Below are 57,671 nucleotides of genomic sequence, written 5' to 3' on the forward strand. Positions count from 1 at the left end.
GCACCTCGAAAGGTGCCGAGTCGGGTGGTGGGTGGGCATAGGCCGGGGGTCCAGGGGGCGGAGCCCCCTGACGGGGTCGAAGGGGCGGAGCCCCTGGGGATGGGACGGGTAGGGGCGGCGGGGGCGAAAACTCCTGCCAGCCACCTACCTCAGCTCAGCCACCGCCACCCGCCGGAACTCGATCGTCTCGTACGCCCCCGTCACCCCCGTCTCGTACAGCACCCCGACCGTCTCCTCATCCACCCGCACCAGATCCGAGTACGCGGCCCACCGCCCCGACAGCGTCAGCACCTTCTCGAAGGTCACCCCCGCGTCCCCGCTCCGCCAGATCGCCATCCCCCGCCGCGCGGTGGGGACAGAAGGACCGGAGAACAGCAACGGCCCGCCCCCACCCGGCAGTTGAAGGACACTGCCCTGCACCACCGGCACATCGTTCAACGTGGGCTGCACCGCATACGGCCGGTCCGCACTCGACGCCCCGTCACTGGAGTACGTGTCCAGCCGGTTCCCGACACTCGCGCCGTTCTGGTCCCGCGAGCTGAAGTACAGCCGCCCGTCCGCCAGTTGCGCCGCCGTCGACTCGTTCGCGTTGTCGACGCCGTCGTAGGAGCCGTCGACGAAGCCCAGCCGCCAGCTGTGCCCCCCGTCGTCGCTGTACAGCGCGTGCGCACCGTAGTACCGAGGCTCCTCCCCCGTATCCACCGCCCCCGCGCCCGCACCCGGCGCCACCGAGTGATTCGCCGCGACCACCAGCCGCCCCGCATACGGCCCCCGCGTCAGCGCCACCGCATGGCCGGGCCCGGTCGCGTACCACCGCCACCCCGCCGACTTCACCTCCCCCGTGATCTCGCGCGGCGCCGAGAAGTGACGCCCGTCGTCCCGGCTGCGCTGCACGAACGCCCGACGGCCCTGCTCCGGCGTCACCTCCCCCCGCATGATCTGCGCCTCGGTCACCGCACCGCTGTTGTAGGAGGTGACGAGGACGACGTCCCCGGTGCGCGGGTCGACCACCGGCGCCGGGTTGCCCCGCGTGTCCCCCTCCCCGGCGGTGACGACCGTGAGCGGACCCCAGGTGCAGCCGCCGTCGTCGGACCGGCGCAGCACGACGTCGATGTCCCCGGAGTCCCCCGCCCCGTCGTGTCTGCCCTCCGCGAAGGCGAGGACCGTGCCCCGGCGGGTGGTGACGGTGGCGGGGATGCGGTAGGTGTCGTAGCCGCCCTGCCCCGAGACGTACGGCACGGACGACCCGCACCGGGCGGCGGCCGAGGCGTGGCCGGCCGCCGTGAGCGGGGTGAGAAGCACTGCGGTGGCGAGGAGGGTACGGCTCAGAAAGGTCATCGCTCCCCTTACAGAGAACCATTGCACAGTGACTGACTGTCCGTCACATGCTCCCCGGCGTGACCATCTGCGACTCGTACGCCACGATGACCAACTGCGCCCGATCCCGCGCCCCCAGCTTCCCCATGATCCGGCTGACGTGCGTCTTCGCGGTCAGCGGACTCAGCCCCAACGCCTCGGCGATCTCGGTGTTGTTGAGGCCGCGCGCGACCAGCGTCAGCACCTCGCGCTCGCGCTCCGACAGGCACTCCGGCCCGCCCCCGGTGGCGGCCGGCGACGGACTGCGCAGGAACCGCTCGATCAGCCGAGCCGTCGGCCCCGGCGACAGCAGCGCCTCCCCGGCCGTCACCGTGCGGATCGCGTCGAGGAGTTCGGCCGGACGGGTGTCCTTCACCAGGAACCCGGAGGCCCCGGCGCGCAGCGCCTCGACGATGTTCTCGTCGGTGTCGTAGGTCGTCAGGACCAGCACCTTCACGCCCGCCAGGTCCTCGTCGGCGGCGATCAGACGCGTCGCCTCGATGCCGTCCAGGTCGGGCATGCGAATGTCCATCACCACCAGGTCGGCGCGTTTGCCGCGAGCCAGTTCCACCGCCTCCCGCCCGGTGGCCGCCTGCCCGACCACCTCCATGTCCCGCGCCGACTCGACGAGCATCGCGAACGCCTCCCGTACCAGGGTCTGGTCGTCGGCCAGCAGTACGCGGATGGTCATCCGGTTCCCCCTCCAGGCAGTACGGAAGTGAGCGGCAGTACGGCGGTCACCTCGAAGCCGCCCCCGGTCCGTGGTCCGGCGTCGAGTGTGCCACCGACGCTGCGGGCCCTCTCCCGCATGCCGACGAGCCCGAACCCGGGGGTGCCGCCGGGCGTGGGTCCGATTCCGTCGTCGGTGACCGAGAGGCGCAGGACGCCGTCCTCCTCGTCCAGGTCGACCGATACGGCCGGCTCGGGCCCCGCGTGCCGTACCGCGTTCGTCAGCGCCTCCTGCACGATGCGGTAGGCGGCGGCGCCCACGGCGGGCGGCGCCTGCCGCACCCGTATGTCCTGTTCGACGCGGGCGCCGGCGAGCCGCGCGGTCTCCACGAGGTCGGACACGCCGTCGAGGCCGGGCAGCGGGCCGCGCGGGTCCCCGTGCTCGGAGGCACGCAGCACCTCCAGCGTCGTACGGAGTTCACCGCGCGCGGTCCGGCAGGTCTCGGCGATGTCGTCGAGGGCCTTCGCGACCGTCTCGCGGTCCAGACGTTCGGGGTCGGCGGCCAGGACGTGCGCGGCCACGGAGGTCTGGACGCCGATGAGCGTGATGCTGTGGGCGAGCAGGTCGTGCAGGTCGCGGGCGATCCGCAACCGCTCCTCGGCGACCCTGCGCCGCGCCTCCTCCTCGCGGGTGCGTTCGGCGCGCTCGGCGCGTCCGACGATGGCGGCGACGTACTGGCGGTAGAAGCGGGCGCTCATGCCGCAGAAGAGGACGGCGATGACCCAGCCGAAGATCCGCAGGATCTCGCGCACGCCGTCGGGGTTGGTGACGGCGTTGAGGATCAGCGTCACGCCCAGGACGGTGCCGCCGGTGAGCAGCGTACGGCGCGCCGTGCCGGTCGCCGCGATCGTGTAGAGCACCGTCATGGTCGCGGGGATGGGCGCGGTGTGGTTGTTGTCGAGTGCGTGGTACGGGGCGACGCAGGCCAGCACCGCGAGCAGGACCAGCACCGGACGTCGGCGCCGCCACACGAGGGGCACGTGGGCGGCGAGCAGCAGGGTCCAGCCGAGCGCGTCGGGCCGGCGCCCGTGGTTGCCGAGCAGGACGATGGCCGTGGCGAGGGCGGCCATCGCCACGGCCAGCAGCGCGTCGTTGCGGATGCCGTGCGGGGCGGTGCGGGGGTCGCGGTTGATCGCCGCCATGATCCGCTCGCCGAGGCGGGGCGGGGCCGTCGGCGTGGTCGCCCGGACGGGTGTGGTGGTTGCCTGCACGCGCTCATCCTCCGTCACGGGGGCGCCCCTTCGGGAGGGAAAGGGACGCCCCTAGGGCCCTAGGTGTCACCGTCGTCTCACACGGGCTCCGGCTGTCGCTCCGCCCGCTCCGGCTCCGGTTCCGGCGCCCGCGACAGCCGGCCCGGCCACCACAGCTTCCGCCGCAGTGCGACGGCCGCGCTGGTGACGAGGTACGTGCGGACGAGGAACGTGTCGAGCAGCACGCCCACCGCGATGACGAAGCCGAGCTCGACGAGCTGCACCATCGGCATGTTGGTGAGCACCGCGAAGGTGGCCGCGAGGACGAGTCCGGCGGAGGCGATGACCCCGCCGGTCGTGCGCAGCGCGGTCAGCGCGGCCGGCACCGGTTCGGCGCCGGTGAGGGACTCCTCGCGCATCCGGTGCATCAGGAAGATGCCGTAGTCGACGCCCAACGCGACCAGGAAGACGAAGGACAGCAGTCCCAGCCCCGGATCCGTGCCCTCGAAGCCGAAGACCGGCCCGAAGACGAGTCCGCCGATGCCGAGGGCCGCGCCCCACACGGCGACCACGGCGGCCACGAGGAGCAGCGGGGCGACGAGGGACCGCAGCAGGCCCATCAGGATCAGCAGGACGGAGGCCAGGACCAGGGGTACGACGATCTTGCTGTCGCGTGCGCTGGTGTCCTTCAGGTCGATCTGTTCGGCGCTCGGCCCGCCGACGTAGGAGCCGTCGAGCTTGTCGCGCAGGGCCTCGATGGTGGCGGTCTCGCCCGTCGACTGGGGCGCGGAGGCGGCCAGGACGGAGATCTCCGTCCAGCCGTCACCCCTGCGGCCTCGCTCGGCGCTGTCGACGCCGCGGGTGTTCTGGATCTCGGCGAGGGTGGTGTCGGCGCGGTCGGTGGGCGTGATGACGGTGAGGGGCTGGGTGCCGCGCTCGGGGTAGGCCGCGGCGAGGGTCTCCATGGCGGTGACCGCGTCGGGCTTGCTGGTGAAGGTGTCCTCCTGCTTGATGCTGCCGGGCAGGTTCAGCGCGCCCAGGGCGAGCGCGCCGAGCAGCACGGCGCCGCCCGCGAGCACGGTGAGCGGCCGGCGTCCGGCGGAGCTGCCCATCGCGGCGAACAGCGACCGGCGGGCCTTGGGGGTGCTGCCGTAGCGCGGCACGAGCGGCCAGAAGACGCGGCGGCCGAGCAGGACGAGGATCGCGGGCAGCAGGGTCAGCATCGCGACGAGCGCGCACAGCACGCCCACCGTGCCGAGCGGGCCCATGCCGCGGCTGCTGTTGAGGTCGGCGGCGAGCAGGCAGAGCAGGCCCGCGGCGACGGTGCCGGAGGAGGCGAGCACGGCCGGCCCGCAGCCGCGCAGGGCGGCCACCATGGCGTCGTACGGCCGCTCGATGCGTCGTAGCTCCTCGCGGTAGCGGGATACGAGCAGCAGGGCGTAGTCGGTGCCCGCGCCGAACACGAGGATCGTCATGATGCCGGAGCTCTGGCCGGACACGGAGGTCCCGAACGTCTGGTTGAGGCCGTAGGCCACGCCCATCGACAAGTAGTCGGCGATGCCGGCGACGGCGAGCGGGACGAGCCAGAGGAACGGGCTGCGGTAGATGAGGATCAGCAGCAGCGCGACGACCGCGGCGGTGGTGTAGAGCAGCGGGCCGTCGAGGGAGTTGTAGACCTCGCTGGCGTCGGTGGCCAGTGCCCCCTCGCCGCCGACCTCGACGCTCAGCCCGTCGCCGCCCTTGGCGACGTCCCGTACGTCGTTGACGAGGGCGTCACGGGCCTCCTCGTCGGTGCCGGGTTCGGTGCTGGCGACCGGGTACATCAGGGTGGTGCCGTCCTGGGACGGAACGCCCTGCGGTTCTGCGGTCAGCCGGTGCGTGCCCGCGATCCGCTCGATCTGCTCCGCGGCGGTCGTCCTGTCGGCGGCGGTCAGTCCGCCGTCCCGGTGGTAGACGACGACCATCTCGGTGGTCTCGCCGCCGGGCAGCCGGTCCTGGATCTCGGCCACCTGGGTGGAGTCGGCGCTCGCCGGCAGGTAGTCGACGGCCCGGTCGCGCTGGACGTCCGAGAGCTTCGCCGCGAACGGCGAGGCAAGCGCGAGCACGGCGATCCACAGCCCGAGCACGAGCCAGGGCACGGCCCGCCGTCGCCGTGTGCTTGTCGTTGCGGCCCCCATCTGGCGGGCCTCCCTCCGGTCGGATGTCTGGGTCGGTCTCCAGACTTCCGGCGGGAAGGGGCCGATTCGTCGGGCGGGAGGGCGAGTTGCGGGTTACTGCCAGAGGTGACCGGACGGGGCCGCTACTCCCCGGGGAGTAATCCCGATCGGGGCCTACGACGGCGAACGCGGGCCGGTACTACGACCGCGAACTCGGGCCGGTGCTATGACAGCGGACGCGAGCCGGTACTACAACCGCGAACTCGGGCCGGTGCTACGACGGCGAACGCGAGCCGGCACTACAACCGCGAACGCGAGCCGGCACGACGACCGCGAACGCCGAGCCGGTGCTACGACGGCGAACGCGAGCCGGCACGACGACCGCGAACGCCGAGCCGGTACTACAACCGCGAACTCGGGCCGGTGCTACGACCGCGAACGCGAGCCGGTGCTACGACCGCGAACGCAAGCCGGGACTACGGCAGCGAACGCAAGCCGGGACTACGGCAGCGAACGCAAGCCGGGACTACGGCAGCGAACGCAAGCCGGGACTATGGCAGCGAACGCAAGCCGGGATTACGACCGCGAACGCAAGCCGGGATTACGACAGCGAACGCCGAGCCGGTGCTACGACGGCGTCCGCGCCGCCGCCAGCAGTCGGGTCACGTCGTCCGCGCAGATGGTCAGGGCGGCGCCCACGGTCGCGAGGACATCCCGCTCGGCGGGGGTGTACGGGCCGTCGGCGAGGGCGATGCGGGCGCCCTGGAGCAGGATCGATTCGCGGCCGGCGGGCGCGAGGTGCGGGGCCAGCGGGTCCAGCGCCTCGTGCAGCTCTATGGCCAGCCCGGCTCCGCAGGGGCGGTCGTAGACCCGGCCGGTGTCCGCGGCGAGGGCCTCGACCAGAGCGTCGAGCTGTTCCTCGGTGCAGTCGTCGAAGCCGGCGACGCGGACCGTGGCCGCGGCGGTCTCCAGGGACGTACGGGAGCAGGTGCCGCCCGCGGCGAGCACCGCGAGGGCGACCGTGTGGACGGCGTCGCGGAGCATCGCGGAGAAGCGGGTGGTGGTCGGGTGGTCGAGGACGTCGGTGCCGAAGTGGCGGCGGCAGGCGGCGCACTCCACGACGGGACCGGTCTCGCCGCGCGGGACGACGGGCACGCCGACAAGGGTGAAGCGGCGGCGGCCGGTCAGCCGCTGGTAGTTGCGGTCGCCCCCGCACCCGGGGCAGAAGAACTCGCCGTCGCCGACGGTCGTCCACGCGGTACGGGTGCCCAGGAGGCGCGCAGGCCTGACGGCACGGCCGTTTCGTCCCCGTCCTGGCAGCACGTCGCACCTCCGTAACCACGCGGCAACATCGCCGCGCTTGCGTGATGTTAGCCACATCTGCGAGGCGGCGTCATTACTCCTGACGAGACCTACCCGTGACCTGCACAGGGATTGGCCGGTATACGACGGGACCCCGCCCGCCACAAAAAGGGCGAACGGGGTCCTGAACCGCTGGTCGGGCTGGTCAGCGAGTCGCTCGGTTGACGGCCGAGACGACCGCCTTCAGCGAGGCACGTGTCGTGTTCGCATCGATGCCGATGCCCCACAGAACCTTGCCGTCGATCGCGCATTCGATGTACGAGGCGGCCTGCGCGGAGGCGCCCTCGCTCATCGTGTGCTCCTGGTAGTCCAGCAGGCGTACGTCGATGCCGATGGACTGCAGGGCGTCGAAGAAGGCCGAGATCGGACCGTTGCCGGTACCGGTCAGGACGGTGTCGACGCCGTCGACGGTGGCCTCGACGGTGAGCGTGTCGACGCCGTCGGTGTCGGTGGTCGACTGGTTGTTGCGTACCTGGATACGGCCCCACGGGTTGTCGGGGTTGGGCAGGTACTCGTCCTGGAAGGCCGCCCAGATGTCGTTGCCGGTGACCTCGCCGCCTTCGGCGTCCGTCTTGGCCTGGATGAGCTTGGAGAACTCGATCTGCATCCGGCGCGGCAGGTCCAGCTTGTGGTCGTTCTTCAGGACGTACGCGATCCCGCCCTTGCCGGACTGCGAGTTGACCCGGATGACCGCCTCGTAGGAGCGGCCGACGTCCTTGGGGTCGATCGGCAGGTACGGCACGGCCCACTCGACGTCGTCGACGGTGACGCCCTTGGCGGCCGCGTCGGCCTCCATCGCGTCGAAGCCCTTCTTGATGGCGTCCTGGTGGGAGCCGGAGAAGGACGTGTAGACCAGGTCGCCCACGTACGGGTGGCGCGGGTGGACCTCCATCTGGTTGCAGTACTCCCACGTACGACGGATCTCGTCGATGTCGGAGAAGTCGATCTGCGGGTCGACGCCCTGGGAGAACAGGTTCATGCCCAGGGTGACCAGGTCGACGTTGCCGGTGCGCTCGCCCTGCCCGAACAGACAGCCCTCGACACGGTCGGCGCCGGCCATCAGCGCCAGCTCGGCCGCCGCGACGGCCGTACCGCGGTCGTTGTGGGGGTGGATGGACAGGCAGACGTGCTCGCGGCGGGAGAGGTTGCGGCCCATCCACTCGAAGCGGTCCGCGTGCGTGGACGGCGTCGAACGCTCCACCGTGGCGGGCAGGTTGAGGATGATCTCGCGGTCCGGGCCGGGCTGCCAGACGTCCATGACCGCCTCGCAGACCTCCAGGGCGAAGTCCAGCTCGGTGTCGGTGAAGATCTCGGGGCTGTACTGGTAGCCGAACTCCGTCTCAGGGCCCAGCAGCTTCTCCGCGTACTCCATCACCAGCCGCGTGCCGTCCACGGCGATCTGCTTGATGTCGTCCTTGGAGCCGCGGAAGACCACGCGACGGAAGACGGGCGCGGTGGCGTTGTACAGGTGCACGGTGGCGCGCTTGGCGCCCTTCAGCGACTCGACGGTCCGCTCGATCAGGTCCTCGCGGGCCTGGGTCAGTACGGAGATGGTGACGTCGTCGGGGATGGCGCCCGGCTCCTCGATGATGGAGCGCACGAAGTCGAAGTCGGTCTGGCCGGAGGCGGGGAAGCCGACCTCGATCTCCTTGTAGCCCATCTTGACCAGCTGGTCGAACATCCGGCGCTTGCGCTCGGGCGACATGGGGTCGATCAGGGCCTGGTTGCCGTCACGCAGGTCGGTGGAGAGCCAGCGGGGGGCGGCGGTGATCCGCTTCTCCGGCCAGGTGCGGTCGGGGATGTCGACCTGCTCGTACTGGCCGTACTTGTGGATCGGCAGGGAAGTGGGCTGCTGGCGGTTCTGGCGCTTCGCCATATGGCTTCGGGCTCCTCAGGATGTCCGGAAGGACGGCCGACGACGCAACGCCAAGCTCCGCGGGGAGGGAGTCGGCCTCGACTACAGGCCCTCGCCGCGGCAGCTAAGGAGGAGCAGCCCGAAACGCATGATGTTCCGCATGCTAGCCGAGCCGCTTCCGGTTGCGCGGGTGCGTATCAGTATGCGGGACCGGAGAGTCAAACGGGACAAAAAGTGCCGCATACCACTTTCGCGCCTGTTTCCGGCCCTCTTGTCCGCACATTTCACCAATCATGGTTGCGGCTAGTGACAGCGGCATGACTCAGTGCAAGGGTGCCGGGCATGACGACCAACGGGGGCTTCGAGCCCGTCTTCTGCACCGTCGTACCACCGCATGTCCTCGACAAGCTGGCACGGAACGACGACCCCGCACTCTCCGGTCCCGCCCGGCGCACCCTGATGCGCGACAGCGAGCTCCGCGGCCGCCGCCGCGTGACCACCGAGTTCCGCCTGGCCGCTGCCCCGACGGCGAAGGCACCGTCGGACCAGCCGCTGCGCACCATCTACGACGCCGGACACAAGACCGACCTGCCCGGCACCAAGGTCCGCGGCGAGGGCACGCAGCCCGGCCAGGACGCCACGGTCAACCGCGCCTACTCCGGCCTCGGCGCCACCTTCGACCTCTTCCTCAAGGCTTACGGCCGCCACTCGATCGACGGCGACGGCCTGCCCCTGGACGCCACCGTCCACTACGACGAGAACTACAACAACGCCTTCTGGAACGGCGAACAGATGGTGTTCGGCGACGGCGACGGCGAGATCTTCCTCGACTTCACCATCCCGATCGACGTCATCGGCCACGAACTCGCCCACGGCGTCACCCAGTACACGGCCAACCTCACCTACTACGGCCAGCCGGGCGCCCTGAACGAGTCGATGTCCGACGTCTTCGGCGCGCTCATCAAGCAGTACACGCTGGGCCAGACCGCCGCCGAGGCCGACTGGCTGATCGGCGCGGGGCTTCTCGCCCCGAGCGTGACCGGCAAGGCCCTGCGCTCCATGAAGGAGCCGGGCAGCGCGTACGACGACGACGTCCTCGGCAAGGACCCGCAACCCGGGACCATGGACGACTACGTCCGCACCGGCCGCGACAACGGCGGCGTCCACATCAACTCCGGCATCCCCAACCACGCGTTCTACCTGACCGCGACCGCCCTCGGCGGCCACGCCTGGGAGAAGGCGGGCCAGATCTGGTACGACGTGCTGATCGGCGGCGAGCTGACGGAGCGGGCGTTCTTCACCGACTTCGCCAAGCTGACGGTGAAGGCCGCGCGGGAGCGGTACGGCGACGGGGGCGAGGAGCTCCAGGCCGTGGAGAAGGCGTGGGAGCAAGTCGGGGTGCGCATCCTCTGACTCCGTACTAGACAGGAACCCATGCGTATTCAGGTGAGGCGCACGGGCGGATTCGCGGGCATCGAGCGGCACGCCGAGGTGGACACCTCGGGGCGGCCCGATGCCCAGGAGTGGCACGCCCTGGCCGAGAGCGCGGTGGCGTCCGGCCGGGGCACGCCCCCCATCGGAGTGCCGGACGGCTTCAGCTACCAGATCACCGTGGACGGGAAGACGGTGTACGCGGCCGATCCTCGGCTCACGGACGAGCAGCGGAAGCTGATCTCGAGGGTCTTGAAGGAGGGCGCGTAAATCCCTGTTCACCCCTGCCGGTTGACTTCCGTTACCGCCGGTACGGATGATCCGGCGCATGGCGACGAACCCGATACCTGAGTTCCCGGCGTTCCCCGACTTCCCCGACATCCCCGACTTCCCCGACGGCTTCCTGTGGGGCGTCTCGACCTCGGCCCACCAGATCGAGGGCGCGGCGGACGAGCGCGAGCCGTCCGTCTGGGACGCCTTCACGGCCGAGCCGGGACGGGTGAAGGACGGCTCGACGGCGGCGGTGGCCTGCGACCACTACCACCGCTACCGCGAGGACGTGGCACTCCTGGCCGGCCTCGGCGTGGACGCGTACCGCTTCTCGATCTCCTGGCCGCGGGTGCGCTCCGAGGGCGGCCTGGACTTCTACGACCGGCTGGTGGACGAGCTGTGCGCGGCGGGGATACGGCCGGTGCCGACGCTGTTCCACTGGGACCTGCCGTTGGGGCTGGACTGGCTGGAGCGGGACACGGCGTCGCGTTTCGCGGAGCACGTGTCGGTCGTGGCGGACCGGCTGGGCGACCGCGTGCAGAAGTGGATCACCCTCAACGAGCCCGCCGAGCACACGCTGTTCGGCCATGCGCTGGGCGCGCACGCACCGGGCAAGCAGCTGATGTTCGACGCGCTCCCGGCCGCCCACCACCAACTCCTGGCGCACGGTCTGGCCGTACGGGCGCTGCGCGCGGCCGGCGCCACGGACATCGGGATCGCGAACTCGCACGGCCCGACATGGCCGGCGTCGCACGACCCCGCGGACGTGGAGGCGGCGGAGTTCTACGACGTCCTGCTGAACCGCCTGTTCGCGGACCCGGTCCTGCTGGGCGAATACCCGGCAGGCCTCGGCGAATTGATGCCGGGTGACGTCTCGGCGGACCTCAAGGTCATCGGCGAGCCGCTGGACTGGTACGGCATCAACTACTACGCGCCGACACGGGTGGGCGCCCCGCAGGGCGCGGACATCGAGTTCGGCGGTCTCACGATCCCCGCGGAACTCCCCTTCTCGGTGAGGGAGATCGAGGGCGTCCCGGTGACGGACTTCGGCTGGCCGGTGGTCCCCGAGGGCCTGACCGAGCTACTGACCACCTGCCACGCCCGCTACGGCGACCGACTCCCACCGATCGTCATCACCGAGAACGGCTGTTCGTACGAGGGCCGTGACGACCAGGCCCGCATCACCTACCTGGACGGCCACATCCGGGCGCTGCACCGGGCGGTGGAGGCGGGGGTGGACGTACGCGGCTACTTCGTGTGGTCGCTCCTCGACAACTTCGAGTGGGCGGAGGGGTACGCACGCCGGTTCGGGCTGGTGCACGTGGACTTCGGGACGCTGGAGAGGACGCCGAAGGCGTCGTACGAGTGGTACCGGAAGGTACTGCGGGCACAGCGCTGATGCCGCCCCCGGGGGCCTCCGCCCGGGTCTGGGGCGGTGCCCCAGGGGTCCGTCACAGGGCCCCGGCATCCCGCGCCGCCCACACCGTGGGATACAGCGGCCGATAGCCCAGCTCCCGCCTGATGCGATCCGTGGAGACGAGGCCGTGCCAGGGGTCGGGATCGGTACGGGTGTGGGCCTCCGCGGGCACATCGACGCCGAGGAGCTGATGGAGCTCCAGGGCCGCGACGGGGGCGTCGTCCGCGATGTTGTAGCCGCGGCCGTCCGCGCCCGGGGCATGGAGCAACCGCAGCAGCCCCTGCGCCGCGTCCGCCACATGGACAAGATGGAAGCGCTTGGTCGCGGCCCAGCCGCCGGTCCAGCGCAGGGACTGGGCGAGATGCGGGTCGCCCTCGCCGTAGACGAACGCCAGGCGGCCGACGCGGACGTCGAGCCCGTCGAGAGCCAGCAGGCCGCGTTCGGCCTCGGCCTTCGCCTGGGGGTACGCCGTCCACATCGGTCCGCCGGGAAGCGTGGGGTCGTCCTCGGTGAGCGGACGGCCCCGGTCGGCGCCGTAGACGAGGTTCGTACTGACCTGCACGAAGCGCCGCACGCCGGAGGCGACGGCCGCGCGGCCCAGTTCGAGGGCGGCGTCCCGGTTGACTGCCCAGGCCTCCTCGTCCGGTACGCCGCCCTTGAAAGCGGCGGCGATGTTGACCACCGCGTCCACTCCGCCGAGCGCCTTGGCGGCGGCCTCGGTGTCGCGGAGGTCGCCGACGGCGATCTGGGCGCCGCGGTCGGCGTGGGCGACGGCGCGGGCCTCGTCGCGGACGAGAACGCGCACCTGCTCGCCGGGGCGGGCCTGGGCGAGCAGCCGGGGGACGAAGCCGCGTCCCACCTGTCCGGTGGCGCCTGTGACCAGGGTCAGCATGATCTGCTCCTCTCGGTTGGTGTCACCACCCTCGCCCGGCGTCACGGTGGCCGGGAGAGACCTCCTGATCGGGGGACCGCCAGTCCCTGGATAAGCCGGCCGCACTACCGCAGGCTGAGGAGGTGAACCGAGCCGAACTCGCCGACTTCCTGCGCCGGGGCCGCGCCCGCCTGGACCCCTCGGACGTCGGCCTGACCCCCGGCGCCCGCCGCCGCACACCGGGCCTGCGCCGCGAGGAGGTGGCACAGCTCGCCGGAATGTCGGTGGACTACTACACCCGCCTGGAACAGTCCCGTGGCCCGCACCCGTCCCGCCAGATGCTGACCGCGCTGGCCAGGGCCCTCCGCCTGACGGACGACGAACGGGACCACCTCTTCCACCTGACCGGCGAGGAACCACCGCGCCGCGAGGCCACATCCGCGCACCTGGGCCCGGGCCTCCTCCTGGTCCTGGACCGCCTGCACGACACCCCGGCGCAGGTGCTGACCGACTGCGGTGACGTCCTCGCGCAGAACGCGATGGCGAGGGCGCTGGGCGGCGACGCCCTCGCCCGCCCGCCCCGCGAACGCAACCTCATCCGCCGCTTCTTCCTCGACCCGACGGCCCGCGACCTCTTTCCCCCGGAGGACCTCCCGGACCACGCCCGCGCCCACGTCTCGAACCTCCGCGCGGTGACAGCGGCCCGCCCCGACGACCCGGAACCGGCCGCGCTGGTCGCCGAACTACGCTCGTCCAGCGAGGAGTTCGCCCGCCTGTGGGACGAACACGAGGTGGCCCTGCGCCGCTCGTCGACCAAGCGCTTCCGCCACCCCCTGGTGGGCCTCCTGGAACTGGACTGCGAGATCCTCCTCAGCCACGAACACCACCACCTGCTGATCGTCCACACGGCCCGCCCGGGTTCGGAGTCCTACGAGCGGTTGCGGCTGCTGCGGGTGGTGGGCCTGCAGGACATGTCCCCCAGCGTGAGTGGGGCGGGCCAGGACTGAACGGCGGGGGCACCGACCGCCGTCCCGCCTCACCCTCTTGTCACCGTTTGCTCATGTGGCTCCCCTGGGCATCACCTGCCTGCTAGACAGTTCGCACGGTGAACCGGGGGGCGCGGTGCGGAACAACACGGTCGAGGACCTGGTGGTGGTCGTCCCGGGGATCATGGGCAGTCGCCTGGCGGTGGCGGGACGCGAGGTGTGGGGTCCCTCGCCCGGGGCGGTGTGGGAGGTCATCAGGACGTTCGCGGGCTCGGTGCGGGACCTCGGGCTGCCGAAGGACATCGGCGACGACCATCCCGGGGACGGCGTCGAGCCGGTCGGGCTGTTCGGCTCCCCGCACGCGTTACCCGGGGTGTGGCCGCTGATCGCCGGCTACGACGGCCTGCTCGAATGGCTGCGGGGCACGTTCACACTGCGGGACACGACGCCCGACGCGCCGGGGAACCTTGTTGAGTTCGCCTACGACTGGCGTCTGTCGTGCCGCCACAACGCCCGCCTCCTGCACCGCCGGATCGACGAGGCGCTGGGCCGGTGGCGGGCATCGGGCCCCGGGCGCGCGAACGCGCAGGTGCGGCTGATCTGCCATTCGATGGGCGGCCTGGTGGGCCGCTACTACGTCGAGTGCCTGGGCGGCGCGGAGGTCACCCGCACTCTGATCACCCTGGGCACGCCGCACCGGGGCTCGATCGGAGCACTGGACTCCCTGGTGAGCGGCCACCGTATCGGCGGGCGGGGACCGAGGGTGGGCATCCTGACGGACTTCGCCCACAGCCTCCCCTCCCTGCACCAGCTCATCCCCGACTACGCCTGCCTGGAGGGCCCCGCCGGGCTGGTGTACCCCCGTGAGGTCGCCGGTGGCCTGCCGGGAGTGAACCCGCACCTCCTACGGGACGCGGGCGACTTCCACACGGAGATCCGTACGGCCGCCGAGGCCCGGGTCGAGCAAGGCGGCAGCGACCAGCTGTGCCTGCCCGTGGTGGGGGTGCGGCAGCCGACTCCGACGACCGCGGCCCTGGACGGTGAGCGGCTGCGGCTGTGCGAAACCATCGAGGGCGTGGAGGAGGGCGGCGATGGGCGCGTACCGCGGTTCGCGGCCTACCCCGCCGAGGTCTCCCTGGAGAGTGCGGCCGTCGGGGAGTCCTACGCCACGCACGGTGCCCTCAAAGCTCACAAGGAGGTACGCAGGGACCTGCTCAAGTATCTGTCCCCCAAGCCACGGGTCTGGCGTGGAGCCGAGCCCGCCTACCCGATGAGCGTGCGCGTCCCGGATCAGGTGCCCGCCGGGGAGCCGCTGACGGTACAGGCGGGGGTCGCCACGGCACGCGAAGGAGCGGACGAACTGGCCGTCCAGGCGCTGCTGAAGGGCCCGAACCGCTTCAAGGGGCAGCGCACGCTGCGCAATCTCGGCGACGGCCGCTACGGAGGCCGGTTCACGGACCTCGCCCCGGGGCCGTACAGCGTCACGGTGCACGCGGTGGCGGACGACGCGGACAGCGGGGTGACGGCGCTGGTCCTGGCCGGCTCGGCGGCCTGCCTGACAGCGCATGCCACCGACCTCCTCACGCCGGACGCCGCCCTGGGAAACTCGCCGCGGAACCAGCCGCTGATCCGGACACACGTGAGGCCCGTGCCCTCCTGCTCGCCGCCGCCCAGCGCGTCCACGACCTCGAGGACAGCGCCTCCGAACACGACTACGAGCAACAGCGCATCGCCCTCTGGCTGGCCACGATCGGCCTCGGCTCGGTCCTGTTGATCGGGGCCGTGCTGGACCACCGGGAGACGATGCTCCTCGGTGCGCTGGGAGGCTTCCTGTCCCCGGCCATCGGAGTGATGCGCTCGCAGGGGCCGTCGTCCTGGGGCGTGCTCGTCCTCGCACCCGTCGGCGGCGCGCTCGCCGCGGTCGGCGGCCTCCTGCTGGTCCGCATGCTCGCCGACCCCGACCTGAACGTCCTCGGCCAGGTGTTCCTGGAGAACTCCTGGGGCGCACCCGAGCGCCCGATCGCCCTGGCCATCGCCCTGCTGTTCGGCTTCTCCGGCACGCTGTTCTCCCGGCTCGCCCTCACGGCCACCGGGCAGCTGACAGGGGCCGCCCCGCCGACCCGCCCCGTCTGACGCCCGGAGAGTCAGAACCCCAGCCGCCGCAGCTGCTTCGGATCCCGCTGCCAGTCCTTCGCCACCTTCACATGCAGGTCGAGGAACACCGGCGTCCCCAGCAGCGCCTCGATCTGCTTGCGCGACTTGATGCCGACGTCCTTCAGCCGCTTGCCCTTGGGACCGATGATGATCCCCTTCTGGCTGGGACGCTCGATGAAGAGGTTGGCGTGAATGTCCAGGAGCGGCTTGTCCGCCGGACGGTCCTCGCGGGGGAGCATCTCCTCCACCACGACCGCGATGGAGTGGGGAAGCTCGTCGCGTACGCCCTCCAGGGCCGCCTCGCGGATCAGCTCGGCGATCATGACCTGCTCGGGCTCGTCCGTCAGGTCGCCCTCGGGGTAGAGGGCCGGGCCCTCCGGGAGGAGCGGGACCAGCAGGTCCGCCAGCAGGCTCACCTGCGTGTCCCCGACCGCCGACACCGGGACGATCTCCGCCCACTCGAAGCCCAGCTCCTTGCCCAGCTGGTCGATCGCGATCAGCTGCTCGGCGAGGGTCTTGGAGTCCACCAGGTCCGTCTTCGTGACGATCGCGACCTTGGGAGTCTTCCGGATACCCGCCAGCTCCTTGGCGATGAAGCGGTCGCCGGGACCCAGCTTCTCGTTCGCCGGCAGGCAGAAGCCGATCACGTCGACCTCCGCCCAGGTGGTGCGGACCACGTCGTTCAGCCGCTCACCCAGCAGCGTGCGCGGCTTGTGCAGACCCGGGGTGTCCACCAGGATCAGCTGCGCGTCCGGCCGGTGCACGATCCCCCGTACCGTGTGCCGCGTCGTCTGCGGCTGATTCGCCGTGATCGCCACCTTCTGCCCGACGAGAGCGTTCGTGAGGGTGGACTTGCCCGCGTTGGGGCGGCCGACGAAACAGGCGAAGCCCGCCCGGTGGGCGGCCTCCGGCGATTCCGACGACTCGGATGACTGGCTGCGAACGCTCATGGCGCCCATTCTCCCTGATCCACAGAGCCCCGCCGTACAACAGACCGACCGTGCCTCTCGCCGCGCGGAGCAGGAGCACACCGGCCCGGGCCTTACGAAGCGCGCCGAGACCGCATACGATCACGGGCGTCCTGGGCCACGGCGCCCGGCCACCGCCTCCCCTGTCCCTCCCCCACCCCAGAAGGTCAAGACCAGGCATGAAGCTCATCACCGCGATCGTCAAGCCGTACCGCCTGGACGAGGTCAAGACCGCCCTTCAGGAACTCGGCGTGCACGGCCTGACCGTGACCGAGGCCAGTGGCTACGGCCGTCAGCGCGGCCACACCGAGGTGTACCGCGGCGCCGAGTACCAGGTCGACCTCGTCCCCAAGGTCCGTATCGAGGTCGTCGTCGAGGACGCCGACTCGGACGCCGTCATCGACGCGATCGTCAAGGCCGCGCAGACGGGGAAGATCGGGGACGGGAAGGTGTGGGTACTGCCGGTGGAGACGGTCGTACGGGTGCGGACGGGCGAGCGCGGCCCCGACGCGCTCTGACCAGCAGTACGACACCCACGAGCAGCACGGCGAACAGCACCGCCGCCACCAGCCAGGGCAGCGCGAAGAAGGACGCGCTCGCCGACTCGCGGGTGTCCGGCGCGCTCGCCGTCAGCGTCACGTCGCCCCAGTCGAGCTGGGGCGCGCCGCGCCAGGGCTCGGTGAGCCGTACGCGCTGACGGGGCAGCAGCTCGTCGGGGATCCTCGACAGGTCGCGGGCGAGCAGCGTACGGCCGAACAGGCCCCGCGCCCGCAGCTCCACCCTCGGGTTGAGCGTGACGTTGCCCGTGTTGCGGAGGGTGTAGGAGATCGTCGCCGTGCTGTCGCCGAGGCCGGGGACGAGCGGCTGGTGGTGGGTGATGCGGACGTCCTCGACGGCGATCGCTGGGAGCGTGGGCCCGCCGACCCGGAGGTAGATGCGGGCTCCGACGGCCCGCTGCACGCCGAGGGCGAGGGAGCCGTCGCCGCGGTCGACGCGCTCGTCCAGGGCGACCAACGCGCCCGGATGGTCGCCGGGTTCGGCCTCCTCGGGCACGCGGAGCGTGAAGGGCACGGTGACCTTGCCGTGCGCGGGGACGGTGACGTGAGCGCGTGCGGGCTTGGCCCAGGCGCCCACGCCCCGCTGCTTCTCCTCGACGGTCCGTACCGCGAAGCCCCCGTCCCGCGCGGTGTTGTAGGCGTCGGCGGCGTAGAGGCGGAAGGTGAGCGGCTCGGCGGTTTTGTTGGCGACGACGACCTTGTCCTTCAGGGTCGTACCCGGGTCGGCGGAGAGGTAGAAGTACGGGCGCGCGGCGATCTGCGAGGCGGCGGGGTGGACGGACCAGCTGCCGTTGTCGGCGGCGTGCGCGGGTGTGGCCGGCATGGCCGGAAACAGGCTCAGGAAGCTGAGGAAGCTCAGGAAGAGGACGTACGGCTTGCGCATGGGTGCGGACCCCCACGGACGAAGGCGATCGAGGTCATGGCCGATCGAAGTCGTGACCGATCGAAGTCGTGACCGATCGAAGTCGTGACCGATCGAAGTCGTGGCCGATCGAGGTGGACGGGCGGGTGCGGACCGTGGGAACGGGCGCCCGTGCGGTCGGGCTCAGGTGAGCGTGAGGGTGAGGACTCCGGCGTACGAGCCCGGAGGCGTGAACGCCGGTACGTTCAGGGACAGCCCGGCATCCACGGTGAACTCACCACCGGTGAGCGTGCCGTTGGGTGCGGACGCGAGGGTGGCTCCCGAACTGCCCACGGAGCCGGGCGAACCGGCCTGGCAGGTACTCGGGCTGCCCGCCTTGGTGGTGCAGGCCGGGCTCCAGCTCAGCCTGCCCGCATCGATCTTGGCACCGGGGCCGGTGAAGTCGGTGACCTTGCCGGTGAGGGACCAACCCGCCGGCCCGCCGCGGAAGTCCTCGACGGTCACCGTCCGCAGAGCGCCCTCGGAGGCCCCGCCCTTGCCGAAGCCGACCGCCGACAGCTGTACGGCGTCCCCGGCCTGGGACATGGACAGCGTGCCGGCCCTTACCGTGGTGGTGAGCTTCTGACTGCCGTCCGGGACGGGCGTGTCGTCGACGACGACGTAGGCGGCGGGCCCGGCACCCTTTTCGGCGCTCCAGGCGCTCCCCTCGAACGCCACGACCCCGGTGGTCGTCTTGTCGTTGACGACGAGGGATCCGCTGAAGGCCCCTTGCCCGTCGGCGGTCACGGTGGCGGTGTCCGCGGTCTGGCCGTCTCCCGACCGCCCGGCCAGGGTGACGGCGGCACCTGGCGAGAAGTCGCTGCCGGTGACGGTGACGCTGTCACCGGGTTTCCCGGATGCCGAACTCAGCGAGATGGCCCGGGTGTTGCCCGGATTCCCGTCGGTCGCGGTGACGGTCTCGGACACGGGGGCGGGTGGGTTGGTGACCGTGCAGGGGGTGTCCAGCTCCAGGATGTAGCTGGTGTGGATGTTGTAGTCGCCGGGCGAGAGTGTGACGGCGCCGGGCGCGGTGACGGTGAAGGTGCCGGTCATCGAGAACGACGGGAAGGTGCCCCGGCCCGGCACGGGGGCGTTCTTCTTCGGCCCGGCGACGGTGACGTCACCGGTCTGCGCCCCGCCCAGGGTGACCTTGCCGGTGGGCGTCATGATGTCGGCCGGCAGGGCGAGGTCGGTGGGGTTGCTGGCGGCGGGCTCGACCACCGTGTAGGTCACGGTGACGGTGTCGCCGACCTTGGGGCTGGCGTTGTCCACCGTGATGTTCGCGGTGGTGGTGCCGTCGATGGGCGGGATGCCCGCGATCGGCGGCGGGATGCAGTGCGTGGCGAACTCCACGTCGGCGGACTGGGCCGACGCGGCGCCGGCCGGGGCGGCCAGCGTGCCGCCCACGGTCACCACGAGTGCGGTCGCCGCGAGCAGCGACGCCCAGCGGCGTCTTCGGATGGTGGATCCCATGTGTGCCCCCTCCTGAGGGATGCGGGCGCAGCGGCTCTTCTGCGCCGACAGGGGGCATTGATGTGCGGATTGCGTGAGAAGTCAATGGAGACGCGGAGATGAACTGATGGGCCGTCAGCTTCCGTGCGTGGAAAGGAATCAACGGCCCATCAGCGCCCAGTTGCTCAGTTGCTCAGTTGCTCAGTTGCTCAGTTCAGTCTCAGTCGAACACGAACGGGCCCGGCGACTGCGGTGCGGCCGCCGTGCAGGTGATGGTGATGCCGAAGACGGTCATCCGCAGGGAGCCGCCGTACGCCTCCAGGCTGTCACCGGAGGCCACGGTGCCGTCGAGCGGGCCGACCGTGACGGGGTCGCCGGCGGCCATGGCCGGGTTCTTCGTGCCGGTGAAGGCGGTGGTGCCGCCGCCCGACTTCACCAGGGTGAGCGTGGAGGCGATCGAGTCCTGCCCCAGGGCGATCGGCGCGGTGATGGCCGAGGAGGTGAGGGTCATGGTGGCGGCGGTGCCGTCCTGCGTCGCCGTCAGCGTGGCCTCGCCGCCGCCGAAGGTGCCGCAGTCGGCGGTGATCGTCGCGGTGTCCGGGGTGACGGCCGCGGCGGTGGGGGCGAGGGCGAGTCCGGCGACCGCGAGGGCGCCGACGGCGAGTGCCGCACCCGTTGTCATTCGCTTGTGTCTCATGGGATCCGATTACCTTCCCGAGTGGGGATTGCCATGTGGGGATGGACGGGAGAGGCAAGCTCCGGCGGACGAGTGCCTCGCGGGCGCGGTGCGGAACGCCGCACGAGGCATGAATCTGACGGTCCGTCGGAACTTCCGATTCCATTGATGCGCGAGTGGTGGGGGACGGCAAGGTGATTTCCGGCCGCCACCCACCTCCGCCCGACACCTCAAGGCAAGATCACGAAGCCGCACCTCCGCCGACTCGGAGGGGCGGAGTTTCAAGATGGGTGGGACGACGGCACCCGAGGAAGGCCCCCGCCACTCCAGAGGGCACGAAGGGACGCTGGTGCCGAAAAGGCCTACGGCGTTGTCGGTACCCCGGCGTACCCTTGAAATCGCCAGGCGGCCCACGTGGCGCGCGAGTCGTTTCGAGGAGGACGAGCAAGGCCTACAGAGCCGGCCCATGACTCAGACACCCACAGCTCACACACCCGCACAGGGACAGGCGAGAGCACAGTTCACCGTCCCCGCCCAGCACCCCATGGTGACCGTGCTGGGGTCCGGCGACTCCCTGCTGCGCGTGATCGAGAAGGCCTTCCCGGCAGCCGACATCCACGTCCGGGGCAACGAGATCAGCGTGGTCGGCGACCCAGTGGATGTCGCCCTCATTTCGCGCATGTTCGAAGAGATGATGCTGGTGCTCCGCACCGGGCAGCCGATGACGGAGGACGCAGTGGAACGCTCGATCGCCATGCTGAAGGCGAGCGAGAACGGGGAGAGCGACGGCCAGGAGACCCCGGCCGAGGTGCTCACGCAGAACATCCTGTCCTCGCGCGGCCGCACGATCCGCCCCAAGACCCTCAACCAGAAGCGGTACGTCGACGCGATCGACAAGCACACGATTGTCTTCGGTATCGGCCCCGCCGGTACCGGCAAGACCTACCTCGCTATGGCCAAGGCGGTGCAGGCTCTGCAGTCCAAGCAGGTCAACCGCATCATCCTCACCCGGCCGGCGGTGGAGGCGGGGGAGCGGCTGGGCTTCCTGCCCGGAACGCTGTACGAGAAGATCGACCCGTATCTGCGGCCTCTTTACGACGCGCTGCACGACATGCTGGACCCGGACTCGATCCCGAGACTGATGGCGGCGGGGACGATCGAGGTCGCGCCGCTGGCGTATATGCGCGGGAGGGCGCAACCGATCTTCACAAATGTCCTCACTCCGGACGGCTGGCGCCCCATCGGCGACCTGCAGGTCGGTGATCTTGTCATTGGCTCAAACGGCGAGCCGACCCCGGTGCTCGGCGTCTACCCACAGGGCGAGAAGGACATCTACCGCGTCACCGCCCAGGACGGCGCCTGGACGCTTTGCTGCGGCGAACACTTGTGGACGGTCAGGACTCGCGCCGACGTGCGCCGTAACAAGCCGTGGCGGGTCCTGGAAACCCAGGAGATGATCGGCAACCTGCGTGCCGCACACGCTCGACGGTATGAACTGCCGATGCTCACGGCTCCGGTCTGCTACCCGAAGCGCGAGGTTCCTGTCGATCCGTACGCGCTGGGTCTGTTGCTGGGCGATGGATGCGTCTCCAAGGGCGGCGCGCCCTCGTTCGCTACAGCGGACCCGGAGCTGATCCCCGCCTTGGAGGCAGCGCTTCCGGGCATCAAAGCGCGGTCGCGAGGCGGCTACAACTACCTCGTCAACCGCCTCCCGATGCCGAGTGACGGCGAGGGTGGTGTCCTGACGCACCCGCTCAAGCAGGCGCTGCGCACCTTGGACCTGCTCGGCGGCAAGTCGTACTCGAAGTTCGTGCCCGATGACTACCTCTACAACTCGGCCGACGTCCGTCTTTCGGTACTCCAAGGATTGCTCGACACCGACGGTGATCCCGTCACGCAGAGGGACCGCACGTGCCGGGTCCAGTACACGACGACGTCGATCCTGCTCCGTGACGACGTGATCGCGCTCGTGCAGTCATTGGGCGGTGTCGCGTACAGCCGACGCAGGGCTGCCGAGGGCCGCACACCAGGCAGGATCAAGGGGAGGGATGTTCTCCATCACCGCGACGCCCACGTCATCGACATCCGCCTCCCCGAAGGCATAGAGCCCTTCCGCCTCCCCCGCAAGCGCGACAAGTACCACGCGGCCGGAGGCGACGGACGCCCGATGCGCTTCATCGACAGCATCGAGCCGGCAGGCAAGGAGGAAACCGTCTGCATCCAGGTGGCCGCCGAGGACTCGCTGTACGTCACCCAGGACTACCTGCTGACGCACAACACTCTCAATGACGCCTTCATCATCCTGGACGAGGCCCAGAACACCAGCCCCGAGCAGATGAAGATGTTCCTCACCCGCCTCGGCTTCGACTCGAAGATCGTGATCACGGGCGACGTGACGCAGGTAGACCTGCCGAACGGCACCAAGTCGGGTCTGCGCCAGGTCCAGGACATCCTGGAGGGCCTGGACGACGTCCACTTCTCCCGGCTGTCGTCCCACGATGTCGTACGGCACAAGCTGGTCGGCCGTATCGTCGACGCGTACGAGGAGTACGACAACAAGCACGGCACCCAGAACGGCACGCACAAGGGCCGGGGCAAGTCCGGGCACAAGGGGAAGTAGACCGAGCACCACCATGTCGATCGACGTCAACAACGAGTCCGGAACCGAGGTCGACGAGCAGGCGATCCTCGACATCGCCCGCTACGCGCTCGCGCGGATGCGCATCCACCCGCTCTCCGAGCTCTCGGTGATCGTCGTGGACGCTGACGCCATGGAGCAGCTGCACATCCAGTGGATGGACCTGCCCGGCCCGACCGATGTCATGTCCTTCCCCATGGACGAGCTGCGCCCGCCGTCCAAGGACGACGCCGAACCCCCGCAGGGGCTCCTCGGCGACATCGTGCTGTGCCCCGAGGTCGCCGCCAAGCAGGGGACGGAAGCGCCCACGCAGCATTCCATGGACGAGGAGCTCCAGCTCCTGACCGTCCATGGAGTGCTGCACCTGCTGGGTTACGACCACGAGGAGCCGGACGAGAAGGCCGAGATGTTCGGCCTCCAGGCGGCCATCGTGGACGGCTGGCGCGCGGAGAAGGGCCTGACCGGCCCGTCACCGGCCCCGACCGTGTCATGAGCCCCACCCTCGTCTCCGGCGCGATCGCCCTGGTCGTCGTCGCGTGGCTCGCCGCCTGCGCGGAGGCGGGCCTCGCGCGCGTCTCCAGCTTCCGCGCCGAGGAGGCCGTACGCACCGGCCGCCGGGGCAGCGCCAAGCTCGCCCAGGTCGCCGCCGACCCGACCCGCTACCTCAACGTGGCGCTGCTGGTCCGCGTGGCCTGCGAGATGGCGGCGGCCGCCCTCATCACCTACGCCTGTCTGCAGGAGTTCCCCGGCACCACCGAGGCCCTCCTGGTCGCGATCGGGGTCATGGTCCTGGTGTCGTACGTCGCGGTCGGTGTCTCCCCGCGCACCATCGGCCGCCAGCACCCGCTGAACACGGCGACGGCGGCCGCGTACATCCTGGTGCCGCTGGCCCGCGTCATGGGCCCGATCCCCTCCCTCCTGATCCTCATCGGCAACGCGCTGACCCCCGGCAAGGGCTTCCGCCGCGGCCCCTTCGCCTCCGAGGCGGAGCTGCGTGCGCTGGTCGACCTCGCCGAGGCCGAGTCCCTGATCGAGGACGAGGAGCGCCGCATGGTGCACTCGGTCTTCGAGCTGGGCGACACGCTCGTACGGGAGGTGATGGTCCCGAGGACCGACCTCGTCGTCATCGAGCGCTACAAGACCATCCGCCAGGCCCTCACCCTCGCCCTGCGCTCCGGCTTCTCCCGCATCCCGGTGACCGGAGAGAGCGAGGACGACGTCGTCGGGATCGTGTACCTGAAGGACTTGGTCCGCAAGACGCACATCAGCCGGGACGCGGAGTCCGAGCTGGTGTCGACGGCCATGCGCCCGGCGGCCTTCGTCCCCGACACCAAGAACGCCGGCGACCTGCTGCGCGAGATGCAGCAGGACCGCAACCACGTGGCCGTCGTCATCGACGAGTACGGCGGCACGGCCGGCATCGTCACCATCGAGGACATCCTCGAGGAGATCGTCGGCGAGATCACCGACGAGTACGACCGTGAGCTGCCGCCCGTGGAGGAACTCGGCGACGACCGCTACCGGGTCACCGCCCGCCTCGACATCACCGACCTCGGCGAGCTGTACGGCCTGGAGGAGTACGACGACGAGGACGTGGAGACGGTCGGCGGCCTGCTCGCCAAGGCCCTGGGCCGGGTCCCCATCGCCGGCGCCTCGTCGGCGGTCGGCCTGCCGGACGGCCGCGAGCTGCGCCTGACGGCGGAGGCCGCTGCGGGTCGCCGGAACAAGATCGTGACGGTGCTGGTGGAGCCGGTGGCCCTGGGGGATCCGCCGGAGGACGAGGACAAGGAGCCGGAGTGACCCCGCAGGAGCTGCGCGCGTTCTGCCTGTCCTTCAACGCGGCCGTGGAGGACTTCCCGTTCAATCCGGAGACCTCGGTCTTCAAGGTCCGGGGCAAGCTCTTCGCCCTCACGAACCTGGACGCCCGCCCGCTCACGATCAACCTCAAGTGCGACCCGGAGGACGCGATCCGCCTGCGCGGCGAGCACCCCGGCCTGATCATCCCCGGCTGGCACATGAACAAGCGCCACTGGAACACGGTGACGGCCGACGGCGACCTCCCGGACCGGCTGGTCCGGGAGCTCATCGAGGATTCGTACGACCTGGTGGTGGCGGGCCTGCCGAGGGCGGAGCGGCTCCGCCTCGACCGCCCGTGAACGACTCCGTGTAGGCAGCGAAGGCGTACGCCGCTTCGAGGCTTCCCGGGCGCGGCCCCGTCAGGGCCGGGTCTCGCGGCCGGTGCGTAGGCTCACGCCGACCAGTACCGCCGCCGCCAGGACGATCGCCGCGTCGAGGGCCAGCACCGTGTGGACGCCGGACATCAGGTCCGAGGACCTGGTGGCCCGCACGCCGAGGAGCGGGATGCCGATGGTGATCCCCACCTGCTGGGTCGAGGTGACCAGGCCGGTGGCCAGGTGGGGGTCGCGATCAGCGCGCCCATGCCGCTCGGCGTACCCCGACGACGAGGGGTACCAGGCGGTGCTGACGGACCTGAAGGCCGCCGGTACCAAGTTCTCCGAGCTTGTGGGAGCGGCGGACATCGAGGACGCCGGGCAGATCCGCAAGGAGCTCGACATCCGTTGGTCGGGCTGCTGCGCTGGACGAGGCGAACACGGCGGCGAAGCTGGAGTGGCTGTCGTCGGCGGAGGGGCGGCGCGGGGCGATGTACCCCGTGGCGGGGTGACGGGTACGGTTCTTCGTATGCTCAGGGCATGACCGACAGTGCGCTTGACCCTGAGGACCGCAAGATCGTCACCCTGGCCCGTTCTGCCCGGGCCCGCAATGGTGTGCCCGAGGGGGCTGCCGTGCGGGACGAGACGGGCCGTACGTATGTCGCCGGGACCGTTGCCCTCGAGTCGCTGCGGTTGAGCGCGCTGCGTACGGCGGTGGCGATGGCGGTTGCTTCGGGGGCGAAGTCGTTGGAGGCGGCGGCGGTGGTGACCGAGGCGGAGGGAGTCTCGGACGAGGACCGGGCCGCCGTACGGGATCTTGGTGGGCCGGGGACTCCGGTGCTGGTGGCCGGGCCGGACGGGGTTGTCCGTCTGACGGTCTCGGCGGGCTGAGGCCCTGGGGGCTCCGCCCCCAGGGCCTCGATCAGCCTTTTAGAGCCCTTCGTCCTCAGCCCCTGGACGGATTGGATGGCGCGGACCGTGGGCCGGCGTTGAGGGGGTGCCGCCCCGTGCCCTCACGCCGACCTCCGGAACCCGATCGTCGGCACCGCCCGCCTGAGCGGCCACGGCTGCGCCGTCTCCTCCTCCGGTACCAGCCCCGCCAGGAACGCGTACCGCCTCAGGGCCGCCGGATCCTGCCGGTCCAGCGACTGGACCTCGCGCCACCACGCCCCGATCTCGCACCAGCCCGGCGCCGACAGCGACCCCCCGAATTCCTGGACGGAGAGCGCGGCCGTCAGGCCCGCGAAGGCCAGGCGGTCTGCCAGCGGCCAGCCCGCCAGGGTGCCGGTGACGAAGCCCGCCACGAAGACGTCTCCCGCGCCGGTCGGGTCGAGGGCCTGGACGGCGATGGCCGGTACCGAGGCGGTCTCGCCGGTCCGCCGGTCCACCGCGTACGCGCCCTCCGCACCGAGGGTGACGACCGCGAGCGGTACGTGCTCGGTGAGCGCGTGTGCGGCCGCGCGGGGGCAGTCGGTTCCGGTGTACCGCATCGCCTCCTGCGCGTTCGGCAGGAAGGCCTCGCAGTGGGCGAGGTCGGCCAGACTCGCCAGGTCCCAGGCCCCGGTGTCGTCCCAGCCGACGTCGGCGAAGACACGGGCGCCCTTGCTCGCGGCCTGGGCGATCCAGGGGGCGCGTGTGCCGGGCGTGAGGGACGCGATGGCGGCACGCGCGCGTGGGGGGCAGTCCGGCGCGGGCTCCTCCGGGGGCGGTTCATGGCCGTGCGAGACCATCGTGCGCTCGCCCTCGTACGCCATGGAGACGGTGACCGGGGAGTGCCAGCCGGGGACCGTGCGGGACGGCGCGAGATCGATGCCCTCGCCGGTCTGCAGCGCGTCCCAGCAGTAGTCGCCGTAGTGGTCGTCGCCGAACGCGGCCGCCAGCGAGGTCCGCAGGCCGAGCCTCGCCAGCGCGGTCGCCATGTTGGCCACGCCGCCGGGGCTCGAGCCCATCCCGCGCGCCCAGGACTCGGTCCCGCGCACCGGGGCGGAGTCGAGCCCGGTGAAGATGATGTCGAGGAAGACGGTGCCCGTGAGATACACGTCCCAGGGCGGATCGTCCGGCGTGCGCAGGGCGGCCAGCGGGTCGACCTGGGGCCGGTTGCGGTGGTCCTCTCCGAGCGATGCGGTGGACGCGATCACGGTGCGCTCCCATGACGTGGTGCCGATCAGGCCAGTCTGCACCACACCACTGACAACAGTGCCGCGCTCATGCCCGAGCCGCACCTCGCATCAGCTCCCCGCAGGTCCCAGCGGGGATCCGGGCCGCGTGCGGCCCGGCGCTACCCCGCGGCTACCAGCGAGGGACCGACGGCGTGACCCACTCCGGGTCGGCGACCCGCATCGCCGCCGCGTCGTCGCGCTCGCGCAGCGAACCGTCGTCGTCGAGCCACCGCCGGTGCAGGAACTCCAGCTTGTCGCGGTCGAGTACGACGCCGAGGCCGGGCGCGTCGGAGACGGTGACCTTGCCGTCGTCGAAGGTCAGCCGCTCGATGAGGACGTCCTCCGGCTGCCAGGGGTAGTGGGAGTCGCAGGCGTGGTGGAGGTTCGGGACGGTGGACGCGACGTGCGTCATCGCGGCCAGACTGATCCCCAGGTGGGTGTTGGAGTGCATGGACACCCCGACGCCGAAGGTGCGGCAGATGGCGGCCAGTTGCTGCGTGTTGCGCAGCCCGCCCCAGTAGTGGTGGTCGGAGAGCACCACCTGGACGGCATCGCGCGTGAACGCCTCCTTGATCTCGGCGAAGGTCGTCACGCACATGTTGGTGGCGAGCGGCACGTCGGTGCCGGCGGCCACCTCGGCCATCGCGGGCGTGCCGAGCGCCGGGTCCTCCAGGTATTCGAGGACGTTCCCGAGCTCCTTGGCCACCTTCAGCGAAGTCTCCACACTCCAGGCCCCGTTGGGGTCCAGCCGCAGCGGGTGCCCGGGGAACGCCTCGGCCAGCGCCCGTACGGCCGCGATCTCCTCCTCCGGCGGGAAGACACCGCCCTTGAGCTTGAAGGAGGTGAAGCCGTACCGCTCCTTGAACTTCCGCGCCTGTTCGACGACCCCGGCCGGGTCGACGGCGGCACCCCAGTCGTCCTTCTCCGCCGCCACGCCCTGCGGGTGGTCGGCCCACTTGTAGAACAGGTACGCGCTGTACTCGACCGCGTCCCGCACCTTGCCGCCGAGCAGCGCGTGCACGGGCAGGCCGAGCGCCTTGCCGAGGGCGTCGAGGCAGGCGACCTCGAAGGCGGAGACGACGGACAGCCGCAGCTTGTCGGCGGTCTGGACGCCCCGCAGTCCGCCGACGTCGACCTGGCCGGAGACGCGGGAGTCGTCCACGGAGACCTCGTCGGCGATCACGAACAGGCCGTTCGGATCACTGACGTGACGTCCCTTGAGCTTCTCGGCGAACGGCCGGGCCAGCTCCAGGTACTTCGTGTCCCCGTACGTCTCCCCGACCCCCGTGATCCCGTCCGCGGTCACGACCTCCACGATCAGCCGGGGCGTGTACGGCTGGTGCACGCCCTGCGTGTTCAGCAGCGGCGGGTCGGCGACCAGGATCGGCGTCAGCCGTACGTCCGTAATGGCGAGGTTCACAGTGCGGCTCCTACGAGGTCGAGTCCGGTGGTCAGCAACAGCTTCAGGTCGGCCAGGTCGGCGGCCGACGGATCGGTGAGCGGGGCGCGCACGGGTCCCACCGGACGGCCGCGCAGCCGGGCCGCCGCCTTGACCAGCGACACGGCGTATCCGGGCACGCGGTCGCGGAGTTCGACGAGCGGTACGTAGAAGTCGCGCAGCAGCTTCTCGACCGTGCCGTCGTCGCCGTCGCGGAGTGCGGTGAAGAAGGCGGCCGCGATCTCGGGGGCGAAGGCGTGGACGGCGGAGGAGTAGGCGGGGACGCCGACGGTGGCGTAGGCACGGGCCTGGATCTCGGCGGTGGCGGCGCCGTTGAAGAACAGGAAGCCCTCGGGGGCGGCGAGTGTGAGTCGTTGCAGCCGATCCAGGTCGCTGTGGCCGTCCTTCAGGCCGATGACGGTCGGGATGGCGGCGACGCGCCTCAACGATGCGGCCGTGAAGGCGACTTGGCCGCGCTGGTAGGCGATGAGAGGCAGCCGGGTGCGAGCGGCGATCCGCTCCAGCTGGGCGACGAGCCCGTCCTGCGGGGCGGCGACCAGGTAGTGCGGCAGGACGAGCAGGGCGTCGGCGCCGGCCTCCTCGGCGATGCGCGCGAAGCGGACGGCCTGCGCCCAGCCGTACCCGGTCCCGGCGACGACGGGCAGGCGCCCGCCCGCCTCCTCGACGGCGATGGTCACGACCTGCCGGTACTCGTCCTCGTCCAGGGAGAAGAACTCGCCGGTGCCGCAGGCGGGGAAGACGGCGCCGGGGCCGGTGGCGATCCTGTCCGCCACGTGCGCGCGGAAGCCGTCCGGGTCGAGGGAGCCGTCGTCGTGGAAGCTGGTCAGCGGGAACGACAGCACACCGTTCGCCATCCCCTCCGCCAGCCGCCGCGCCACGGCGTCCGTATCGAGACTCACCTCTCACTCATCTCCCCATGTAGACATCATCCATGCATGAAGATGGAGATTAGATACGCGAACGAGACCCGTCAATGGCCCGCTCAGTGGGCGGGTGTCCCCGTTTACGATCGGCGCATGTCAGAGACAGGCGGCGTCCGCGAGGTGAAGTCCGCAGCACGCACGGTCGAGCTGCTGGAGCTGCTGGCCGCGCGCGGCGACCGTCCGGCGCGGTTGCAGGAGCTCGCGGACGAGCTGGGCGTGCCGCGCAGCTCGATGTACGCGCTGTTGCAGACACTGATCTCGCGGGGCTGGGTCCGCACGGACCTCACCGGCTCGCTGTACGGCATCGGCATCCACGCCCTGCTCACGGGCACGAGCTACCTCGACTCCGACCCGCGCGTGCGCGTCGTACGGCCGTATCTCGACGAGGCGTCCCAGGCGCTGGGCGAGACGATCCACATGGGGCGCCTCGATGGCCGGGACGTGGCGTATCTGGCGACGCGCGAGTCGCACGAGTACCTGCGGACGATCAGCCGGGTCGGGCGGCGGCTGCCGGCGCATGTGGGGGCGCTCGGCAAGGCGCTGCTGGCGGAGCGGGACGACGGCGAGCTGCCCGAGGGGCCGTACGAGGCGCTGACTCCCAACTCGCACACGAGCCGGGAGTCACTGGTGGCGGATCTGACGGAGGTGCGCGCGCGGGGTTACTCCGTCGACCGCGAGGAGGGCGTGCTCGGGATCGTCGGCTTCGGCTTCGCGTTGCGGTACGACACGCCTGCGCAGGACGCGATCAGTTGCTCGGTGCCGGTGGCTCGGCTGACGGCGGAGCATGAGGGGCGGATTGTCGCGGTGATGCGGGAGATCAGGGCGAAGATCGAGGCGACGGTGCCTTCGGGGGGTGGGGCGGTGCACTGGCGTTGACGCCGGTTTGCCGGGAGCCCGGCGTGAGGGCTGGGCGGGGGTGGGTCGCGCGGCCCGGCGCCGGCGGGGTGCCGCCCTTCTGCGGGTCGGGAGCCGCCCCAGCGGCACGACTGCCCGCGGCTGGAGCTACGGAGCTACCGGAACTCGTACGCCTCCACCTCGGCGAGGTACCTCCTTCGCCGCTCCTCGTCATGCTCCAGGAAGGACGCGACGAAGGAGTTGCGGGCCAGTTCGCGCAACCGCTCCTCGCTCAGCCCCAGCGCCTGCCGTACCGCATCGAAGTTGTCGCCCGCGTAGCCCCCGAAGTAGGCCGGGTCGTCGGAGTTGACCGTGCAGAGCAGCCCGGCGTCGAGCATGGCCGGCAGCGGGTGGTCGGCGAGGACGTCGACGGTGCGGAGCCGGACGTTCGACAGGGGGCACAGCGTCAGCGGGACCCGGTCCCGGACCAACCTGGCGACCAGCTCCGAGTCCTCCATGCACCGCAGCCCGTGGTCGATCCGCTCGACGCCGAGCACGTCCAGGGCCTCGGTGATGTACTCCGGCGGCCCCTCCTCACCGGCGTGCGCCACACGCCGCAGGCCCAGTGCGGCGGCGGCCTCGTACACCTCGCGGAACTTCACCGGTGGATGCCCGACCTCGGCCGAGTCGAGGCCGACACCGACGATCCGGTCGAGGTGGGGCCGGGCCGCGTCCAGGGTCTCCATGGCCGAGGCGGCGGACTCGTCACGCAGGAAGCACATGATCAGCTGGGTGGAGACGCCGTGCGCGGCCTCGCTGTTCCCCAGCGCCCGCCACAGCCCTTCCACGACCGTGCCCATGCCGACGCCCCGTGCGATGTGGGCCTGCGGGTCGAAGAAGATCTCCGCGTGCCGGACGCCCTGCGCGGCGGCGCGGGCGAGGTAGGCGTTCGCGAGGTCCTCGAAGTCCCGCTCGGTGCGCAGGACGGCCATGAGTTCGTAGTACAGGTTCAGGAAGGACTGGAGGTCCTCGAACCGGTACGCCTTGCGCAGCTCGTCGGTGTCGGCGTACGGCAGCTCGACGCCGTTGCGGGCGGCCAGTTCGAAGGCCAGCTCCGGCTCCAACGTGCCTTCGATATGGAGGTGCAATTCTGCTTTGGGGAGGGGCATCGAAGCATCGTACGGCCGTTTCACCGACGCTTCGGAACCGGCACCCTCAACAGATCGTGCGCGACGGTCAGCTCCCCCTCGAACCCGGCGGCCCGTGCCTGCCGCTCGAACTCGTCCGGCTCCGAGTAGCGCTGGCTGAAGTGGGTGAGCACGAGGTGCCGTACGCCGGCGTCCCGGGCGACGCGGGCCGCCTGAGCGGCCGTCAAGTGACCGTGCTCGATGGCCAGTTCGACGTCCTCGTCCAGGAACGTCGACTCGATGACGAGCATGTCGCAACCCTCGGCCAGCGCGTGCACGCCGTCGCACAGCCGGGTGTCCATGACGAACGCGAACCGCTGGCCGCGGCGCGTCTCGCTGACGTCGTGGAGAAAGACGCCGTCGAGTACGCCCTCCCGTTGGATCCGTCCGACGTCCGGGCCCTTGATGCCGTGCGCGGCGAGGCGGTCGGGCAGCATGCGGCGGCCGTCGGGCTCGATGAGGCGGTAGCCGTAGGACTCGACGGGGTGAGAGAGCTTGCGGGCCTCCAGGGTGTAGCCGCCGGTCTCGGCGATCACCCCGTCCGACGCCACCGGTGCCTCGACCATCTCGACCGTCTCGCGGTAGGCGGTGGCGTACCGCAGCCGGTTGAAGAAGCGCTGGCCGGACCTCGGATAGTGGGCGGTGACCTCGTGCGGGACCTTGTCGAGGTTGATGCGCTGGATGACGCCCGCGAGGCCCAGCGAGTGGTCGCCGTGGAAGTGCGTGACGCAGATCCGGTTCAGGTCGTGGGCGGCGACCCCGGCGCGCAGCATCTGGCGCTGCGTGCCCTCGCCGGGGTCGAACAGGATGCCCTCGCCGTCCCAGCGCAGCAGGTAGCCGTTGTGGTTGCGGTGCCGGGTCGGGACCTGGCTGGCGGTGCCGAGGACGACCAGTTCACGTACGGACACGACGAGTTACCCGGGGGGCCATTCCAGGCCACGGCCGCCGAGGACGTGCGCGTGGGCGTGCCAGATGGTCTGGCCGGCGCCGCTGCCGGTGTTGAAGATGGTGCGGTAGCTCTCCAGCTTCTCGTCGTCGGCGACGGCCTGGGTCTCTCGCAGGACGTCGGCGGCGAGCTCGGGGGCGCCGGTGGCGAGGGAGGCGGCGTTCTCGTAGTGCGCCTTGGGGATGACCAGGATGTGGGTGGGCGCCTGGGGGTTTATGTCCCGGAAGGCGACGGTCGTGTCCGACTCGCGGACGATCGTCGCCGGGACAGTGCCCGCGACGAGCTTGCAGAACAGGCAGTCGTCCTGTGGTTCCCCTGCCATGCGGTTCCCTCCAGGGGTTGAGCGGGATGATCGCGTGTGGGCATCGTATCGCCGCGGGGTGCGGGTGCTCCGTGGCTGGTCGCGCCCACGCGGCGGAGCCGCATGTCCGATACAGCCCCGCGCCCCTTAGGTGGGCAATCCGGGCGGTGTCTTCGCCGGACTGTCCTCCAACGCGGCCAACGCCAACCTCACAGCCTCGTCCAGCTGCGGATCCCGCCCCGCCCCATAGTCCTGAGGCCTCTGCACCACCTCGACATCCGGATCCACTCCGTGGTTCTCCACGCCCCACTCGTAACCCTCCAGCCAGAACGCGTACTTCGGCTGAGTGATCAGTGTCCCGTCGACCAGCCGGTACCGGCTGTCGATCCCGATCACCCCGCCCCACGTCCGCGTCCCCACCACCGGCCCGATCCCCAGCGCCTTGATCGCCGCGTTGACGATGTCCCCGTCGGAACCGGAGAACTCGTTGGCGACGGCGACGACGGGCCCGCGGGGAGCGTCCGCCGGATAGCTGTACGGCCGCATCCCGCGCGGCAGCGCCCAGCCGACGATCCGGCGGGCCAGCTTCTCGACGACCAGCTGGGAGGTGTGCCCGCCCCGGTTCTCGCGGACGTCCACGACCAGGCCCTCCCGGGCCACCTCTACGCGCAGGTCACGGTGGATCTGGGCCCAGCCGGGCGCCTGCATGTCCGGCACGTGCAGGTATCCCAGCCGTCCGCCGGACTTCTCGTGGACGTAGGCCCGCCGGTCCTCGACCCAGGCGTGGTACCGCAGCGGCTCCTCGTCGGCGGTCGGGACGACGACGGCGTGCCGTACCTCGCCCCCGCCGGCCGGCGAGATGGTCAGCTCGACCGGCTTGCCCGCCGTACCGACGAGGAGGGGGCCGGGGCCGGTCACCGGGTCGACCGGCACTCCGTTCACCGCCGCGATCGCGTCCCCGGCGCGCACCGCGACGCCGGGGGCGGCGAGCGGGGAGCGGGCGTCCGGGTCGGAGGTCTCGGTCGGCAGGATGCGGTCGATGCGCCACTGTGCCGATCCCTGCGGGCCGTCCTCGTGGCGGGAGATGTCCGCGCCGAGCAGTCCCTGCCGGGGTCCGCCGCCGTGTCCGCCGCGCGGGACGACGTAGGCGTGCGAGGTGCCGAGCTCACCCTGGACCTCCCAGAGGAGGTCGACGAGGTCGTCGTGGGTGGCGACGCGGTCCAGGACGGGGCGGTAGCGGTCGAGGACGCCGGTCCAGTCGACGCCGTTCATGTCCGGCCGCCAGAAGTGGTCCCGCATGACGCGGCCGGTCTCCTCGTACATCTGGCGCCACTCGGCCGCAGGGTCGACCGTCTGCCGGATCCGGCTGAGGTCGACGGTGATGTTCGTGTCGCTGTCGTCGTCGTTCGAGGCGCGCCGGTCGCTGGGCACGACCTTGAGCCGCCCGTCGGTCCACAGCAGGACCCGCTTGCCGTCGCCGCTGACCTGGAAGTGGTCGGCGTCGGCGGCGAGGTGCTCGATGCGCTGCTGGACGAGGTCGTAGCGCTCCAGCTCGGTCTGCGGGTCCGGGTCGTCCGGGGTGGCCCGGGAGGAGCCGAGGACACCGCGCACCGGATGCCGCAGCCACAGCACGCCGTCCTTCGCGGCCCGCAGGTTGGAGTAGCGGGCCGCCTCGACCGGGAACGGCACGATCCGGTCGGCGAGGCCTTCCAGGTCGACACGGGTGGCCGGGGCGCCCTCGCTGTCGGGGGTCTCGTCCTTGTCCGGCGCCTCGAAGGGGCGGCCGTGCCGCTGCGGGCCGAACGGCGAGGGCGTGGTCGCGGCCAGCGTGATCAGGTGCGGGCGGTCGCCGACGACGAAGGCCAGGTCGAAGACGTGCTCGTCGTAGACCGGGTCGAAGGAGCGGTTGGACAGGAAGGCGAGGTGCTTGCCGTCGAGGGTGAACGCCGGCGCGTAGTCCTGGAAGCGCAGCGGGGTCGCCTCGGTGACCGACAGGTCGGTGGTGTTGGCGAGCCGCAGCTGGCGCAGGGGCCGCGGGCCGGGGTGCGACCAGGCGAGCCAGGCGGAGTCGGGCGAGAAGACCAGCCCGGTGACGTCGCCCTCCTCGCTGCGGTCGACCTCGCGGACCTCGCCGGTCTCGCGTTCGACGAGGAGCACGCGTCCGTCGTGCGCGGCGACCGCGGCCCGGCTGCCGTCGGGCGCCATGGCCAGCCCGAGGACGCGGCCGAGCTGTCCGGCGGCGAGCCGGCGCGGGGTGGCGCCGGGGACGAGGCCGGTGGCGGGCGCGAACTCCAGGGCGTCGTCGCCCTCCGCGTCCGTCACCCACACCACCCACTCCTCGCCCTCCGCGCGGAAGGTGCGCGGGAGCCGGGCCCGTACGCCGGGTTCGGCGGCGAGTGCGCGGGCCGGTCCGGAGCGGTGGGTGACCCAGTGCACGGCACCCCGTACGGCGACGGCGCTGCCGCGTGCGGTGTGGTCGGGGGCGGCGGACCCGAACCAGCGGGAGGCGTTCACCTGGAAGGGCTGCCGGTCGGTGTGCTGTCCGCCGAGCCGGATGTCGAGCCGACGGGGTTCGGCGCCGTCGAGGTCGTCCAGGATCCACAGTTCACCGGCACTGGCGTAGACGACACGGGTGCCGTCGCCGGCCGCGTGCCGGGCGTAGAAGCCGTCGAGGGGGGTGTGCCGTCGTAGGTCGGACCCGTCCGCGAGGGAGGAGTACAGCGCGCCGACGCCCTCGTGGTCGGACAGGAAGGCGATCCGGTCCCCCGCCCACAGGGGGTACTCGAGGTTTCCGTCCAGCTCTTCGTGCAGCCGTACGAACTCGCCGGCACCCTCCCCGTCGCGGACGTCGCTGTCGATCCACAGCTTGCCCGCCGTACCGCCCCGGTACCGCTTCCACCACGCGGCCTCCCGGCCCATGGGCGCCGACAGCAGGACGGTCGCGGGGCCGTGGGCGACATGGCCGACGGGCCCGTACGGCAGGATCGTGGACGGTCCTCCGTCGAGCGGGACGGCGTGCGCCCAGCTGCGACGCAGGGTCGCCTGGCCGTAGGTGCTGATGGCGAGGACCTGTCCGTCCGGGGTCCAGTCGCGCACCTGGGTGCGGTTACTGCCCCAGTGCGTCAGGCGCTTGGCCGGGCCGCCGTCGACCGGGGCGATGTGCACCTCGGGTGCGCCGTCGCGGGTGGAGGTCCAGGCGACGGTCGTGCCGTCGGGCGAGATGCGGGGGTGGGTCACCGGCACGTTGTCCGCACTGACCCGCCAGGCCCGCCCGCCGTCCAGGGGCGCGAGCCACACGTCGTCCTCGGCGGTGAAGGCGACCAACTCGCCTCGCAGGTGCGGAAACCGGAGATACGAAGAAGACCCCGTCAATGCTGGCTGTGTCACCCGATCACCCTATGCACGCCCGGCGACCTGGGACAGGGGTTTGGATCACTTGCCCTCGGGCCAGCACTCGGGTGCCTTCTGGCAGTAGACGGTCTTGGTGACGGTCACCGTGACGGTCGGTCCGGGCTGCTGGGGGTTGTTGACGGGCGGGGTGGTCTTCGCGTCGCAGTTCCCCAGCCCCTCCACGTGGAACCACTGCTTGCCGTCGATCTTGGCGGTGAGGTCCCCGCGGACACACGCGCCGCTGACCGCACGGGTCACCTTGCCGGTGACGGTGATGTCCTTGCCGTCGTCCGTCTCGCCCTCGCAGTCGACCTCGGCGACGGCGTTCTCGGTCGCGGTCGGCGTCGAGGCGCCGTCCCCGTACGAGGCCGTGCAGTTGAGCCAGCGCACGGCGGCCTTCTGCCGTTCCAGCTCGTCCGTCACGGTCTGGTCGGTCGTGTACGCCACGGTCGCGGAGTTCAGCCCGCCCGGGTCACAGGCGACCGCTCCCCCCACCGTGAGCGCGGCAAAAGACACCGCGACCGCCACTCGCCGCCCACGCGGCCGACGCCAAATCCGCCTCAACGCCCCCATGCACGGCAGCCTGCCACCGTCGCGCTCGCCGCGGTAGAGCGCATACGGTCAGCCCACGCGCCGTTCTCCCGGGATCAGGACCAGCGGCCCGAGCGGCCGAGGAGCAGGGCGGCCGCCGCGGTCCCGGCGGTCGACGTGCGCAGCACGGTGCGCCCCAGCCGGTAGGCCTTCGCGCCCGCCTCCTCGAACAGCGCCAACTCCTCGGGGGAGACGCCGCCTTCGGGACCGACGACGAGCACGATCTCGCCGCGGTCGGGCAGTTCGGCGGTGGCCAGGGTTTCTTCCCCGCTCTCATGGAGTACGGCGGCGAAGTCGGCTTTGGCGAGAAGTGCGGCAACCTCTTTGGCCGTCGCCGCGTCCGCGACCTCCGGGAAGCGGACCCGGCGGGACTGCTTGCCGGCCTCGCGGGCCGTGGCTCGCCACTTGGCGAGCGCCTTCTGGCCGCGGTCGCCCTTCCACTGGGTGATGCAGCGGGCGGCGGCCCACGGCACGATCGCGTCGACGCCCGTCTCGGTCATCGTCTCGACGGCCAGCTCGCCGCGGTCGCCCTTGGGGAGAGCCTGGACGACGGTGATGCGGGGCGACTCCGGGGGTTCCTCGGACACACCGGTCATGTGGACGATCAGCCGGTCCTTGCCCTCGGCGCCGACCACCTCGCACTCGGCCCAGCGCCCGGCGCCGTCGGTGAGGACGACGGTCTCCCCCGGCCGCAGCCGCTTGACGGACACGGCGTGCCGTCCCTCGGGGCCGTCGAGGACGTACTGTCCGGCTCCGCCCGCGCGGAAGTGCTCGACGACGAACACCGGTGCGGTCATCAGACGCTCCCCGGCTGGGGAAACGCCAGCAACGCCGTCCTGGCGGCGGCGAGTTCACCGGCCAGGACCTCCACCAACTGCCCCGCCGGCAGTTCGCGGGCCATACGGTGCCCCTGTCCCGCCCACAGCGCCATGCCCTGCGCGTCGCCCGCCTTGGCGGCCGCCTTGCGCAGCGGTGAGGTGAGGTGGTGGATCTCGGGGTAGGCGGCGGGCGCGTACGGGCCGTGCTCGCGCAGGAACCGGTTGACCAGGCCGCGGGCCGGGCGGCCGGAGAAGGCGCGGGTCAACTCCGTACGGACGTACAGGGGGTTGGTCAGCGCCTGCTTGTGCGCGGCGTTCGCGCCGGACTCGGGCGTGGCGAGGAACGCCGTGCCGAGCTGGGCCGCGCTCGCGCCCGCGGCGAGGGCGGCGGCGATCTGGCTGCCGCGCATGATGCCGCCGGCGGCGACGATCGGGATGCGGACGGTCTCGCGGATCTGGGCGATCAGGGAGAGGAGTCCGATGCCGGAACCGTCGTTCTCCGGGATGTCACGGTGGGTGCCCTGGTGGCCGCCGGCCTCCACGCCCTGCGCGATCACCGCGTCGGCGCCCGCCTGCTCGACGGCGAAGGCCTCCTCCGCGGTGGTCGCGGTGACCAGGGTGAAGGTGCCGGCCCGGCGCAGCGAGTCCAGCACGTCACGGCTCGGCACGCCGAAGTGGAAGGAGACCACCGGCACCGGGTTGTCGAGCAGGACGGCGAGCTTGGCGTCGTAGCCGTCGTCGCGGCCGCTCTCGGGGTCGCCGAGCTCGGTCTCGTACCAGGCGGCCTCGCCGGCCAGCTGGTGGGCGTAGACGTCGACGGCGGCGGCAGAAGGGGGCGCGGCCGTAGCCGCTCCAGTGGAGCCGGTGCTTGCACCGGGGTACTCGGGCTGCGGCATGAAGACGTTCACGCCGAACGGGCGGGCCGTGAGGCTCCGCAACTGCTTGATCTCCTGGTACAGGCCGTCGGCCGTCTTGTACCCGGCAGCGAGGAACCCCAGCCCGCCGGCCTCGCACACGGCCGCGGCGAGCTTCGGCACGGAGACGCCGCCCGCCATGGGGGCCTGCACGATCGGATGAGGGAAGAGATCGGTCAGTGCGGAGGACATGACGGCATGTTGTCACGTACTCCGAACAAGTCCGAATCGAACCTTCCCTTTGGCATACGCCACCTGGGGCGCTGCATCCATCAGCGGCTCCGCCGCGGGCGGCCGCCCGCGGCCACCCCGTCAGCGCCCGTTGAACGCGTCCTTCAACCGCGAGAACAACCCTTGCTGCCCCGGCTGGAACTGCCCCTGCGGCCGCTCCTCGCCCCGCAGCTTGGCCAGCTCGCGGAGCAACCGCTCCTGCTCGGGGTCGAGCTTGCTCGGGGTCTGGACCTCGACGTGGACGATCAGGTCGCCCCGGCCGCCGCCCCGCAGATGCGTGACGCCCCGGCCGTGCAGCGGGATCGACTGGCCGGACTGGGTGCCGGGCCGGATGTCGACCTCCTCCAGGCCGTCCAGCGTCTCCAGCGGGACCTTCGTGCCGAGGGAGGCCGCGGTCATCGGGAGCGTGACCGTGCAGTGCAGATCGTCGCCGCGCCGCTGGAACTGCGAGTGCGGCAGCTCGTGGATCTCGACGTACAGGTCACCGGCGGGGCCGCCGCCGGGGCCGACCTCGCCCTCGCCGGCCAGCTGGATGCGGGTGCCGTTGTCGACACCGGCGGGGATCTTGACCGTGAGCGTACGGCGGGACCGTACGCGCCCGTCGCCCGCGCACTCCGGGCACGGAGTGGGCACCACGGTGCCGAAGCCCTGGCACTGCGGGCAGGGACGCGAGGTCATGACCTGGCCCAGGAAGGACCGCGTCACCTGCGACACCTCACCGCGGCCGCGGCACATGTCACAGGTCTGCGCGGAGGTCCCCGGCGCCGCGCCCTCACCACTACAGGTGGAGCAGACGATCGCCGTGTCGACCTGGATGTCCTTCGTCGTACCGAAGGCCGCCTCGTCGAGCTCGATCTCCAGCCGGATCATCGCGTCCTGGCCGCGCCGGGTGCGCGAGCGCGGACCCCGCTGGGACGCCGTACCGAAGAAGGCGTCCATGATGTCGGAGAAGTTCCCGAAGCCACCGGCCCCGAAGCCGCCCGCGCCGGCGCCGGCCGCCTGCGAGAGCGGGTCGCCGCCGAGGTCGTAGACCTGCTTCTTCTGCGGGTCCGACAGCACCTCGTAAGCGGCGTTGATCTCCTTGAACCGCTCCTGGGTCTTCGGATCGGGGTTGACGTCCGGGTGCAGCTCGCGTGCGAGCCGCCGGAAGGCCTTCTTGATCTCTTCCTGCGACGCGTCGCGACGCACGCCGAGAACGGCGTAATAGTCCGTGGCCACTTACGACTCCGCCAGGATCTGTCCGACGTACCGTGCCACTGCGCGTACCGCTCCCATCGTTCCCGGGTAATCCATGCGGGTCGGTCCGACCACGCCGAGCTTGGCGACTGCCTCGTTGCCCGAACCGTAGCCGACCGACACCACTGACGTGGAGTTGAGTCCCTCGTAGGCGTTCTCGTGACCGATGCGTACGGTCATGCCCGAATCCCCCGCCTCGCCAAGGAGTTTGAGGAGCACGACCTGCTCCTCCAGGGCCTCCAGGACGGGCCGGATGGTGAGGGGAAAGTCATGTGCGAAGCGGGTCAGATTGGCGGTGCCGCCGATCATCAGCCGCTCTTCGTTCTCCTCGACGAGCGTCTCCAGCAGGGTGGAGAGGACGGTCGAGACCGTGCCGCGGTCCTCTGTGTCGAAGCCTTCGGGAAGGTCCTCGACGAGCCTTGGCACATCGGTGAAGCGCCGCCCCGCGACCCTGCTGTTGAGCCGGGCCCGCAGATCGGCCAGGGAGGCCTCGCCGAACGGCGCCGGGCAGTCGATCATCCGTTGCTCGACCCGCCCCGTGTCCGTGATCAGCACGAGCATCACGCGCGCGGGAGCGAGCGAGAGCAGCTCGACGTGCCGGACGGTGGACCGGGTGAGCGACGGGTACTGCACGACGGCGACCTGCCGCGTGAGCTGCGCGAGCAGCCGTACGGTCCGTGCCACCACGTCATCGAGGTCGACGGCGCCGTCGAGGAAGTTCTGGATCGCGCGCCGCTCGGGCGGACTCATCGGCTTGACGCCGGCGAGCTTGTCGACGAAGAGCCGGTAGCCCTTGTCCGTCGGGATCCGCCCGGCGCTGGTGTGCGGCTGGGCGATGTACCCCTCGTCCTCCAGGGCGGCCATGTCGTTGCGCACGGTCGCCGGGGACACGCCGAGGCTGTGCCGCTCGGTGAGTGCCTTGGATCCGACGGGCTCCTCGGTGCCGACATAGTCCTGGACGATGGCGCGCAGCACCTGAAGCCGTCGTTCACTCAGCATCGCGCACACCTCCAGAAGTCGTCCCCTCGGCACCTGGCCTGGCACTCTTCACAGCCGAGTGCCAACGTTCCCCGGCCCAGTGTACGGCCGTGGGGTACGCCCCGGGCAAGGCCGGTCCTGCGATGCCGTGCCTGGACGTGCTGTCTTGGCTAGCGTCGCGGTATGAGCGTGACTTGGGAAGAGCTGGGGTGGGAGCGGATGGCGGCCGGGGTGGGCCGGTGCCGGCTTCCCGGCTGGGACTGCACGGTGGGGCTGGTCGTCGGGGAGGGCACGGCCTTGCTGATCGACGCCGGGTCGAGCCTCGGGGAGGGCGCGCGGCTGCGGGCGCAGGCGGAGGCGTTCACCGGTCACCGTGTGACTCATCTCGCGCTCACTCACCCCCATTTCGATCACGTCTTCGGGGCGGCGGCGTTCGCGGGGGCGGAGGTGTTCGGCGCGGTGGGCATCGACACGGTGTTCACCGCCCGGCACGCGCGCGAGGAGCTGCGCGCGGACGCGGTACGCAATGGGCTGGAGGCCGATTCGGCGGACGAGGCGATCGACGCACTCGTCCCACCTCGCCATCACGTCTCCGGCGAGTGGACCCTCGACCTGGGCGGCGGCCGCCAGGTCCTGCTGGCGAACGTAGGCCCTGGCCACACGGCCCACGACCTCGCGGTCCTGGTACCGGGCTCGCCCGAGGTCGTCTTCTGCGGCGACCTGGTCGAGGAGTCCGGGGAGCCGCAGGCGGGCGCCGACGCCGTACCGTCGCACTGGCCGGCCGCGCTGGACCGGCTGCTGGACCTGGGCGGCGAGGACGCGCTGTACGTGCCCGGTCACGGAGCGGTGGTGGACGCGGCGTTCGTAAGGGCGCAGCGGGACGCGTTGGCGACGCGTTTCGGCGTGTCGTAAGCACTCTCCGGTCACTTCTCCTATCGTCACCCGAATGCGCCAGTACTCCGCCGATCTGACTCCTCCCTGGAAGAAGCCGCAGCCCGTCCCCGAGGTCCCGGCGGAGCCCGGCCTGGTGGTGGAGGAGCCCGGCACCGGCTTCTGCGGCGCGGTGATCCGCTGCGAGGCGGGCACGGTCACCCTGGAGGACCGCTTCGGCAAGCACCGCGTGTTCCCGTTGGAGCCGCGGGGCTTCCTGCTGGAGGGCCGGGTGGTGACGCTCGTACGGCCATCGGCGGGGCCGGTACGACCGACCCGAACGGCCTCCGGTTCGGTCGCCGTCCCCGGCGCACGCGCACGCGTGGCCCGCGCCGGGCGCATCTACGTCGAGGGCCGGCACGACGCCGAACTGGTCGAGAAGGTGTGGGGCGACGACCTGCGCATCGAGGGCGTGGTCGTGGAGTACCTGGAGGGCGTGGACGACCTGCCGTCGATCGTGGCCGATTTCGCACCGGGTCCGGATGCGCGGTTGGGCGTCCTGGTGGACCACTTGGTGCCGGGCACGAAGGAGTGGCGCATCGCGGAGGCGGTGACGAGCGAGCACGCGCTGGTGGTGGGCCACCCGTACATCGACATCTGGGAGGCGGTGAAGCCGTCGTCCCTGGGGATTCCCGGGTGGCCCCGGGTGCCGCGCGGGCAGGACTGGAAGACGGGGGTGTGCCGGGCGCTGGGATGGCCGGAAAACACCGGGGCGGCTTGGCAGGGGATTCTGGGGCGGGTGGGGTCTTACAAGGACCTGGAGCCGGAGTTGTTGGGGCGGGTGGAGGAGCTGATCGACTTTGTTACGGATAGCGGTGGGGCCTGACCCCGGGGAACACGCCGAACTCACTCGTGTCCAGTTCGAGCCCCAGGATCTCCAACGGCAGTGGATCACTGAACTTGGTGATCTCCTGGCTCCGGTAGTCGGCGTCTTCGCCCTCTCCGGCGGGCTTCGTCAACAGGACGCAGTGCCCCATGATCGGGTCGACGATGAGGTAGGCAGGTACCTTCCCCGCAGCGTAGATCGACCGTTTGACCACGTAGTCCTGGTGGACGCTGGACTTGGACACGACCTCGACAACCATCGTGACCAGCTGACACGGCAACAAGCGCCCCGAGGCGGGCACGACATCGCGTTCCAAGACCACCAAGTCCGGTACCGGCTCGCTGGCCTCGTCGACGATGTCGACATCCTGGGTCTGGAGGCGACTCCAGCGCTGCCGCGGGATCTGGTCCTGCACATCGGCGACGATCCTGTTGTGCACGATGTCGGGGCTGGCCATCATCACGATTACCCCCCGGAGAAGCTCGACCTTGATGCCCTCGGGAGGCTCAAGCTCCTCGAAGTACTTGGTCATCCCACGCTCGTCCACAGCGGTCATCTCCGTGGCCCTCCACATCCGCCGCGTACTTTGACGGCGGCCTACGAGCCAGGTTAGGGGCCGAACCGACGTTCCGCACCGATTCACTCGCCGGAGTGATCAGTCCACCAGATCCCTGACCACCGCATCCGCCAACAACCGCCCCCGCAACGTCAGCACCGCACGCCCCTCTCCGTACGGCCCCTCCTCAAGCAACCCATCCCCCAGCGCCCGCCGCGAAGCCGCAAGCCCCTCCGCCCGCAGCAACTCCAACGGCACCCCCTCCCGAAGCCGCAGCTCCAGCAGAATCCGCTCCACCCGGCGGTCCTCCTCCGACAGCAGCTCCCGCCCCGCCCCCGGCGACCGCCCCGCAGCCAGCGCCGCCGCATACGCCCCCGGATGCTTCACGTTCCACCACCGCACCCCGCCCACATGGCTGTGCGCACCCGGCCCCGCTCCCCACCAGTCGGCGCCCCGCCAGTACAGCTCGTTGTGCAGGCAGCGGCCCGCGTCCGAGGTCGCCCAGTTCGACACCTCGTACCAGTCGAAACCGGCCGCCGACAGCGTCTCCTCCGCGATCAGATACCGGTCCGCGTGCACGTCGTCATCCGTCATGGGGACCTGGCCCCGCCGGATCCGCCGCGCCAGCTGCGTACCCTCCTCGACGATCAGCGCGTACGCCGAGACGTGGTCCGGCCCGGCGCCCAGCGCCGCCTCCAGCGACGCCCGCCAGTCCTCGTCCGACTCCCCCGGCGTGCCGTAGATCAGGTCCAGATTCACGTGCTCGAAGCCCGCCGCCCGCGCCTCCGCCACGCACGCCTCCGGACGCCCCGGCGTGTGCGTGCGGTCCAGGACCTTCAGCACATGCTGCTTCGCGCTCTGCATGCCGAAGGAGATCCGGTTGAAGCCGCCCTGCCGGAGCGTGGCCAGATATGCCGGGTCCACCGACTCCGGGTTCGCCTCCGTCGTGACCTCCGCGTCCGCCGCCAGCCCGAACTCGTCACGGATCGCCCCCAGCATCCGTACGAGATCGCCCGCGGCCAGCAGTGTGGGCGTACCGCCGCCCACGAACACCGTGCGCACGGGGCGCGGGTCGTCGCCGAGGGCCTTGCGGGCCAGGCGGATCTCGTCGATCAGAGTGTCCGCGTAGTTGTCGCGGGAGGCGAGGACCCCGCCCGTGCCGCGCAGCTCGGTCGCCGTGTAGGTGTTGAAGTCGCAGTAGCCGCAGCGGGTCGCGCAGTACGGGACGTGCAGGTAGAAGCCGAGCGGGCGGTCGGCGGCCCCGGCGAGCGCGGACGCGGGGAGGGCGCCGTCGTCGGGGACGGGTTCGCCGTCGGGGAGTGCGGAAGGCATGCCTTCATTGTCCAGCACCCACCATGGTTACTCCGCCTGCAGGACCAGCAGCGCCAGGTCGTCCTCCGGCGGCCGCACCCCGAACTCGTGCACCAGCCGCTTGATGCGCTCCGCGATCAGCTCCGCGTCCAGCCCCGCGCACCCCTCCAGCGCCGCCGCGAGCCCGTCCTCGTCGTCGAACTGGCGTGAGCCGCTGCGTCGCTCGGTCACCCCGTCCGTCACACACAGCAGGCTGTCACCGGACCGCAGCTCGAAGGTCTCGCTGGTGTACGTCGCGTCCTCGATGACCCCGAGGAGGGTCTGCGGGCGGGCGGCCGTACGGACCTCGCCGCCCGCCCCGAGGAGCAGTGGCAGGGGATGCCCGGCGGAGGCGAGGGTGCAGCGCACGCCGCCGTCGAAGGGGGCCAGCTCGCCGTAGAGGAGGGAGAGGAAGCGGGTCTGCGGGCCGTCCCCGGAGGCCGTCGGCCGGCCGCCCGCGGAGGCCAGTGCGCGTGCGGCGGCGTCCGCGGCCTCCGTCGCGTCGTCGAGGAGCAGCTGGTTGAGGCGGTCGAGGACGTCGGCGACGCGGTAGCCCTCGCGGGCCAGCAGCCGCAGCCAGGGCCGGGCGAGGCCGATCACCACGGCGGCCTCGGGTCCCTTGCCCTGGACGTCGCCCACGGCGAAGCACCAGCGGCCGTCGCCGGCCGGGAAGAGGTCGTAGAAGTCGCCGCTGGGCCCGCCCTTGTCGCACGGCTCGTAGACCAGGGCGCTGCGCATCCCGGGGATCTCGGCGACCGCGCCGGGCAGCAGTCCGCGCTGCAGTACGGCGCTGATGGTGGCCTGCCGCGCGTACTGGCGGGCGGCGCCGATGGCGAGCGCGACCCGGCGGCTGAGGTCCTCCACGAGCCCGGTGATCTCGTCGGGGAACCGGTCGGGTCCGGACCGTCCGATGACCAGCGTGCCGAGCGGGCGGCCGCCGGCCGTCAGCCGGTAGGCGAGCGCGCAGCCGTACGTGCCGTGCGGGCCCAGCGCCTCGCCGGGCCAGGGGAAGGGGGCGGGTCCGGACCGTAACGTGTCGAGCGGGTGCGGCCGCTCCTTCTCCAGGGCCCGGCGCAGCTCCTCGATCCGGTTCTCGCTGCTGTGCCAGACCCGGGAGAGCCGCGGCCCGGTGCCGCCGGCCCCGTCGGCCGCCCAACCGCCGCGGCCCGTGACCTCGTCCTCCAGCCACACCGCGCACCAGTCGGCCAGCCGGGGCACGATCAGCTGTCCGGCGAGAGCGGCCACCAGGTTCTCGTCGAGCTGCCCGGCGAGCAGGTCTGAGGCCTCGGCGAGGAAGGACAGGGCGCCGCGGCCGAGCCAGTCCCGGTCGCGCTCGGCACGATGGGGGTACCCCCGCTCGGGCACGGTCGGGAGTGGGGGCGGCTCGGGGGCGAGTATCTCGGCGACGCGCAGCCCGCGCTCGAGGGCGCGCTCCCCCGCATACGCCTGGATCCCGTCGGCGGCCTCCTTGCCCTCGGCGGGCAGCCGTGCCCACACCGTCTTGGCGCCGGTGCGGTAGGTGATGCCCCAGGACTCGGCGAGCGCGGCGACGAGCCGCAGGCCGCGCCCGTACTCCGGGGTGTCGTACGGCGGCTCGGCGGGGCCGTCGCGCGGGGCGCGTGAGGGGTGGTGGTCCAGGACCTCGACGACGAGGGCGCCGGTCTCCGGCTCCAGCCGGCAGCCCAGCTCGACGTCGGTGCCCGCGTGCACGATGGCGTTGGTGACGAGTTCGCTGACCACGAGCAGGGCGTCGTCGGCCAGGCGGTCGGTGAGGTGCTCGGCTCCGGGCAGGCCGCGTTGGGCCCACTCGGCGAGCGTGGCGCGCAGGAGTGCGCGGGCGGCGCCGGGCGCGAAAGGGCTTCCGGGCAGGGTCGCGTGCGCCTCGGCGCGTGGGTGTGCGTCGGCGCGTGGTGGTACGTCGGCGCGGGCGTGCGCCTCGGCGTGCGCGGGCAGGTCCGCGGGCACGTCGGCGCAGGCGCGCGCGGGCGCGTCGGCCTGTTGCTGCGCCTCGGCGGGCGGGCGCGCGCCCCCCGGCCCAGGCGCACCAGAGGCACGGGAAACGGTCTCCCGTTGCGTCGGAATGGGCCCCATGGACAGCTCCCCGAGCGGTTCGTACGAATACGCCTCAGTCGATGCCGACAGAGTGACAGACTGGCCCCGCCCATAAGCGCCGAGTTACCGAAGTGGGCCGCCATGAGTGAGAACAGTGCTACGCGTGTGCTCGAAGACGGACAGAAAGACGGTCAGATTCGAGCATCCGATCTGCGTCCCCTGCTCGCCGCGATGACCGCCGCCCGGGACGGCGACTTCTCGAAGGTGCCGGAGACGGGCCACGGGATGGTGGCCGAACTGACCGCTGTCTTCAACCAGATCATGGACCGCAGCACCCACTTCAACACCGAAGTACAGCGTGTCAAGCGGGAGTTGGTACGGCACGGCCGCCTCGACGAACGGCTCTCGGCGAGCCCGGGCCAGGGCGCGTGGACGTCCCGGGTCAACGATGTGAACCAGGTGCTCGACGCCCTGGTGGCCCCGGCGGCCAACGCGACCCGCGTGCTGGACGCGGTGGCCGGCGGCGATCTGACCCAGCGGGTCGATCTGCACGACGGCAGCAGGCAGTTACGCGGCGACCTGCGGCGTCTGGGCCGGGCCGTGAACAAGATGGTGGACCAGCTGTCCCTGTTCACGGGTGAGGTGACCCGGGTCGCCCGCGAGGTCGGCACCGAGGGGCGGCTCGGCGGCCGGGCCAAGGTGCGGGGCCTTTCGGGCAGCTGGCGGGACGTGACCGAGGCGGTCAACACGATGGCGTCCCGGCTGACGGCCCAGGTGCGCGACATCGCCCTGGTGACCACGGCGGTGGCCCGCGGCGATCTGACCCGCACGGTCACGGTCGAGGCGACCGGCGAGCTGCTCGAACTGAAGCTGACGGTCAACACGATGGTGGACCAGCTGTCCGCCTTCGCCGACGAGGTGACGCGGGTCGCCCGCGAGGTCGGTACGGAAGGTCAGCTGGGCGGCCGGGCCCAGGTGAGAGGCGTCTCCGGCGTCTGGAAAGACCTCACCGACAACGTCAACTTCATGGCCTCGAACCTGACCTCGCAGGTCCGCAACATCGCCCAGGTAACCACGGCCGTCGCCAACGGCGACCTGAGCCAGAAGATCACGGTCGACGCCCAGGGCGAGATCCTGGAGCTGAAGTCCACCATCAACACGATGGTCGACCAGCTGTCCGCCTTCGCCGACGAGGTCACCCGCGTCGCCCGCGAAGTCGGCACCGAAGGCAACCTCGGCGGCCGGGCCCAGGTGAGAGGCGTCTCCGGCGTCTGGAAAGACCTCACCGACAACGTCAACTTCATGGCGGACAACCTGACGTCGCAGGTCCGCAACATCGCCCTCGTCTCCACCGCCGTAGCCCAGGGCGACCTCGGCAAGAAGATCACGGTGGAGGCGAAGGGCGAGATCCTGGAGCTGAAGTCCACCATCAACACGATGGTCGACCAGCTCTCCGCCTTCGCCGACGAGGTCACCCGCGTGGCCCGCGAGGTCGGCACCGAAGGCAACCTCGGCGGTCAGGCCCAGGTCCGTGGCGTCTCCGGCGTCTGGAAGGACTTGACCGACAACGTCAACTTCATGGCGCTGAATCTCACTTCTCAGGTACGGAACATCGCTCAGGTGACGACCGCCGTCGCCAACGGCGATTTGTCCAAAAAGATCACGGTCGACGCCCGCGGCGAGATCCTCGAACTCAAGGACACCGTCAACACGATGGTCGAGCAGTTGCGCGCCTTCGCCGACGAGGTGACACGCGTGGCCCGCGAGGTCGGCACCGACGGCCGGCTCGGCGGCCGGGCCCAGGTGCTGGGCGTCTCCGGGGTCTGGCGGGACCTGACGGACAACGTCAACTACATGGCCGACAACCTCACCTCGCAGGTCCGCAACATCGCCCAGGTGACCACGGCCGTCGCCAACGGCGATCTCTCCAAGAAGATCGACGTGGACGCCCGCGGCGAGATCCTGGAGCTGAAGACGGCCATCAACACGATGGTGGACACGCTGTCGTCGTTCTCCTCCGAGGTCACCCGCGTGGCCCGCGAGGTGGGCTCCGAGGGCCAACTCGGCGGCCAGGCGCGGGTCGAGGGCGTGTACGGCACCTGGAAGCGCCTGACGACGAACGTGAACGAGCTCGCCTCCAACCTGACCACCCAGGTCCGCGCGATCGCCGAGGTCGCCTCCGCCGTGGCCCAGGGCGACATGTCCCGCTCCATCACGGTGGAGACGCAGGGCGAGGTCGCCGAGCTGAAGGACAACATCAACCTGATGGTGGCCAACCTCCGCGAGACGACCCGCGCGAAGGACTGGCTGGAGTCGAACCTCGCCCGTCTGGCCGCCCTGATGCAGGGCCACCGCGACCTGATGGAGGTCGCCGACCTGATCCTGCGCGAGCTGACGCCCCTGGTGAACGCCCAGTACGGCGCGTTCTTCCTGGCCGACCCGGACGAGGACGGCGCGGCCCTGCACATCCCCGCTCCCGCGAAAGGGCTCGCGTTCATCGCGGGCTACGGCTCCGCACAGGGCGCGACCGTGGAGACCGGCGGCCTCCCGGTGCACGGCCTGGTCCGCCAGGCGGCCCGCGAGAAGAAGCGGATCCTCGTCGAGGAGGCCCCGCCGGACTACATCAAGATCAACAGCGGTCTCGGCGAGGCGGCGCCCACCAGCGTGGTCATCATCCCGATCCTCTTCGAGGACAAGCTCCTCGGCGTGATCGAGCTGGCGTCCTTCTCCCGCTTCTCCGACGTCCACCTGGCCTTCTTCGACCAGTTCGTGAACACCATCGGCGTCGCCATCAACACCATCATCGCCAACTCCCGTACGGAGTCCCTGCTCGGCGAGTCCCAGCGCCTGGCCACGCAGCTCCAGGAACGCTCGGACGAACTCCAGAAGCAGCAGGCGGAGTTGCAGCGCTCGAACGCCGAGCTGGAGGAGAAGGCCGCCCTGCTGGCCACCAGTTCCCAGTACAAGTCGGAGTTCCTGGCGAACATGTCGCACGAGTTGCGTACGCCTTTGAATTCCCTGCTGATCCTGGCGAGGCTGCTGTCGGACAACCCGGACGACCACCTCTCCGACCAGGAAGTCCAGTTCGCGACGACGATCCACCGCTCGGGCTCGGACCTCCTCCAGCTGATCAACGACATCCTCGACCTGTCGAAGATCGAGGCGGGCCGGATGGACGTACGCCCCAAGAGGCTGCCGTTGATCAAGCTGCTGGACTACGTCCACGCCACCTTCCGCCCGCTCACCCTCGACCGGGGGCTCGCCTTCGAGGTCGCGGTCGGCGAGGACGTACCGCGCGAGATGTACTCGGACGAGCAGCGCCTCCAGCAGATCCTGCGCAACCTCCTGTCCAACGCGATCAAGTTCACCGCGACGGGCCGGGTCGAACTGCGCGTGAACCGCGTGCAGGACCCCGAGCACCACTACGTCCAGGGCAGCGACGAGTTGGTCGCCTTCGCGGTCTCCGACACCGGCATCGGCATCGCCCCCGAGAAACTCCCGGTGATCTTCGAGGCGTTCCAGCAGGCCGACGGCACGACGAACCGCAAGTACGGCGGCACGGGACTGGGGCTGTCCATCAGCCGCGAGATCGCGGGCCTGCTGGGCGGCCGTATCGTCGCCGAAAGCGAGCCCGGCAAGGGTTCCACCTTCACGCTGTACGTCCCTGTCGTCAGCCCCGGTCACGCGGCGACGGGCCCGGTCCCCGAGGAACGCCCCCTGCCGGTGCCGGACGACCTGTCGGCCGAGCCCTTCCCGACCACCCACGACATCCACGACGGCCACGACGGCCACGACGGCCACGACACGGACGACACCTGGCCGACGCCGACGAAGCTGGAGGCGTGGAAGTCGGGCCGGGCGGGGCGGGTCCTCCCCGGGCGCCGGGTGCTGATCGTGGACGACGACATCCGCAACGTCTTCGCCCTCACCCATGTCCTGGGGCGCGTCGGCATGCCCGTCCTCTACGCGGAGAACGGCCGCGAGGGCATCGAGACGCTGGAGCGCAACCCGGACGTCGAACTCGTCCTGATGGACATCATGATGCCGGAGATGGACGGCTACGAGACCATCGCCGCCATCCGCCGCACCCCGCGCTGGACGGGCCTGCCCATCGTCGCGCTGACCGCGAAGGCGATGCCGGGAGACCGCGAGAAGTCCATCGCGCGGGGCGCCAACGACTACGTACCGAAGCCGGTGGACGTCGACCAACTGCTGACCGTCGTCTGCGCACTCCTGGACCCCGAGGGCGTGAAGGCCGCGGAGCGCGCCGACGTCGAGGAGGCTCCGGTCGCGCCGACGGACGACTGAATGAGGCCAGTCACATGAGCACTGAGGCAACGACCGACGAGCGTGCCGGCATCCTCCTGGTCGACGACATGGAGGACAACCTGATCGCCCTGGAGGCCGTCCTGGGGTCCCTCAACGAACGGCTCGTCCGCGCACGCTCGGGTGAGGAGGCGATGAAGGCACTGCTGCGGCAGCAGTTCGCCCTCGTCCTGCTCGACGTGCGCATGCCGGGCATGGACGGTTTCGAGACCGCCGCGAACATCAAACGGCTCGTTCAGACCAAGGACGTCCCGATCATCTTCCTGACCGGAGCGGACGACGACTCCGGCTACGCGTTCCGCGGCTACGCGACGGGGGCGGCCGACTATCTGACCAAGCCATTCGATCCGTGGGTGCTGAGGGCGAAGGTGAGCGTGTTCCTGGACCTGCACCGCAAGAGCCGGCAGTTGGAGCGGTTGCTGGCCCAGAAGCGGTCCTACGGCGGGGAGTTGACCACTCGGCTGTCAGCTCTGGAGGCCCAGTTGACCGAGGCCGACCCACCGGACATACCGGCACTGCGGAAACAGGTCAGCGAGATACGCCGGCTGGCAGCCAGAGGGGGCGTGAACTGACCCCAAGGGGCGCGGGGCTGTGTCGATGTGCGGCTCCGCCGCGTGGGCGCGACCAGCCACGAACCACCCGCAGCCGCCGAACAGTCCCCCGCGCCACCCCCTACGCCTCGCGTGAACCGGCGTACATCTCATCGATCAGATGCTTGTACTCCCGCTCCACAACCGGCCGCTTCAGCTTCAGACTCGGCGTGATCTCCCCGTGCTCCACATCGAGATCCCGAGGCAGCAACCGGAACTTCTTGATCGTCTGCCACCGCTGCAAGCCCTCGTTGAGCTGCTTCACATACCCGTCGACCATCTCGACCGTGGCCGGCGCGGCCACGATCTCGGCGTACGACTTGCCCTCCAGCCCGTTCTCCTTCGCCCAGGCCTGAATCGACGCCTCGTCGAGGGCGATCAGCGCGGTACAGAAGTTCCGGTCGGCCCCGTGCACCAGGATGTTGGACACATACGGGCACACCGCCTTGAACTGCCCCTCGACCTCGGCCGGCGCGATGTACTTGCCGCCCGACGTCTTGATGAGGTCCTTCTTCCGGTCGGTGATCCGCAGGTACCCGTCGGGCGACAGCTCACCGATGTCCCCGGTGTGGAACCAGCCGTCCTGCTCCAGAACCTCCGCCGTCTTCTCGGGCAGCTTGTGGTACCCCTCCATGATCCCCGGCCCGCGCAGCAGGATCTCCCCGTCGTCCGCGATGCGAACCTCCGTACCGGGCAGCGGCTTGCCGACCGTGCCGGTGCGGTACGCCTCGCCGGGGTTCACGAAGGACGCCGCGGACGACTCGGTCAGCCCGTACCCCTCCAGGATGTGGATCCCGGCGCCGGAGAAGAAGTACCCGATCTCGGGCGCGAGCGCCGCACTGCCGGACACGCACGCCCGCAGGTTCCCGCCGAACGCCTCCCGGATCTTCGCGTACACCAGCGCGTCGGCGACCTTGTGCTTCGCTCCGAGCCCGAAGGGGACGGAGGCCGTCCCGGTCCGCCGGAAGTTGTCCTGCGCGACCTTGGCGTACTCGCGGGCGACCTCCGCGGCCCACTGGAAGATCTTGTACTTGGCGCCGCCGCCCGCGCGGGCCTTCGCGGCGACCCCGTTGTAGACCTTCTCGAAGATGCGCGGCACGGCCGCCATGTACGTCGGCTGCACGACCGGCAGATTCTCGATGATCTTGTCGACACGGCCGTCGACTGCGGTGACGTGCCCCACCTCGATCTGCCCGGACGTGAGCACCTTGCCGAAGACGTGCGCGAGCGGCAGCCACAGGTACTGCACGTCCTCGCCGCTGATCAGGCCGGTCGCGGCGATCGCCTTGGCCATGTACGCCCAGTTGTCGTGCGGGAGCCGCACGCCCTTGGGCCGCCCGGTCGTGCCGGAGGTGTAGATCAGCGTCGCGAGCTGGTCCTTGGTGATCGCGCCGACCCGCTCCTTGATCAGGTCGGGGTCCTTCTCCAGCCGGGCGGCGCCGCGGGCCTCCAGCTCGGCGAGGGTGAGGACCCAGTCGCCGGTCTCCACGTCGGCCGGGTCGATGACCACGACATGGGTGAGGTCGGGCAGCTCGGCGCGCTTCTCCCGCGCCTTGGCCAGCTGCTCGGCGTTCTCCGCGATGAGCACCTTGCTCTCGGAGTCCGACAGGATGAACGCGGACTCCTCCGCGTTGGTCTGCGGGTAGACCGTGGTCGTGGCGGCACCGGCGCACAGGATGCCCAGATCGGCGAGGATCCACTCGACCCGGGTGGAGGAGGACAGGGCTACCCGCTGTTCCGGCTGCACGCCGAGCTCGATCAGGCCGGCCGCGACGGCGTAAACCCGCTCGGCGGCCTGCGCCCAGTTCAGCGACTTCCAGTCGTCCGGTCCTTGACCGGAGGCGGGAGGCACGGGATAGCGATATGCCTCGGCGTCCGGTGTGGCCGCCACGCGCTCCAGGAAGAGGGCCGCCACGGTCGGCGGACGGTTCTCGATCAGTGTCTGTGTGTCGCTCACGACATCCTCCGGGGCCCGCGACGACGCGGCTGGCTCAGTGCGGCTGGTTTCACTCACGCGCTTATCACTCACGCGCTCTTGTTTAACTCGCGAGTAACTATCGAGCAGGGATCAGAGTAAAGGGCGACCGCCTGCCGCGTAAGGGTCCGCGCCCTGTCATTTCCAAACAGAGAGCGACCTTACGCACGCGTAGGGGCCCGCCGCGCTTTTGTACGACAGACCCCTGTTGTACCCGGTTTGCCGGGGTAACCCGCGGTAGCACGCGGCCGCGAGCCGCTACTTCTTGCTCTTGCCCGACCCCGCGCTGTCATCACTGCTCAGGACGGCGATGAAGGCTTCCTGCGGAACCTCCACGGAACCCACCATCTTCATCCGCTTCTTGCCTTCCTTCTGCTTCTCCAGCAGCTTCCGCTTACGGGAGATGTCACCGCCGTAGCACTTGGCCAGGACGTCCTTGCGGATGGCGCGGATGGTCTCGCGGGCGATGACCCGGGAGCCGATGGCGGCCTGGATGGGCACCTCGAAGGCCTGCCGCGGGATGAGCTCGCGCAGCTTGGCGACGAGCCGCACACCGTAGGCGTACGCCGCGTCCTTGTGCGTGATCGCGGAAAAGGCGTCCACCTTGTCGCCGTGCAGCAGGATGTCGACCTTGACCAGGCTGGAGGTCTGCTCGCCGGTGGGCTCGTAGTCCAAAGACGCGTACCCACGCGTCTTCGACTTCAGCTGGTCGAAGAAGTCGAAGACGATCTCGGCGAGCGGGAGGGTGTAGCGGATCTCGACCCGGTCCTCGGAGAGGTAGTCCATGCCGAGCAGGACACCGCGCCGGGTCTGGCACAGCTCCATGATCGAGCCGATGAACTCGCTCGGCGCCAGGATGGTGGCGCGCACGACCGGCTCGTAGACCTCCGAGATCTTCCCCTCGGGGAACTCGCTCGGGTTGGTCACGGTGTGCTCGGTGCCGTCCTCCATGAGGACGCGGTAGACCACGTTCGGCGCGGTGGCGATGAGGTCGAGCCCGAACTCGCGCTCCAGCCGCTCGCGGATCACGTCGAGGTGGAGGAGGCCGAGGAAGCCGACGCGGAAGCCGAAGCCGAGGGCGGCGGAGGTCTCCGGCTCGTAGACCAGCGCGGCGTCGTTGAGCTGGAGCTTGTCGAGGGCGTCGCGCAGCTCGGGGTAGTCGGAGCCGTCCAGCGGATACAGACCCGAGAAGACCATCGGCTTCGGGTCCTTGTAGCCGCCGAGCGCCTCGGTCGCCCCCTTGTGCAGGGTGGTGATGGTGTCACCGACCTTGGACTGGCGGACGTCCTTCACGCCGGTGATGAGGTAACCCACCTCGCCGACGCCGAGGCCGTCGGCGGGCAGCATCTCCGGCGAGTTGGTCCCGATCTCCAACAGCTCGTGCGTGGCGTTGGTGGACATCATCCGGATGCGCTCGCGCTTGTTGAGCTGCCCGTCGATGACACGGACGTACGTCACGACACCGCGGTAGGAGTCGTAGACCGAGTCGAAGATCATGGCCCGAGCGGGCGCGTCGGCGACACCCACCGGCGCCGGGACCTCCCGGACCACCTTGTCGAGCAGCGCATCGACACCTACGCCGGTCTTGGCGGAGACCCGCAGCACGTCGTCGGGGTCGCACCCGACGAGGTTGGCGAGCTCCTCGGCGAACTTCTCCGGCTGCGCGGCCGGCAGGTCGATCTTGTTGAGTACGGGGATGATCGCGAGGTCGTTCTCCATCGCCAGGTACAGGTTGGCGAGGGTCTGCGCCTCGATGCCCTGGGCGGCGTCGACGAGGAGGATGGTCCCCTCGCAGGCGGCGAGCGACCGCGAGACCTCGTACGTGAAGTCGACGTGACCCGGGGTGTCGATCATGTTGAGGATGTGCGTGTTGCCCGGGTCCTCGGTGGGCGCCCAGGGCAGACGCACGGCCTGAGACTTGATCGTGATGCCGCGCTCACGCTCGATGTCCATGCGGTCGAGGTACTGAGCACGCATCTGCCGCTGCTCGACCACTCCGGTCAGCTGGAGCATCCGGTCGGCGAGCGTGGACTTGCCGTGGTCGATGTGCGCGATGATGCAGAAGTTGCGGATCAGAGCCGGGTCGGTACGGCTCGGTTCGGGCACATGGCTAGGGATCGCGGGCACGCAGGGTCCTGATTCTTGAGGCGTCCGCAGTGTCTGCGGTCTCGGGTCGGATCGATACGTAGCCTCCATGGTCCCACGGGCCGGGCCGTGCGACCGGTTTGGGCCGGTAGGAAGAGGACTGGTAGCCTGGGTGGCTGTGCCTCATGCCCTCTCAGCAGGAGGCACGTCTTCAAGAAATCATCGGCACGGGACCCATGCGGCCCCGTGCCTGAACCTGTAGAGGCTCATTCGTGGCGAACATCAAGTCCCAGATCAAGCGGATCAAGACCAACGAGAAGGCCCGGCTGCGCAACAAGGCCGTCAAGTCCTCCCTGAAGACCGCGATCCGCAAGGCCCGTGAGGCCGCTGCCGCGGGTGACGCCGAGAAGGCCACCGAGTACCAGCGCGCTGCCGCGCGTCAGCTCGACAAGGCCGTCTCGAGGGGCGTCATCCACAAGAACCAGGCCGCCAACAAGAAGTCGGCGCTCGCTTCGAAGGTCGCGTCCCTCAAGGGCTGAACTCCTTCTTTGATCTGATCGCCGGAAGGACCCAGGGCGGGCCCTCTCTCATCCGCCCCCGACCGGCACCCCGGAGCCACGCGCGGCCTGCGTTCGCCACGCGGGCGTGGCCCCAGCAGCTTGAAGCGAAGGCCCCGGCACCTCGCCCTTCCCCAGGGCGGGTGCCGGGGCCTGCGGCTTGTCCTCTGCTGCCCAGCGCGCGTTTACGACCAGAAGTCGTTGGCCTTGTCGATGTCCTCGACGCACTCGTCGAGGTCGCTGATCTTGTCTCCGACGATCCGGAAGACGATGCCTCCGTTCTCATCGATGTGCTTGTCGCCCCGGTCGGCGGTGAAGCGATGCACGGAGACGGCGTGCCCGCGGCCGTCGACGAATACATTGCGCAGCTCGGCCCGGAACGACTCGCCCGTCTCCGAGGAGAGTTTGCCGTACAACTCGATGACCGAGTCGACTCCCTTGTAGTCCCCCGAGAGCGGGTGGGAGCCGGGTACATGGTGCGTGCAGTCCCCGGTCATCATGCCGCGCAGGGTGTCCATGTCTCCGCGCTGGAAGGCTTCGTAGCCCTTGCGGACGAGCGCGGCGTGCGGGTGTTCAGCCATGGCGATCGTCACCTTTCCTGATCCGGCGGTGGACGGCTGACAAGCACGATTCTCCTCCGCTGGGCAGGAAGGGCCACTGGATCACCTCGAGGTGGCGGCCCTGGGTGGCTACCGTCCCCTGGACCGGGCCGCCCGCGCGATGGTCACGACGGCCTTCTCCAAGGCGTACTCCGGATCGTCCCCGCCGCCCTTCACCCCCGCGTCCGCCTCGGCCACGGCCCGCAACGCGACGGCCACCCCGTCCGGCGTCCACCCCCGCATCTGCTGCCGCACCCGGTCGATCTTCCACGGCGGCATCCCGAGCTCCCGCGCGAGATCGGCCGGCCGCCCGCCACGCGCCGACGACAGCTTTCCGATGGCCCGCACGCCCTGCGCCAGCGCGCTCGTGATCAACACCGGGGCCACCCCCGTCGCCAGCGACCACCGCAACGCCTCCAACGCCTCGGCGGCCCGCCCCTCCACGGCCCGGTCGGCCACGGTGAAGCTCGACGCCTCGGCGCGCCCGGTGTAGTACCGCCCGACGACTGCCTCGTCGATGGTCCCCTCGACATCGGCGACCAGCTGGGACACGGCCGACGCCAGCTCCCGCAGATCGCTGCCGATGGCGTCCACGAGCGCCTGGCAGGCCTCGGGCGTGGCGGACCTGCCCACCGCCCGGAACTCCCCCCGCACGAACGCCAGCCGGTCCGCCGGCTTCGTCATCTTCGGGCACGCCACCTCCCGCGCCCCCGCCTT

48 protein-coding genes and 2 pseudogenes (1 of these 50 running past the window's edge) are annotated in these 57,671 nt (G+C 70.8%); 19 read left to right on the forward strand and 31 right to left on the reverse strand.

Annotated features, from left to right (window positions below; all coding sequences use genetic code 11):
* Positions 1–144: 144 nt before the first annotated feature.
* From ABT063_RS36115 to leuA, 6 genes are all read right to left on the reverse strand, one after another.
* Positions 145–1,338: a sialidase family protein gene (locus ABT063_RS36115; protein WP_351064438.1), complete on the reverse strand. Its 1,194-nt coding sequence runs from the start codon at positions 1,336–1,338 to the stop codon at positions 145–147.
* A gap of 43 nt (positions 1,339–1,381) precedes the next feature.
* Positions 1,382–2,047: a response regulator transcription factor gene (locus tag ABT063_RS36120; protein WP_351064440.1), complete on the reverse strand. Its 666-nt coding sequence runs from the start codon at positions 2,045–2,047 to the stop codon at positions 1,382–1,384.
* The gene (locus ABT063_RS36125; protein ID WP_351064562.1) at positions 2,044–3,228 is read right to left on the reverse strand and encodes a sensor histidine kinase; all 1,185 of its coding nucleotides are present in this window, start codon (positions 3,226–3,228) and stop codon (positions 2,044–2,046) included. The genes ABT063_RS36120 and ABT063_RS36125 overlap by 4 nt, the downstream gene beginning before the upstream one ends.
* 146 nt (positions 3,229–3,374) lie before the next feature.
* Positions 3,375–5,453 carry an MMPL family transporter gene (locus ABT063_RS36130; RefSeq protein WP_351064442.1) on the reverse strand — a complete coding sequence of 693 codons (2,079 nt, stop codon included), beginning with the start codon at positions 5,451–5,453 and terminating at the stop codon, positions 3,375–3,377.
* A gap of 606 nt (positions 5,454–6,059) precedes the next feature.
* Complete coding sequence (locus ABT063_RS36135) at positions 6,060–6,755, reverse strand: tellurite resistance TerB family protein (protein ID WP_351064444.1); 696 nt, start codon at positions 6,753–6,755, stop codon at positions 6,060–6,062.
* 184 nt (positions 6,756–6,939) lie between these two features.
* Entirely contained in the window at positions 6,940–8,670 is a 1,731-nt protein-coding gene (gene leuA / locus ABT063_RS36140; RefSeq protein ID WP_351064446.1) for a 2-isopropylmalate synthase, read from the reverse strand.
* Positions 8,671–8,991: 321 nt separating this feature from the next.
* Here leuA and ABT063_RS36145 point away from each other — a divergent pair, with 321 nt between their 5' ends.
* Genes ABT063_RS36145 through ABT063_RS36155 form a run of 3 tightly spaced genes read left to right on the forward strand, consistent with a single transcriptional unit; the run spans position 8,992 to position 11,749 of the window.
* The gene (locus ABT063_RS36145) at positions 8,992–10,062 is read left to right on the forward strand and encodes a M4 family metallopeptidase (RefSeq protein ID WP_351064447.1); all 1,071 of its coding nucleotides are present in this window, start codon (positions 8,992–8,994) and stop codon (positions 10,060–10,062) included.
* Positions 10,063–10,083: 21 nt separating this feature from the next.
* A complete protein-coding gene (locus ABT063_RS36150; RefSeq protein WP_124442397.1) occupies positions 10,084–10,350 on the forward strand; it encodes a protealysin inhibitor emfourin in 267 nt (88 codons plus the stop codon).
* A gap of 58 nt (positions 10,351–10,408) precedes the next feature.
* On the forward strand, positions 10,409–11,749 hold the full coding sequence (locus tag ABT063_RS36155) for a GH1 family beta-glucosidase (protein ID WP_351064449.1): 1,341 nt from the start codon (positions 10,409–10,411) through the stop codon (positions 11,747–11,749).
* A gap of 52 nt (positions 11,750–11,801) precedes the next feature.
* Here ABT063_RS36155 and ABT063_RS36160 read toward each other — a convergent pair whose 3' ends face one another.
* On the reverse strand, positions 11,802–12,659 hold the full coding sequence (locus ABT063_RS36160) for an NAD-dependent epimerase/dehydratase family protein (protein WP_351064451.1): 858 nt from the start codon (positions 12,657–12,659) through the stop codon (positions 11,802–11,804).
* Positions 12,660–12,781: 122 nt separating this feature from the next.
* On the opposite strand from ABT063_RS36160, the gene ABT063_RS36165 reads away from it, so the two are divergent.
* The 3 genes from ABT063_RS36165 to ABT063_RS36175 all read left to right on the forward strand — a co-directional run bounded on the left by ABT063_RS36165 (position 12,782) and on the right by ABT063_RS36175 (position 15,757).
* Complete coding sequence (locus ABT063_RS36165) at positions 12,782–13,645, forward strand: helix-turn-helix transcriptional regulator (protein WP_351064452.1); 864 nt, start codon at positions 12,782–12,784, stop codon at positions 13,643–13,645.
* Between the two features lie 115 nt (positions 13,646–13,760).
* Positions 13,761–15,398: an esterase/lipase family protein gene (locus tag ABT063_RS36170; RefSeq protein WP_351064453.1), complete on the forward strand. Its 1,638-nt coding sequence runs from the start codon at positions 13,761–13,763 to the stop codon at positions 15,396–15,398.
* A gap of 8 nt (positions 15,399–15,406) precedes the next feature.
* A complete protein-coding gene (locus ABT063_RS36175; RefSeq protein ID WP_351064455.1) occupies positions 15,407–15,757 on the forward strand; it encodes a hypothetical protein in 351 nt (116 codons plus the stop codon).
* Between the two features lie 11 nt (positions 15,758–15,768).
* On the opposite strand, the gene era is transcribed toward ABT063_RS36175, so the two are convergent.
* Entirely contained in the window at positions 15,769–16,737 is a 969-nt protein-coding gene (gene era, locus ABT063_RS36180; RefSeq protein ID WP_351064456.1) for a GTPase Era, read from the reverse strand.
* A 188-nt stretch (positions 16,738–16,925) separates the two neighbouring features.
* Between era and ABT063_RS36185 the strand changes: the two genes are divergently transcribed.
* Entirely contained in the window at positions 16,926–17,264 is a 339-nt protein-coding gene (locus tag ABT063_RS36185) for a P-II family nitrogen regulator (RefSeq protein ID WP_351064457.1), read from the forward strand.
* Here the strand turns inward: ABT063_RS36185 and ABT063_RS36190 are convergent.
* The 3 genes from ABT063_RS36190 to ABT063_RS36200 form a co-directional block, all read right to left on the reverse strand.
* Positions 17,158–18,186, reverse strand: a complete 1,029-nt coding sequence (locus tag ABT063_RS36190) for a WxL protein peptidoglycan domain-containing protein (RefSeq protein ID WP_351064458.1) — start codon at positions 18,184–18,186, stop codon at positions 17,158–17,160. The genes ABT063_RS36185 and ABT063_RS36190 overlap by 107 nt on opposite strands.
* A 162-nt stretch (positions 18,187–18,348) precedes the next feature.
* A complete protein-coding gene (locus tag ABT063_RS36195) occupies positions 18,349–19,677 on the reverse strand; it encodes a WxL domain-containing protein (protein WP_351064460.1) in 1,329 nt (442 codons plus the stop codon).
* Between the two features lie 199 nt (positions 19,678–19,876).
* Positions 19,877–20,353 carry a hypothetical protein gene (locus tag ABT063_RS36200; protein ID WP_351064462.1) on the reverse strand — a complete coding sequence of 159 codons (477 nt, stop codon included), beginning with the start codon at positions 20,351–20,353 and terminating at the stop codon, positions 19,877–19,879.
* Positions 20,354–20,798: 445 nt separating this feature from the next.
* Here ABT063_RS36200 and ABT063_RS36205 point away from each other — a divergent pair, with 445 nt between their 5' ends.
* The 4 genes from ABT063_RS36205 to ABT063_RS36220 are packed head-to-tail and all read left to right on the forward strand — an operon-like array spanning position 20,799 to position 25,126.
* Positions 20,799–22,952 carry a PhoH family protein gene (locus ABT063_RS36205; RefSeq protein ID WP_351064463.1) on the forward strand — a complete coding sequence of 718 codons (2,154 nt, stop codon included), beginning with the start codon at positions 20,799–20,801 and terminating at the stop codon, positions 22,950–22,952.
* A gap of 13 nt (positions 22,953–22,965) precedes the next feature.
* Positions 22,966–23,463 (forward strand): rRNA maturation RNase YbeY, encoded by a 498-nt coding sequence (gene ybeY / locus ABT063_RS36210; protein WP_095755772.1) that lies wholly within the window; start codon positions 22,966–22,968, stop codon positions 23,461–23,463.
* Positions 23,460–24,770, forward strand: coding sequence for a hemolysin family protein (locus ABT063_RS36215; protein ID WP_351064466.1), 1,311 nt, complete (start codon positions 23,460–23,462; stop codon positions 24,768–24,770). The genes ybeY and ABT063_RS36215 overlap by 4 nt, the downstream gene beginning before the upstream one ends.
* On the forward strand, positions 24,767–25,126 hold the full coding sequence (locus ABT063_RS36220) for an MmcQ/YjbR family DNA-binding protein (protein WP_351064468.1): 360 nt from the start codon (positions 24,767–24,769) through the stop codon (positions 25,124–25,126). The genes ABT063_RS36215 and ABT063_RS36220 overlap by 4 nt, the downstream gene beginning before the upstream one ends.
* A 60-nt stretch (positions 25,127–25,186) precedes the next feature.
* Here ABT063_RS36220 and ABT063_RS36225 read toward each other — a convergent pair.
* Positions 25,187–25,390: pseudogene (locus ABT063_RS36225) on the reverse strand (MFS transporter); the annotation flags it as partial.
* Positions 25,391–25,403: 13 nt separating this feature from the next.
* On the opposite strand from ABT063_RS36225, the pseudogene ABT063_RS36230 reads away from it, so the two are divergent.
* Together ABT063_RS36230 and ABT063_RS36235 are read left to right on the forward strand one after the other, a co-directional pair.
* Positions 25,404–25,653: pseudogene (locus tag ABT063_RS36230) on the forward strand (MmyB family transcriptional regulator); the annotation flags it as partial.
* Between the two features lie 28 nt (positions 25,654–25,681).
* Entirely contained in the window at positions 25,682–26,032 is a 351-nt protein-coding gene (locus ABT063_RS36235) for a cytidine deaminase-like protein (RefSeq protein WP_351064470.1), read from the forward strand.
* Between the two features lie 122 nt (positions 26,033–26,154).
* Here ABT063_RS36235 and ABT063_RS36240 read toward each other — a convergent pair whose 3' ends face one another.
* The 3 genes from ABT063_RS36240 to ABT063_RS36250 all read right to left on the reverse strand — a co-directional run bounded on the left by ABT063_RS36240 (position 26,155) and on the right by ABT063_RS36250 (position 29,658).
* Entirely contained in the window at positions 26,155–27,279 is a 1,125-nt protein-coding gene (locus ABT063_RS36240; protein ID WP_351064563.1) for a carbohydrate kinase family protein, read from the reverse strand.
* Positions 27,280–27,430: 151 nt separating this feature from the next.
* A complete protein-coding gene (locus tag ABT063_RS36245) occupies positions 27,431–28,720 on the reverse strand; it encodes a glucarate dehydratase family protein (RefSeq protein ID WP_351064472.1) in 1,290 nt (429 codons plus the stop codon).
* On the reverse strand, positions 28,717–29,658 hold the full coding sequence (locus ABT063_RS36250) for a 5-dehydro-4-deoxyglucarate dehydratase (RefSeq protein ID WP_351064474.1): 942 nt from the start codon (positions 29,656–29,658) through the stop codon (positions 28,717–28,719). Before ABT063_RS36250 ends, ABT063_RS36245 begins: the two co-directional genes overlap by 4 nt.
* Before the next feature lie 117 nt (positions 29,659–29,775).
* Between ABT063_RS36250 and ABT063_RS36255 the strand changes: the two genes are divergently transcribed.
* On the forward strand, positions 29,776–30,558 hold the full coding sequence (locus ABT063_RS36255; protein ID WP_351064475.1) for an IclR family transcriptional regulator: 783 nt from the start codon (positions 29,776–29,778) through the stop codon (positions 30,556–30,558).
* Positions 30,559–30,692: 134 nt separating this feature from the next.
* Here the strand turns inward: ABT063_RS36255 and ABT063_RS36260 are convergent, their stop codons facing one another.
* The 9 genes from ABT063_RS36260 to hrcA all read right to left on the reverse strand — a co-directional run bounded on the left by ABT063_RS36260 (position 30,693) and on the right by hrcA (position 41,129).
* A complete protein-coding gene (locus ABT063_RS36260; protein ID WP_351064477.1) occupies positions 30,693–31,685 on the reverse strand; it encodes an adenosine deaminase in 993 nt (330 codons plus the stop codon).
* 20 nt (positions 31,686–31,705) lie between these two features.
* Positions 31,706–32,611 (reverse strand): ribonuclease Z, encoded by a 906-nt coding sequence (locus ABT063_RS36265; protein ID WP_351064479.1) that lies wholly within the window; start codon positions 32,609–32,611, stop codon positions 31,706–31,708.
* Positions 32,612–32,617: 6 nt separating this feature from the next.
* Positions 32,618–32,971: a histidine triad nucleotide-binding protein gene (locus tag ABT063_RS36270; protein ID WP_351064481.1), complete on the reverse strand. Its 354-nt coding sequence runs from the start codon at positions 32,969–32,971 to the stop codon at positions 32,618–32,620.
* Between the two features lie 126 nt (positions 32,972–33,097).
* Positions 33,098–36,337, reverse strand: a complete 3,240-nt coding sequence (locus ABT063_RS36275) for a S41 family peptidase (protein ID WP_351064483.1) — start codon at positions 36,335–36,337, stop codon at positions 33,098–33,100.
* Between the two features lie 45 nt (positions 36,338–36,382).
* Positions 36,383–36,913 (reverse strand): hypothetical protein, encoded by a 531-nt coding sequence (locus tag ABT063_RS36280; RefSeq protein ID WP_351064484.1) that lies wholly within the window; start codon positions 36,911–36,913, stop codon positions 36,383–36,385.
* A gap of 74 nt (positions 36,914–36,987) precedes the next feature.
* Positions 36,988–37,728, reverse strand: coding sequence for a 16S rRNA (uracil(1498)-N(3))-methyltransferase (locus ABT063_RS36285; RefSeq protein ID WP_351064486.1), 741 nt, complete (start codon positions 37,726–37,728; stop codon positions 36,988–36,990).
* A complete protein-coding gene (locus ABT063_RS36290) occupies positions 37,728–38,855 on the reverse strand; it encodes a nitronate monooxygenase (protein WP_351064488.1) in 1,128 nt (375 codons plus the stop codon). The genes ABT063_RS36285 and ABT063_RS36290 overlap by 1 nt, the downstream gene beginning before the upstream one ends.
* A 120-nt stretch (positions 38,856–38,975) precedes the next feature.
* Positions 38,976–40,112, reverse strand: a complete 1,137-nt coding sequence (dnaJ, locus tag ABT063_RS36295) for a molecular chaperone DnaJ (RefSeq protein WP_351064490.1) — start codon at positions 40,110–40,112, stop codon at positions 38,976–38,978.
* Entirely contained in the window at positions 40,113–41,129 is a 1,017-nt protein-coding gene (gene hrcA, locus ABT063_RS36300) for a heat-inducible transcriptional repressor HrcA (protein ID WP_351064492.1), read from the reverse strand.
* A gap of 162 nt (positions 41,130–41,291) precedes the next feature.
* Between hrcA and ABT063_RS36305 the strand changes: the two genes are divergently transcribed.
* Positions 41,292–42,020, forward strand: a complete 729-nt coding sequence (locus ABT063_RS36305) for an MBL fold metallo-hydrolase (protein WP_351064494.1) — start codon at positions 41,292–41,294, stop codon at positions 42,018–42,020.
* A gap of 34 nt (positions 42,021–42,054) precedes the next feature.
* Positions 42,055–42,864, forward strand: a complete 810-nt coding sequence (locus tag ABT063_RS36310; protein WP_351064496.1) for a DUF3097 domain-containing protein — start codon at positions 42,055–42,057, stop codon at positions 42,862–42,864.
* On the opposite strand, the gene ABT063_RS36315 is transcribed toward ABT063_RS36310, so the two are convergent.
* From ABT063_RS36315 to ABT063_RS36325, 3 genes are all read right to left on the reverse strand, one after another.
* Complete coding sequence (locus tag ABT063_RS36315; protein ID WP_502990948.1) at positions 42,842–43,420, reverse strand: Uma2 family endonuclease; 579 nt, start codon at positions 43,418–43,420, stop codon at positions 42,842–42,844. The two genes, ABT063_RS36310 and ABT063_RS36315, sit on opposite strands and share 23 nt — an antisense overlap.
* Before the next feature lie 99 nt (positions 43,421–43,519).
* The gene (hemW, locus tag ABT063_RS36320) at positions 43,520–44,752 is read right to left on the reverse strand and encodes a radical SAM family heme chaperone HemW (protein WP_351064499.1); all 1,233 of its coding nucleotides are present in this window, start codon (positions 44,750–44,752) and stop codon (positions 43,520–43,522) included.
* Between the two features lie 27 nt (positions 44,753–44,779).
* Entirely contained in the window at positions 44,780–46,861 is a 2,082-nt protein-coding gene (locus tag ABT063_RS36325) for a SpoIIE family protein phosphatase (RefSeq protein WP_351064501.1), read from the reverse strand.
* 102 nt (positions 46,862–46,963) lie between these two features.
* Between ABT063_RS36325 and ABT063_RS36330 the strand changes: the two genes are divergently transcribed.
* Together ABT063_RS36330 and ABT063_RS36335 are read left to right on the forward strand one after the other, a co-directional pair.
* Positions 46,964–51,130 carry a HAMP domain-containing protein gene (locus ABT063_RS36330; RefSeq protein ID WP_351064503.1) on the forward strand — a complete coding sequence of 1,389 codons (4,167 nt, stop codon included), beginning with the start codon at positions 46,964–46,966 and terminating at the stop codon, positions 51,128–51,130.
* A 14-nt stretch (positions 51,131–51,144) separates the two neighbouring features.
* Positions 51,145–51,720 (forward strand): response regulator, encoded by a 576-nt coding sequence (locus ABT063_RS36335; RefSeq protein WP_351064505.1) that lies wholly within the window; start codon positions 51,145–51,147, stop codon positions 51,718–51,720.
* A 100-nt stretch (positions 51,721–51,820) separates the two neighbouring features.
* Here the strand turns inward: ABT063_RS36335 and ABT063_RS36340 are convergent, their stop codons facing one another.
* Together ABT063_RS36340 and lepA are read right to left on the reverse strand one after the other, a co-directional pair.
* Positions 51,821–53,695: an AMP-dependent synthetase/ligase gene (locus ABT063_RS36340; protein WP_351064507.1), complete on the reverse strand. Its 1,875-nt coding sequence runs from the start codon at positions 53,693–53,695 to the stop codon at positions 51,821–51,823.
* A 276-nt stretch (positions 53,696–53,971) separates the two neighbouring features.
* Complete coding sequence (gene lepA, locus ABT063_RS36345; protein WP_351064508.1) at positions 53,972–55,840, reverse strand: translation elongation factor 4; 1,869 nt, start codon at positions 55,838–55,840, stop codon at positions 53,972–53,974.
* Between the two features lie 230 nt (positions 55,841–56,070).
* Here lepA and rpsT point away from each other — a divergent pair, with 230 nt between their 5' ends.
* A complete protein-coding gene (gene rpsT / locus ABT063_RS36350) occupies positions 56,071–56,337 on the forward strand; it encodes a 30S ribosomal protein S20 (RefSeq protein ID WP_351064510.1) in 267 nt (88 codons plus the stop codon).
* 203 nt (positions 56,338–56,540) lie between these two features.
* On the opposite strand, the gene ABT063_RS36355 is transcribed toward rpsT, so the two are convergent.
* Positions 56,541–56,936, reverse strand: a complete 396-nt coding sequence (locus tag ABT063_RS36355; RefSeq protein ID WP_351064511.1) for a nuclear transport factor 2 family protein — start codon at positions 56,934–56,936, stop codon at positions 56,541–56,543.
* A gap of 108 nt (positions 56,937–57,044) precedes the next feature.
* Positions 57,045–57,671: the 3' portion of a DNA polymerase III subunit delta gene (holA, locus tag ABT063_RS36360; protein ID WP_351064513.1), read on the reverse strand. 360 nt of this gene lie beyond the right edge of the window; 627 of the gene's 987 nt are visible here — the last part of the coding sequence; its start codon lies beyond the right edge, outside the window; its stop codon occupies positions 57,045–57,047.

Source organism: Streptomyces sp. NPDC002838 (assembly GCF_040295365.1).
GTDB lineage: Bacteria > Actinomycetota > Actinomycetes > Streptomycetales > Streptomycetaceae > Streptomyces.

Coding starts and splice junctions, on each gene's coding strand:
- ABT063_RS36185 (WP_351064457.1), top strand. CDS start 16,926: ATGAAGCTCATCACCGCGATCGTCAAGCCGTACCGCCTGGACGAGGTC.
- ABT063_RS36335 (WP_351064505.1), top strand. CDS start 51,145: ATGAGCACTGAGGCAACGACCGACGAGCGTGCCGGCATCCTCCTGGTC.
- leuA (WP_351064446.1), bottom strand. CDS start 8,670: ATGGCGAAGCGCCAGAACCGCCAGCAGCCCACTTCCCTGCCGATCCAC.
- ABT063_RS36280 (WP_351064484.1), bottom strand. CDS start 36,913: ATGGGGGCGTTGAGGCGGATTTGGCGTCGGCCGCGTGGGCGGCGAGTG.
- hemW (WP_351064499.1), bottom strand. CDS start 44,752: ATGCCTTCCGCACTCCCCGACGGCGAACCCGTCCCCGACGACGGCGCC.
- ABT063_RS36205 (WP_351064463.1), top strand. CDS start 20,799: ATGACTCAGACACCCACAGCTCACACACCCGCACAGGGACAGGCGAGA.
- ABT063_RS36130 (WP_351064442.1), bottom strand. CDS start 5,453: ATGGGGGCCGCAACGACAAGCACACGGCGACGGCGGGCCGTGCCCTGG.
- ABT063_RS36355 (WP_351064511.1), bottom strand. CDS start 56,936: ATGGCTGAACACCCGCACGCCGCGCTCGTCCGCAAGGGCTACGAAGCC.
- ABT063_RS36325 (WP_351064501.1), bottom strand. CDS start 46,861: ATGGGGCCCATTCCGACGCAACGGGAGACCGTTTCCCGTGCCTCTGGT.
- ABT063_RS36260 (WP_351064477.1), bottom strand. CDS start 31,685: ATGCCCCTCCCCAAAGCAGAATTGCACCTCCATATCGAAGGCACGTTG.
- ABT063_RS36315 (WP_502990948.1), bottom strand. CDS start 43,420: ATGACCGCTGTGGACGAGCGTGGGATGACCAAGTACTTCGAGGAGCTT.
- ABT063_RS36190 (WP_351064458.1), bottom strand. CDS start 18,186: ATGCGCAAGCCGTACGTCCTCTTCCTGAGCTTCCTCAGCTTCCTGAGC.
- ybeY (WP_095755772.1), top strand. CDS start 22,966: ATGTCGATCGACGTCAACAACGAGTCCGGAACCGAGGTCGACGAGCAG.
- hrcA (WP_351064492.1), bottom strand. CDS start 41,129: ATGCTGAGTGAACGACGGCTTCAGGTGCTGCGCGCCATCGTCCAGGAC.
- ABT063_RS36235 (WP_351064470.1), top strand. CDS start 25,682: ATGACCGACAGTGCGCTTGACCCTGAGGACCGCAAGATCGTCACCCTG.
- ABT063_RS36285 (WP_351064486.1), bottom strand. CDS start 37,728: ATGACCGCACCGGTGTTCGTCGTCGAGCACTTCCGCGCGGGCGGAGCC.
- ABT063_RS36305 (WP_351064494.1), top strand. CDS start 41,292: ATGAGCGTGACTTGGGAAGAGCTGGGGTGGGAGCGGATGGCGGCCGGG.
- ABT063_RS36330 (WP_351064503.1), top strand. CDS start 46,964: ATGAGTGAGAACAGTGCTACGCGTGTGCTCGAAGACGGACAGAAAGAC.
- ABT063_RS36155 (WP_351064449.1), top strand. CDS start 10,409: ATGGCGACGAACCCGATACCTGAGTTCCCGGCGTTCCCCGACTTCCCC.
- ABT063_RS36200 (WP_351064462.1), bottom strand. CDS start 20,353: ATGAGACACAAGCGAATGACAACGGGTGCGGCACTCGCCGTCGGCGCC.
- ABT063_RS36120 (WP_351064440.1), bottom strand. CDS start 2,047: ATGACCATCCGCGTACTGCTGGCCGACGACCAGACCCTGGTACGGGAG.
- ABT063_RS36310 (WP_351064496.1), top strand. CDS start 42,055: ATGCGCCAGTACTCCGCCGATCTGACTCCTCCCTGGAAGAAGCCGCAG.
- ABT063_RS36150 (WP_124442397.1), top strand. CDS start 10,084: ATGCGTATTCAGGTGAGGCGCACGGGCGGATTCGCGGGCATCGAGCGG.
- ABT063_RS36115 (WP_351064438.1), bottom strand. CDS start 1,338: ATGACCTTTCTGAGCCGTACCCTCCTCGCCACCGCAGTGCTTCTCACC.
- ABT063_RS36255 (WP_351064475.1), top strand. CDS start 29,776: ATGTCAGAGACAGGCGGCGTCCGCGAGGTGAAGTCCGCAGCACGCACG.
- ABT063_RS36160 (WP_351064451.1), bottom strand. CDS start 12,659: ATGCTGACCCTGGTCACAGGCGCCACCGGACAGGTGGGACGCGGCTTC.
- ABT063_RS36215 (WP_351064466.1), top strand. CDS start 23,460: ATGAGCCCCACCCTCGTCTCCGGCGCGATCGCCCTGGTCGTCGTCGCG.
- ABT063_RS36195 (WP_351064460.1), bottom strand. CDS start 19,677: ATGGGATCCACCATCCGAAGACGCCGCTGGGCGTCGCTGCTCGCGGCG.
- era (WP_351064456.1), bottom strand. CDS start 16,737: ATGGGCGCCATGAGCGTTCGCAGCCAGTCATCCGAGTCGTCGGAATCG.
- ABT063_RS36145 (WP_351064447.1), top strand. CDS start 8,992: ATGACGACCAACGGGGGCTTCGAGCCCGTCTTCTGCACCGTCGTACCA.
- ABT063_RS36290 (WP_351064488.1), bottom strand. CDS start 38,855: ATGTCCTCCGCACTGACCGATCTCTTCCCTCATCCGATCGTGCAGGCC.
- ABT063_RS36270 (WP_351064481.1), bottom strand. CDS start 32,971: ATGGCAGGGGAACCACAGGACGACTGCCTGTTCTGCAAGCTCGTCGCG.
- ABT063_RS36125 (WP_351064562.1), bottom strand. CDS start 3,228: ATGGCGGCGATCAACCGCGACCCCCGCACCGCCCCGCACGGCATCCGC.